The sequence below is a fragment of the Streptomyces sp. TRM49041 genome (assembly GCF_008271805.1).
In the GTDB taxonomy this organism is placed as follows: Bacteria; Actinomycetota; Actinomycetes; order Streptomycetales; family Streptomycetaceae; genus Streptomyces.
In genome coordinates this window covers 1-51,983 of sequence record NZ_VSRY01000074.1, presented here as the reverse complement: position 1 = coordinate 51,983, position 51,983 = coordinate 1, and the positions used below count along the sequence as shown (strand labels likewise).

The 51,983-nt window shown below is 70.9% G+C and carries 52 protein-coding genes, 1 pseudogene and 1 riboswitch; of the genes and pseudogenes, 19 read left to right on the top strand and 34 right to left on the bottom strand.

Translation table 11 applies throughout. The annotated features are described in order from the left end of the window. Nucleotides 1-172: 172 nt before the first annotated feature. From FVS66_RS05355 to lnt, 4 genes and pseudogenes are all read left to right on the top strand, one after another. Nucleotides 173-307: pseudogene (locus FVS66_RS05355) on the top strand (undecaprenyl-diphosphatase); the annotation flags it as partial. 295 nt (nucleotides 308-602) lie between these two features. Then, a complete protein-coding gene (locus FVS66_RS05350; protein WP_149179822.1) occupies nucleotides 603-818 on the top strand; it encodes a hypothetical protein in 216 nt (71 codons plus the stop codon). A gap of 58 nt (nucleotides 819-876) precedes the next feature. Beyond that, nucleotides 877-1,347, top strand: a complete 471-nt coding sequence (locus FVS66_RS05345) for a nuclear transport factor 2 family protein (protein ID WP_187645397.1) — start codon at nucleotides 877-879, stop codon at nucleotides 1,345-1,347. 61 nt (nucleotides 1,348-1,408) lie between these two features. Continuing rightward, nucleotides 1,409-3,013 (top strand): apolipoprotein N-acyltransferase, encoded by a 1,605-nt coding sequence (gene lnt, locus FVS66_RS05340; protein ID WP_149179821.1) that lies wholly within the window; start codon nucleotides 1,409-1,411, stop codon nucleotides 3,011-3,013. Here lnt and FVS66_RS05335 read toward each other — a convergent pair. Beyond that, nucleotides 2,934-3,842, bottom strand: a complete 909-nt coding sequence (locus tag FVS66_RS05335) for a Gfo/Idh/MocA family protein (RefSeq protein WP_149179820.1) — start codon at nucleotides 3,840-3,842, stop codon at nucleotides 2,934-2,936. The genes lnt and FVS66_RS05335 overlap by 80 nt on opposite strands. A 127-nt stretch (nucleotides 3,843-3,969) precedes the next feature. On the opposite strand from FVS66_RS05335, the gene FVS66_RS36745 reads away from it, so the two are divergent. Both FVS66_RS36745 and FVS66_RS05325 read left to right on the top strand, forming a co-directional pair. Next, nucleotides 3,970-4,146: a hypothetical protein gene (locus FVS66_RS36745; RefSeq protein WP_399224912.1), complete on the top strand. Its 177-nt coding sequence runs from the start codon at nucleotides 3,970-3,972 to the stop codon at nucleotides 4,144-4,146. Between the two features lie 129 nt (nucleotides 4,147-4,275). Further along, nucleotides 4,276-4,719 (top strand): hypothetical protein, encoded by a 444-nt coding sequence (locus FVS66_RS05325; protein ID WP_149179819.1) that lies wholly within the window; start codon nucleotides 4,276-4,278, stop codon nucleotides 4,717-4,719. A gap of 52 nt (nucleotides 4,720-4,771) precedes the next feature. Here the strand turns inward: FVS66_RS05325 and FVS66_RS05320 are convergent, their stop codons facing one another. The 9 genes from FVS66_RS05320 to FVS66_RS05280 form a co-directional block, all read right to left on the bottom strand. Then, on the bottom strand, nucleotides 4,772-5,248 hold the full coding sequence (locus tag FVS66_RS05320) for a hypothetical protein (RefSeq protein WP_149179818.1): 477 nt from the start codon (nucleotides 5,246-5,248) through the stop codon (nucleotides 4,772-4,774). Nucleotides 5,249-5,330: 82 nt separating this feature from the next. After that, entirely contained in the window at nucleotides 5,331-6,164 is an 834-nt protein-coding gene (locus FVS66_RS05315; RefSeq protein ID WP_262386821.1) for a YihY/virulence factor BrkB family protein, read from the bottom strand. 274 nt (nucleotides 6,165-6,438) lie between these two features. Then, complete coding sequence (gene lepB, locus FVS66_RS05310; RefSeq protein WP_149179816.1) at nucleotides 6,439-6,855, bottom strand: signal peptidase I; 417 nt, start codon at nucleotides 6,853-6,855, stop codon at nucleotides 6,439-6,441. Nucleotides 6,856-6,890: 35 nt separating this feature from the next. Then, nucleotides 6,891-7,574, bottom strand: coding sequence for a uracil-DNA glycosylase (locus FVS66_RS05305; protein ID WP_149179815.1), 684 nt, complete (start codon nucleotides 7,572-7,574; stop codon nucleotides 6,891-6,893). Nucleotides 7,575-7,666: 92 nt separating this feature from the next. Beyond that, the gene (locus tag FVS66_RS05300) at nucleotides 7,667-9,244 is read right to left on the bottom strand and encodes an ABC transporter substrate-binding protein (protein WP_149179814.1); all 1,578 of its coding nucleotides are present in this window, start codon (nucleotides 9,242-9,244) and stop codon (nucleotides 7,667-7,669) included. A 120-nt stretch (nucleotides 9,245-9,364) separates the two neighbouring features. Beyond that, nucleotides 9,365-10,132 (bottom strand): SDR family oxidoreductase, encoded by a 768-nt coding sequence (locus FVS66_RS05295; RefSeq protein WP_149179813.1) that lies wholly within the window; start codon nucleotides 10,130-10,132, stop codon nucleotides 9,365-9,367. A gap of 20 nt (nucleotides 10,133-10,152) precedes the next feature. After that, entirely contained in the window at nucleotides 10,153-10,914 is a 762-nt protein-coding gene (gene fabG, locus FVS66_RS05290) for a 3-oxoacyl-ACP reductase FabG (protein ID WP_149179812.1), read from the bottom strand. Nucleotides 10,915-11,126: 212 nt separating this feature from the next. Next, a complete protein-coding gene (locus FVS66_RS05285; protein WP_149179811.1) occupies nucleotides 11,127-11,510 on the bottom strand; it encodes a DUF3037 domain-containing protein in 384 nt (127 codons plus the stop codon). After that, nucleotides 11,507-12,379, bottom strand: a complete 873-nt coding sequence (locus FVS66_RS05280) for a HipA family kinase (protein ID WP_187645396.1) — start codon at nucleotides 12,377-12,379, stop codon at nucleotides 11,507-11,509. Before FVS66_RS05280 ends, FVS66_RS05285 begins: the two co-directional genes overlap by 4 nt. Before the next feature lie 323 nt (nucleotides 12,380-12,702). Between FVS66_RS05280 and FVS66_RS05275 the strand changes: the two genes are divergently transcribed. Next, a complete protein-coding gene (locus FVS66_RS05275) occupies nucleotides 12,703-13,314 on the top strand; it encodes a low molecular weight phosphatase family protein (RefSeq protein WP_149179810.1) in 612 nt (203 codons plus the stop codon). Nucleotides 13,315-13,415: 101 nt separating this feature from the next. Here FVS66_RS05275 and FVS66_RS05270 read toward each other — a convergent pair whose 3' ends face one another. The 4 genes from FVS66_RS05270 to FVS66_RS05255 all read right to left on the bottom strand — a co-directional run bounded on the left by FVS66_RS05270 (nucleotide 13,416) and on the right by FVS66_RS05255 (nucleotide 15,814). Further along, on the bottom strand, nucleotides 13,416-14,279 hold the full coding sequence (locus FVS66_RS05270; protein ID WP_187645395.1) for a hypothetical protein: 864 nt from the start codon (nucleotides 14,277-14,279) through the stop codon (nucleotides 13,416-13,418). A gap of 12 nt (nucleotides 14,280-14,291) precedes the next feature. Further along, nucleotides 14,292-14,675 carry a hypothetical protein gene (locus FVS66_RS35710; protein ID WP_262386820.1) on the bottom strand — a complete coding sequence of 128 codons (384 nt, stop codon included), beginning with the start codon at nucleotides 14,673-14,675 and terminating at the stop codon, nucleotides 14,292-14,294. A 60-nt stretch (nucleotides 14,676-14,735) separates the two neighbouring features. Continuing rightward, nucleotides 14,736-14,939, bottom strand: a complete 204-nt coding sequence (locus FVS66_RS05260) for a hypothetical protein (protein ID WP_149179809.1) — start codon at nucleotides 14,937-14,939, stop codon at nucleotides 14,736-14,738. A gap of 377 nt (nucleotides 14,940-15,316) precedes the next feature. Next, nucleotides 15,317-15,814 (bottom strand): LPXTG cell wall anchor domain-containing protein, encoded by a 498-nt coding sequence (locus FVS66_RS05255; protein ID WP_149179808.1) that lies wholly within the window; start codon nucleotides 15,812-15,814, stop codon nucleotides 15,317-15,319. A gap of 705 nt (nucleotides 15,815-16,519) precedes the next feature. Here FVS66_RS05255 and FVS66_RS05250 point away from each other — a divergent pair. Further along, nucleotides 16,520-17,809 (top strand): S8 family peptidase, encoded by a 1,290-nt coding sequence (locus FVS66_RS05250; RefSeq protein ID WP_149179807.1) that lies wholly within the window; start codon nucleotides 16,520-16,522, stop codon nucleotides 17,807-17,809. 88 nt (nucleotides 17,810-17,897) lie between these two features. Here FVS66_RS05250 and FVS66_RS05245 read toward each other — a convergent pair whose 3' ends face one another. Then, the gene (locus FVS66_RS05245; protein ID WP_149179806.1) at nucleotides 17,898-19,340 is read right to left on the bottom strand and encodes a polysaccharide biosynthesis tyrosine autokinase; all 1,443 of its coding nucleotides are present in this window, start codon (nucleotides 19,338-19,340) and stop codon (nucleotides 17,898-17,900) included. A gap of 195 nt (nucleotides 19,341-19,535) precedes the next feature. On the opposite strand from FVS66_RS05245, the gene FVS66_RS05240 reads away from it, so the two are divergent. The 3 genes from FVS66_RS05240 (at nucleotide 19,536) to FVS66_RS05230 (ending at nucleotide 23,309) form a co-directional block, all read left to right on the top strand. After that, nucleotides 19,536-20,366 (top strand): glutaminyl-peptide cyclotransferase, encoded by an 831-nt coding sequence (locus FVS66_RS05240; protein WP_262386819.1) that lies wholly within the window; start codon nucleotides 19,536-19,538, stop codon nucleotides 20,364-20,366. A 190-nt stretch (nucleotides 20,367-20,556) separates the two neighbouring features. Continuing rightward, entirely contained in the window at nucleotides 20,557-22,734 is a 2,178-nt protein-coding gene (locus tag FVS66_RS05235; protein WP_262386818.1) for a prolyl oligopeptidase family serine peptidase, read from the top strand. Between the two features lie 80 nt (nucleotides 22,735-22,814). Continuing rightward, nucleotides 22,815-23,309 carry a Rieske (2Fe-2S) protein gene (locus FVS66_RS05230; protein ID WP_149179804.1) on the top strand — a complete coding sequence of 165 codons (495 nt, stop codon included), beginning with the start codon at nucleotides 22,815-22,817 and terminating at the stop codon, nucleotides 23,307-23,309. Here FVS66_RS05230 and FVS66_RS05225 read toward each other — a convergent pair. Continuing rightward, the gene (locus FVS66_RS05225) at nucleotides 23,296-23,958 is read right to left on the bottom strand and encodes an isochorismatase family protein (RefSeq protein WP_149179803.1); all 663 of its coding nucleotides are present in this window, start codon (nucleotides 23,956-23,958) and stop codon (nucleotides 23,296-23,298) included. The genes FVS66_RS05230 and FVS66_RS05225 overlap by 14 nt on opposite strands. A 117-nt stretch (nucleotides 23,959-24,075) precedes the next feature. Here FVS66_RS05225 and FVS66_RS05220 point away from each other — a divergent pair, with 117 nt between their 5' ends. After that, complete coding sequence (locus tag FVS66_RS05220) at nucleotides 24,076-24,561, top strand: pyridoxamine 5'-phosphate oxidase family protein (protein WP_149179802.1); 486 nt, start codon at nucleotides 24,076-24,078, stop codon at nucleotides 24,559-24,561. Between the two features lie 3 nt (nucleotides 24,562-24,564). On the opposite strand, the gene FVS66_RS05215 is transcribed toward FVS66_RS05220, so the two are convergent. Next, entirely contained in the window at nucleotides 24,565-25,470 is a 906-nt protein-coding gene (locus FVS66_RS05215) for a LysR family transcriptional regulator (RefSeq protein WP_149179801.1), read from the bottom strand. Between the two features lie 74 nt (nucleotides 25,471-25,544). Here FVS66_RS05215 and FVS66_RS05210 point away from each other — a divergent pair, with 74 nt between their 5' ends. Then, the gene (locus FVS66_RS05210; protein WP_187645394.1) at nucleotides 25,545-26,546 is read left to right on the top strand and encodes a DMT family transporter; all 1,002 of its coding nucleotides are present in this window, start codon (nucleotides 25,545-25,547) and stop codon (nucleotides 26,544-26,546) included. Here FVS66_RS05210 and FVS66_RS05205 read toward each other — a convergent pair. Further along, complete coding sequence (locus tag FVS66_RS05205) at nucleotides 26,537-27,871, bottom strand: aminotransferase class I/II-fold pyridoxal phosphate-dependent enzyme (RefSeq protein ID WP_149179799.1); 1,335 nt, start codon at nucleotides 27,869-27,871, stop codon at nucleotides 26,537-26,539. The two genes, FVS66_RS05210 and FVS66_RS05205, sit on opposite strands and share 10 nt — an antisense overlap. Nucleotides 27,872-27,906: 35 nt before the next feature. On the opposite strand from FVS66_RS05205, the gene FVS66_RS05200 reads away from it, so the two are divergent. Then, nucleotides 27,907-28,614 (top strand): pyridoxamine 5'-phosphate oxidase family protein, encoded by a 708-nt coding sequence (locus FVS66_RS05200; RefSeq protein WP_262386817.1) that lies wholly within the window; start codon nucleotides 27,907-27,909, stop codon nucleotides 28,612-28,614. A gap of 324 nt (nucleotides 28,615-28,938) precedes the next feature. Here the strand turns inward: FVS66_RS05200 and FVS66_RS05190 are convergent, their stop codons facing one another. Then, a complete protein-coding gene (locus tag FVS66_RS05190) occupies nucleotides 28,939-29,925 on the bottom strand; it encodes a DMT family transporter (RefSeq protein WP_149179825.1) in 987 nt (328 codons plus the stop codon). Nucleotides 29,926-30,109: 184 nt separating this feature from the next. After that, nucleotides 30,110-31,099, bottom strand: coding sequence for a DMT family transporter (locus FVS66_RS05185; protein ID WP_149179797.1), 990 nt, complete (start codon nucleotides 31,097-31,099; stop codon nucleotides 30,110-30,112). 40 nt (nucleotides 31,100-31,139) lie between these two features. On the opposite strand from FVS66_RS05185, the gene FVS66_RS36740 reads away from it, so the two are divergent. Then, a complete protein-coding gene (locus tag FVS66_RS36740) occupies nucleotides 31,140-31,589 on the top strand; it encodes a hypothetical protein (protein ID WP_187645393.1) in 450 nt (149 codons plus the stop codon). A 392-nt stretch (nucleotides 31,590-31,981) separates the two neighbouring features. Here the strand turns inward: FVS66_RS36740 and FVS66_RS05170 are convergent, their stop codons facing one another. Further along, on the bottom strand, nucleotides 31,982-32,599 hold the full coding sequence (locus FVS66_RS05170; RefSeq protein ID WP_149179796.1) for a PadR family transcriptional regulator: 618 nt from the start codon (nucleotides 32,597-32,599) through the stop codon (nucleotides 31,982-31,984). A 150-nt stretch (nucleotides 32,600-32,749) separates the two neighbouring features. On the opposite strand from FVS66_RS05170, the gene FVS66_RS05165 reads away from it, so the two are divergent. After that, entirely contained in the window at nucleotides 32,750-33,559 is an 810-nt protein-coding gene (locus FVS66_RS05165) for a PhzF family phenazine biosynthesis protein (protein WP_149179795.1), read from the top strand. Between the two features lie 93 nt (nucleotides 33,560-33,652). Here the strand turns inward: FVS66_RS05165 and FVS66_RS05160 are convergent, their stop codons facing one another. Next, nucleotides 33,653-34,402, bottom strand: a complete 750-nt coding sequence (locus tag FVS66_RS05160) for a type II CAAX endopeptidase family protein (RefSeq protein ID WP_149179824.1) — start codon at nucleotides 34,400-34,402, stop codon at nucleotides 33,653-33,655. A 150-nt stretch (nucleotides 34,403-34,552) separates the two neighbouring features. Beyond that, a complete protein-coding gene (locus FVS66_RS05155) occupies nucleotides 34,553-36,076 on the bottom strand; it encodes a glutamate-cysteine ligase family protein (RefSeq protein WP_149179794.1) in 1,524 nt (507 codons plus the stop codon). A 484-nt stretch (nucleotides 36,077-36,560) separates the two neighbouring features. On the opposite strand from FVS66_RS05155, the gene FVS66_RS05150 reads away from it, so the two are divergent. Together FVS66_RS05150 and FVS66_RS05145 are read left to right on the top strand one after the other, a co-directional pair. Next, entirely contained in the window at nucleotides 36,561-37,226 is a 666-nt protein-coding gene (locus FVS66_RS05150) for a hypothetical protein (RefSeq protein WP_149179793.1), read from the top strand. 328 nt (nucleotides 37,227-37,554) lie between these two features. Next, a complete protein-coding gene (locus tag FVS66_RS05145) occupies nucleotides 37,555-37,761 on the top strand; it encodes a DUF5999 family protein (protein ID WP_149179792.1) in 207 nt (68 codons plus the stop codon). A 115-nt stretch (nucleotides 37,762-37,876) separates the two neighbouring features. On the opposite strand, the gene gcvP is transcribed toward FVS66_RS05145, so the two are convergent. Then, entirely contained in the window at nucleotides 37,877-40,762 is a 2,886-nt protein-coding gene (gcvP, locus tag FVS66_RS05140) for an aminomethyl-transferring glycine dehydrogenase (protein ID WP_149179791.1), read from the bottom strand. Nucleotides 40,763-40,948: 186 nt separating this feature from the next. Next, nucleotides 40,949-41,048, bottom strand: a riboswitch (glycine riboswitch). A 113-nt stretch (nucleotides 41,049-41,161) separates the two neighbouring features. Here gcvP and FVS66_RS05135 point away from each other — a divergent pair. Further along, a complete protein-coding gene (locus FVS66_RS05135; protein ID WP_149179790.1) occupies nucleotides 41,162-41,527 on the top strand; it encodes a PRC-barrel domain-containing protein in 366 nt (121 codons plus the stop codon). Here the strand turns inward: FVS66_RS05135 and FVS66_RS05130 are convergent. From FVS66_RS05130 to FVS66_RS05085, 10 genes are all read right to left on the bottom strand, one after another. Beyond that, complete coding sequence (locus FVS66_RS05130; RefSeq protein ID WP_149179789.1) at nucleotides 41,455-43,164, bottom strand: DNA polymerase IV; 1,710 nt, start codon at nucleotides 43,162-43,164, stop codon at nucleotides 41,455-41,457. The genes FVS66_RS05135 and FVS66_RS05130 overlap by 73 nt on opposite strands. A gap of 62 nt (nucleotides 43,165-43,226) precedes the next feature. Continuing rightward, nucleotides 43,227-43,820 (bottom strand): MerR family transcriptional regulator, encoded by a 594-nt coding sequence (locus FVS66_RS05125; RefSeq protein ID WP_149179788.1) that lies wholly within the window; start codon nucleotides 43,818-43,820, stop codon nucleotides 43,227-43,229. A 243-nt stretch (nucleotides 43,821-44,063) separates the two neighbouring features. Beyond that, entirely contained in the window at nucleotides 44,064-44,537 is a 474-nt protein-coding gene (locus tag FVS66_RS05120; protein ID WP_058941224.1) for a bifunctional nuclease family protein, read from the bottom strand. A 53-nt stretch (nucleotides 44,538-44,590) separates the two neighbouring features. Continuing rightward, nucleotides 44,591-45,340 carry a MerR family transcriptional regulator gene (locus tag FVS66_RS05115; protein ID WP_149179787.1) on the bottom strand — a complete coding sequence of 250 codons (750 nt, stop codon included), beginning with the start codon at nucleotides 45,338-45,340 and terminating at the stop codon, nucleotides 44,591-44,593. Nucleotides 45,341-45,381: 41 nt separating this feature from the next. Further along, nucleotides 45,382-46,284: an FHA domain-containing protein gene (locus FVS66_RS05110; RefSeq protein ID WP_149179786.1), complete on the bottom strand. Its 903-nt coding sequence runs from the start codon at nucleotides 46,282-46,284 to the stop codon at nucleotides 45,382-45,384. Nucleotides 46,285-46,447: 163 nt separating this feature from the next. After that, nucleotides 46,448-47,209: a DUF881 domain-containing protein gene (locus FVS66_RS05105; protein ID WP_149179785.1), complete on the bottom strand. Its 762-nt coding sequence runs from the start codon at nucleotides 47,207-47,209 to the stop codon at nucleotides 46,448-46,450. Nucleotides 47,210-47,214: 5 nt separating this feature from the next. Continuing rightward, complete coding sequence (locus FVS66_RS05100; RefSeq protein ID WP_010469069.1) at nucleotides 47,215-47,547, bottom strand: small basic family protein; 333 nt, start codon at nucleotides 47,545-47,547, stop codon at nucleotides 47,215-47,217. Then, entirely contained in the window at nucleotides 47,544-48,473 is a 930-nt protein-coding gene (locus FVS66_RS05095; protein WP_149179784.1) for a DUF881 domain-containing protein, read from the bottom strand. The genes FVS66_RS05100 and FVS66_RS05095 overlap by 4 nt, the downstream gene beginning before the upstream one ends. A 111-nt stretch (nucleotides 48,474-48,584) precedes the next feature. Next, nucleotides 48,585-51,080 (bottom strand): mannose-1-phosphate guanyltransferase, encoded by a 2,496-nt coding sequence (locus FVS66_RS05090; protein ID WP_149179783.1) that lies wholly within the window; start codon nucleotides 51,078-51,080, stop codon nucleotides 48,585-48,587. 116 nt (nucleotides 51,081-51,196) lie between these two features. Beyond that, a complete protein-coding gene (locus FVS66_RS05085; RefSeq protein WP_149179782.1) occupies nucleotides 51,197-51,805 on the bottom strand; it encodes a CDP-alcohol phosphatidyltransferase family protein in 609 nt (202 codons plus the stop codon). Nucleotides 51,806-51,983 lie beyond the last annotated feature (178 nt).

Below are 51,983 nucleotides of genomic sequence, written 5' to 3'. Positions count from 1 at the left end.
GCCACCACCGCAATCCACGCCGTGTTCGTCGTCATGCGCCAGCGAGCATCACTCGCCGGAGGGTAGATCGGAAATGCTCACTGAAAAGTGCCATCTCCCCACCAGTCTCTCCCATTCAATCTTGAAGAGTGGTGGAAACAGCAGGTCAAAGCACTCAGGACCTCGATGCTTGAACTGGTTCATGAAGTTCATCACGACGAAGAGCTTCATGCCGTTCGTGATCTACCGGATAGCGCTCGGGCTCCTGCTCTTCGCGCTGATCTGGCTGGGCGTCCTCGCTCCGGACGCCGGACAGCCGACGCACTGAGGGAAGCGGCTGAGCGCACACGCCCCGAGAGGACGGACGGGCCGCCGGCAGGGGGGGTGACCGGCGGCCCATGGTCCGGGGGTTCTTCGGCCCGGATCCGACACCTATGAGGATGCCGTACGCCATGTGCCCTCGGGAGGGCACGCAACGCATATATGCACGTGTTCGTTTCACACCCCGTGTGAAACGCACGAAGGGCGCCCCGCCACGCACCACCACGACCGGCCACCCGTGAGCGGCGACCGGCGGCCTGTGACCGGCTGCGATCAAGCGCGGCTCGGCGCACCCTTGGGGTATGGCCTGGAAGGCACCCATCGTCGTCCACCGTCCGACCGCCGGCGGCGGACGTCGCGTCACCGTGCGCGGGCAGATCGTCGGTCTGGCCCACAACGACGCGGACCTCGTCGAGTTCCTGCGGCGCGCCGGCCTCGACGAGGCCGACATCGACCTGGACGACCCGCATCTCGTCGAGTGGCGGGGCGGCCGCGCGCACCAGTGGGAGGCGGCCTGACACGCACGGGATCTCCCTTGCCCTGGCGCGTCGCGCGGGGCTCACGGACACTGTTGCGATGACGCAGCGCGTGGACCTCGCCACAGTGATGGACCGGCTGGCCATCGACGAGTTGATCACCGGGTACGCCGTGGCCGTCGACGACGCCGACTGGGGCGCGTACCGGCGGCTGTTCACCGAGGACGGGCGCGCCGACTACCGGAGCGCCGGCGGGATCGCGGGCCCGGCCGCCGACGTGGCGGACTGGCTGGCCGCGACGGTGAGCCGGTTCCCGGTGCGCCAGCATCTGATCGTCAACCGCCGGGTCCGGATCGAGGACCTGGGCGGCTACCCCGGCGACAATGCCGACGTCCTCGCCGACTACCTGAACCCGATGCACCCGGAGCCGGGCGACAGCGAGCTGGACGACTTCGTATCGGGCGGCCGGTACAGCTTCGCCCTGCGACGCACCGAGGACGGCTGGCGGCTGCGCTCCTTGGTCGTACACGAGAAATGGCGCCGAACCCTGGGCACACTGTCCGCCGAGTGACCTCCTCAGCCACACTGGAGGCCCACACTGGAGGCCCACACTCCTGGGCGAGGAGGCGCGGATGCGGTTGCGGGCCGGGCGCGGTGAGGTCGCCGAGTGGCTGTCGGCGTCGCGCTGGGGGCGCGGCGCGGCCGCCGTCGTCGCCGGTGCCCTGCCCGCGCTGGCGTTTCCGGAGCCCTCCCTGTGGTGGCTGGCGTATGTCGCGCTGGTGCCCTGGCTGCTGCTGATCCGTACGGCGCCGAGCGGTCGGCGGGCGGCGCTGGACGGGTGGCTGGGCGGGCTGGGCTTCATGCTCGCCGTGCACCACTGGCTGATGCCGAACCTCCATGTGTTCATCCTGCTCCTGGCAGGACTGCTGGGGCTGCTGTGGGCGCCGTGGGGGTGGCTGGTGCGGTGGGCGCTCGGCGGCGGCACGGCGGGGATGTCGCGGGGGCGGGCGGTGACGGCGTGCCTGGTGGTGCCGTCGGCCTGGCTGATGGTCGAGGTGGTCAGGTCCTGGGAGAACCTCGGCGGGCCGTGGGGGTTGCTGGGGGCGAGCCAGTGGCAGGTCACGCCCGCGCTGCGGATGGCGGCGCTGGGCGGGGTGTGGCTGGTGACGTTGCTGGTGGTGGCGGTCAACACTGCGGTGGCACTGCTGGTGGCGGTTCCCCCTGTGCGTACGGCGGCGGTGGGCGCGCTGGTGGTGTGCGCGGTCGCCGTGGGTTCCGTGTGGGCATGGGTGACACCGCCTGAGCCGGTGGGGCGGGTGCGGGTGGCGGTCGTCCAGCCGGGTGTGATCAGCGGTGCCGAGCAGCGGTTCGCGCGGGGCGAGGAGCTGACGCGTCCGCTGGCCGGGCGGGGCGTGGACCTGGTGGTGTGGGGCGAGAGCAGCGTGGGCGCCGATCTGACGGCCCGACCGGACCTGTCCGAGCGGCTGGCGGCGCTCTCCGCGGACGTCGGCGCGGAGCTTCTGGTGAACGTCGACGCCCGGCGCTCGGACAAGCCCGGTATCTACAAGAGCAGTGTCCTCGTCGGCCCGGACGGCCTGACCGGGGACCGGTACGACAAGATGCGCCTGGTGCCGTTCGGCGAGTACATCCCGGCTCGGTCGGTGCTGGGCTGGGTGACGGCGGTGGGGCAGGCGGCCGACGAGGACCGGCGCCGGGGCGCCGAGCAGGTCGTGATGACGGCCGGGACGGGCGGCGGCCGGGACCTGCGGCTGGGCCCGCTGGTGTGCTTCGAGACGGCGTTCCCGGACATGAGCCGCCGGCTGGTGCGCGACGGGGCCGAGCTGCTGATCGCCCAGTCGTCGACGTCGACCTTCCAGGACAGCTGGGCACCCGAGCAGCACGCCTCCCTTGCGGCGCTGCGGTCCGCCGAGACGGGTCGGCCGATGGTCCACGCGACGCTCACCGGCGAGAGCGCCGTGTACGGGCCGGACGGCGCGCGGATCGGCACCCCGCTCGGTACGGACCGGAGCGCGGCAGCCGTGTACGACGTACCGCTGACGACCGCGTCGACGCCCTATGTACAGGTCGGGGACTGGCCCTTGTGGGCGGCGTCGGCCGTGCTGGCGGGGGTCGCGGTGACGGCCGGGTTCCGCGCGGTCAGGAGGCGGCCTGCTCCAGGGAGTCCCGTACGACCCGCTCGCACAGTTCGTGGGTCAACAGGGCGTCGCGGGCACTGAGCAGCTTCCCGGCCCGGACGGCGTCCAGGAACGCCAGGACGATCTGTTCGATGCCGCGCTGCCGGGCGACCGGCACCCAGTCGCCGCGCCGCCGCACGGTCGGCTGCCCCTTGTGGTCGACGACCTCGGCGAGGTTGACGACCTGGCGCTTGGTGTCCTGGCCGGAGACCTCCAGGGTCTCCTCGGTGGAGCCGTTCATCCGGTTCATCATCCCGATGGCGGTGAAGCCGTCGCCGGACAGCTGGAGCACGACGTGGTGTATGAGCCCGTCGCGGACGCGGGCGCGTACGTCGGTGTGCTCGACCGGCCCCGGCAGCAGGAACCGCAGGGTGTCGACGATGTGGATGAAGTCGTCCAGGACGAGGGTGCGGGGGTCCTCGGGGAGGCCGATGCGGTTCTTCTGCATGAGGATCAGGTCACGCGGATGGTCCTCGCACTGCGCGTAGGCGGGCGCGAAGCGGCGGTTGAAGCCGACCACGAGGGACACTCCGCGCTGCTCGGCGAGGTCGACGAGGCGACGCGACTCGTCCAGTTCGTACGCGAGTGGCTTGTCGACGTACGTGGGGACGCCCGCCTCCAGCAGCCGGCCGACGAGCTCGGGGTGCGTGTCCGTCGGGGCGTGTACGAACGCCGCGTCGAGCCCGGCGGCGAGCAGCGTGTCCAGGCCGGTGTGGCGGCGGTCCTCCGGGATGTGGTGTGTGTCGCCGACCCTGGCCAGGGTGGCGGGGGTGCGGGTCTGGAGGTGCAGTTCGACACCGGACCGGGTGGTGAGGACCGGAAGGTACGCCTTCTGCGCGATGTCGCCGAGCCCGATGCAGCCCACCTTCACGGCCGTCTCCTCTCATATGGTGCCGTCCCGACCCGGGCAGCATACGTGCGGGGCGGAGTACCGTCCCCATGTGCGGCCGCCCGAATACCGTCGGCGCGCTGGAAGCCCGGCGGGCAAGGATGCGGGCATGACTGCTGATGAGCGCACCGAACCCGATGGCCTGGCCGGCGAACGCGAGATGCTGGAGGGCCGGCTGGACTTCCACCGTGCGACGCTCGCCGTGAAGTGCGCGGGAGTATCGACGGCGCGACGGGCGACTGACCCGGTGTCCACCTCTGCGGGGACTCACCCGTGCGTGCCGTAACCGTGGGTAGCGGGTGTGCGGGCGGTGGGGGCCCCGCAGAGTGACCGGGTGAGAGGAAGAGGCAGAGGGAGCGGAAGGGGCAGAGGGAGCGGAAGGGGCAGCGGTGGCGGTGGGGACGGCCGTGCACGGGTGTCCGCGGTCCTGACGCTGGTCGGGGTGGCGCTGGCGGTGACGGCGGCGTCCGGATGTGTGTCGGTGGCACCTGAGCCCACCGGCCCGGTGCACGTCCCGGCGGCCGGGCATCCGGCGCGGGAACCGGAGCCGCTGGTCGGCCAGGCGCCGGGCCGCGAGGCGCTGGAGAGCACCGGCCCGACGGCGCGGCCGAAGGCGGCGCCACCCCGCCGGACGGACCGGTCCCGCCCCTCCCCACCGGGCAGGCCCCGTGCGACGGCTGGGCCGAAGCCGAGAACGCGGGCGGGCACCCCTGCCGCGGCACCGGTACGCCCGGCCGCGCCGGTGCCCGTACCGACGACGGTCGCGGTGCCCGACGTATGCGGCATGGCCGAGCGGTACGGCGCGTGGCGCCCCGGCGGACACGAGTCCCGCATGTGCCGGGAGGCGGCCCGGCGGTGACGGAGATTCACCCCGCGGTGGGCCACCCGACGGTGGTTCACCCGACGGTGGTTCACCCGTCGTGCAGGCGCCGGTCCAGGCGGTCGATGGCCGCCCGTACGCCCGTGCCGTAGCCGTCGTCGGCGAGGGCGTCGGAGGCGGTGCGGGCGCGGTCGAGATGGACCCGGGCGTCGTCCGGCCGCCGCAGCTTCACGTAGTCGGCGGCGAGGTTGAGATGAAGCGACGGGTACAGGGCGCGGAGGGCGACGGCCGAGTCGTGGCGGGCGAGCCGCTCCTCTCCGAGCTCCTCGGCGGCCGTCAAGGCACGCAGGTCCCAGGCGAGCTCGTCGTCCGGGTCGTCCTGGGCGTCGGCCATGTAGTGGGCGAGGGTACAGCGGTGCAGCGGGTCGCCGTCCGCGCCGATCCCCGCCCACAGGGCCTGGAGGCGGTTGCGGGCCTCCTCGCGGTCTCCACCGTGCAGCAGCATCGTCGCCTGGCCGATGCTGGTCATGACCGGGTCGTCGGACGCGCCCCGCCACTGCTCCGCCATGTCGCCTCCTCTTCCGTGGTGGTCCGACGCTAACCGCCGCCCGGCCCGATCCACGGCGGGACACCGGAACGGGCGCCGATCCTCACTCCGTCGAGGAGCGGCGCCGTCGCGTGACGACGCCCCGCACCGCCTGCCGCGCCATGCGGCCGAGCAGCCAGCGTTCCTCGTACAGCAGCCGCCCGACGAGCGCGCCGCCGAACACGACGAACCCCACCCCGACCAGCCAGGACTGGATGACGAGCACCGTACCGACCGGCCCGTACGCCACCGCGTTGGACGCGATGAGAGGCGAGAACACCCAGTGCGAGAAGACCCACAGCCCGGCGAGCCCGATCACCGTGACCAGCGCCCCGGGCAGCAGCGCACTCCACGGCACCCGCCCGCCCAGCAGCAGCCGCTGCGACCACCAGAAGAACAAAAACGCGCTCGCCATGGCCACCGTGGCCCGCCACGTCAGCTCGCCCGCGTCGACGGGGTCCGCCGCCACGAACGACGAGAACAGCAGGTAGCCGACGAGGACCGCGAGCCAGACGAGATGCCGCCACATGGTGTGCCAGCGGGCCGGGGTCACCTCCCACACCTTCTCGTAGCCGGTCTGGACGACACCGCCGAACGTCAGGCCGAACGCGGCGAGCGCCGCGAGACCGAACCCGGTGGTGGACTCCAGCGCCGTGCCGGGCTGCACGAAGAGCTGCTCGACCTCGTCGCGCGAGGCATCCGACAACCCGAGGCCCTCGGCGAGCCACTGCGCGAAACCCCGGCTGTCCGCGGGATCGGCCGCCGCGACCACGATGAGCAGCGGGACGAGGGTGAGCAGCCCGAGTGCGGCGAAGCCCATCGCCCGGTGCATCAGCTCCATGTCCTTGCCACGTCGCCAGCCGCGCCCGGCGGCCGAGCCGCGGAAGGACCTGTGCATCCGGTGGAACCTCGACATAGAACGTCGCATACCCAGCGGACGCCCTTCAGGGGCCGCCGTTCCACCGACCGGCACCGGATTCGACACCTTCGGGCTCTACTTCTCCCGCGGCACGCCGGACCGCCGGCGTCTCATCGGTCCGCAGCGGCCCCCGCGGCGCCCCGGCCGTCAGGGGCCTGGTGCGGCAGGCGTGCGTCGCCGCCAGGAGTGATCCGGCGAGCCGGCGGCCACCGCCGGTGAGCGCCGCAGGGGCGCCCACCGGCGGTGGCGGCGCCTACGGCCGCCCCTCGGGCACCGTCACATCGAACGGCCCGGCGACTGCGGCGGTGGTCTCGCCGGATTCGTCCATGACGTACGGCTCGGCCGACGGGCGTCCGTTCAGCGCGGGTTTTCCGCCGTCGCAGCAGACGACGTGGTCACCGCCGACCGCGATGACACGCTGGAGCACCGGAGCGCCCTCCCACCGCTCGGATATCCCGAACTGGACGACGTCGCCGGGGCGGACCTGCGAGGGTTCGACGTTCTCGAGGACGAGGGGCTCCCCGCGCCCGTACGTCGGCTCCATGGCGCCGCCCGGCAGGGTCACCACCGTGTAGCCGGTGCGCAGGAGCAGCACGGAACCCATCAGCACCAGGAGTCCCAGCGGCAGCAGGATCCAGCCGGTGGTCCGCAGCCCGCGTCCCGGTCTCATCGCGCTTCCTCCCCTCACCCTTCTCTGCCCGCTCCTCAGCCGAGGTTCGGGATGCACCAGTCCACGGGCTCGTGGCCCTGATCGGCGATCGCCTTGTTGATCTGTGTGAACGGCCTGGAGCCGAAGAACTTCTTGGCGGAGAGGGGCGACGGATGCGCGCCCTTGACCACGACGTGCCGGGTCTCGTCGATGAGCGGCAGCTTCTTCTGCGCGTAGTTGCCCCACAGGACGAACACGGCCGGGTCGGGGCGGGAGGCCACGGCACGGATGACGGCGTCGGTGAACTTCTCCCAGCCCTTGCCCTTGTGGGAGTTCGCCTCGCCGGCCCGGACGGTCAGCACCGCGTTGAGCAACAGGACGCCCTGCTGGGCCCACGGCATCAGATAGCCGTTGTCGGGGACCGGGTGGCCGAGCTCCTCCCGCATCTCCTTGTAGATGTTCCGCAGGGACGGCGGGGTCTTGACGCCCGGCCGCACGGAGAAGCACAGGCCGTGCCCCTGGCCCTCTCCGTGGTACGGGTCCTGGCCCAGGACGAGCACCTTGACCTTGTCGTACGGAGTGGCGTCGAGTGCGGCGAACACCTCGTCCTGCGGCGGGTAGACCGGCCCCTTGGCCCGCTCCTCCTCGACGAACTCGGTGAGCAGCTTGAAGTACGGCTTCTGCAGCTCGTCTCCGAGGACGCCGCGCCAGGACTCGGGCAGCATGGCGGTGTCGGTCACGTCAACAACCTCCGGTGTGGGATCGCTTGTCGACCACAGAACCTACCTGGGGCCACTGACAACCGACCCCACCACCGGGTTCGGACGCCGGTCTACCAGCTGGTCTTGCGGTGCAGTACCCACATCTGCATGACCGTCTGCGGGTCGAGCGCCCGCTCGCCGCCGCCGATCTCCTCGCTCGCCGCGACGTACAGCTTGCCCTGCCACAGCGGCAGCAGCCGTACGTCCTCGACCAGGATCTCCTGGGCCCGCTCGAACTGGGCGGTCACCGCGGCGCGGTCGCTCTTGCGGCGCGACTCGGGCAGCAGCTGCTCGGTGATCTCCGGCCGGTCGTAGGGCGCGGCATGGACGTTGTTCTTGCCGACGAACGGGGCGATGAAGTTGTCCGGGTCCGGGAAGTCGGGGAACCAGCCTCGGCCGAAGACCGGGTACGCGCCCTGCTGGTAGGCGGCCTGGAACTCCTTCCAGGGCTTGCCGACCAGCGTCACCTCGAAGAGCCCGGAGGCCTCCAGCTGCCGCTTGATCTCGGCGAACTCGGCGGCCGTGGAGGAGCCGTACCGGTCCGTGGTGTAGCCGAACGTGAGCTTCACCGGCTCGTCGATGCCCGCCTTGCGGAGCAGCTTCTTCGCCTTCTCGGCGTCCGGGTCGCCGTAGCGGTCGAAGAACATCGTGGTGTGGCCCGCGATGCCCTTGGGAACCATCGAGTACAACGGCTCGGCGGTTCCCTGGTAGACCTTGGCGACCAGGGCGTCACGGTCGATGAGCTGGGCGATCGCCTTGCGGACGGCGGGGTTGCCGGCCTGCGGGTCGTCGGGGTTGAAGACCAGGTAGTCGATCGTGGCGCCGGTCGACTCGACGAGCCGGAGGCCCTCGTTCTCGGGCTTCCTCTCGCGCAGGTCGACGATCTCCTCGGCGGTGAGGCCGCGGTAGGTGGCGTCGATCTCCTTCTTCTTCAGGGCGGTGACCATCGCCTCGGACTCGCCGAAGTAGCGGATCGTGACGGCGTTGTTCTTGCGGTCGGCGAACCCCTTGTAGGTGGGGTTCTTGACGAGGTCGGCCTCGACGCCCTCGGTGTACTTGTTCATGGTGTACGGGCCCGAGCCGACGAGCCGGCCGTCGTCGCGGAGCTTGTCCGCCGGGTACGAGGCGGGCTCGACGATCGACATGGCCGGGGTGGCGAGGACGAACGGGAACGTGGCGTCCGACTCCTTGAGCCGGAAGATCACCGTCTTGTCACCGCTCGTCTCGATCTTGTCGAGCGACCCGAGGAGGCCGTTGGGACCGCCCTCCGCGTCGATCTTGCGGATCCGCTCGATGGAGTGCTTCACGGCCTCCGCGTCGAGCTTGCTGCCGGTGGAGAACTGCAGCCCGTCCTGGAGGTCGCACTGGAACACCTTGCTGGCGGTGTCGGTGAACTTGCAGTCCGCGGCGTCCGGCTGGGGCGTGGTGCTTCCGGTGGGAAAGCTCAGCAGCGTCTGGAAGACATTCCGGAACAGCTCCCATGAGCTGTCCCACGAGGCGGCGGGGTCGAGGGTGGTCGGAGAGCTCGTCGTGCCCACGACGATCCTGTTTTCCGCCTCGGCTTCATCGTCCGCGAAGAGACTGCATCCCGCCAGCAGGGATATGGACGCAAGGGCTGCAGCTACCCGCAGACTGGTCCGGTTGAACACGTGCACACGCTCCTCGTTCAGCCATGGTCGGCCGACCATACCGCAGCGCCCCGCCAGGTCAATCAGGGAGGACCGGCGGGGCACTTGGCACATTCGGCGACCAATCAGGCGTAATCCACCTCAGCCGACTCCGGCATTGAGGAAAATTCCCCCATCGACCACCAAAGTCTGGCCGGTGATCCAGCCGGATTGGTCGGATGTCAGGAATGCGGCGGCGCCGCCGATGTCCGACGGCGTACCAAGCCGGCCGAGCGGATAGGAGGCGGTGACCTCCGCCTCGCGGCCCTCGTAGAGCGCCTCGGCGAATTTCGTCTTCACGACCGCCGGAGCAATGGCATTTACTCGGACAATCGGGGCGAATTCATGGGCCAGCTGCAGCGTGAGGTTGATCATCGCCGCCTTGCTCATCCCGTACGCGCCGACGAACGGCGAGGCGGCGACGCCGGCGACCGACGCGATGTTCACGATCGAACCGCCGTTGTCCTTCTGCCACGCCTTCCAGGTCTGCTGGGCGAAGCCGAGCGCCGAGATGACGTTGGTCTCGTAGACCTTCCGGGCCACATTGAGGTCGAGCTCGGCCATCGGGCCGAAAACCGGGTTGGTCCCGGCGTTGTTGATCAGGTGGTCCACTCGGCCGAAGGCCTCCATGGTCCGCTCGACGGCCAGCACCTGGTGGGCCTCGTCGGCGGCCTTGCCCGCGACGTAGATCGCCCGGTCCCTACCGAGGCGCTCGACGGCCTCCTTGAGGGAGTCCTCGCCGCGCCCCGTGATGCACACCCGGTCGCCGCGCGCGACGAGCGCCTCCGCGATGCCGTAGCCGATGCCCCGGCTGCCGCCCGTGACGAGCGCGACCCGGCCGGACGGCTCGGGCAGTTCCCTGGTGGTCATGTCGTCGTCCACCTCCCGCTTCAGTTGAGGGGCCCGCCGGCCACGTACATGACCTGACCGGAGACGAAGCCGGCGTCGTCGCCCGTGAAGAAGGCGATCGCGTTGGCGATGTCCTCGGGGCGACCGACCCGCTGGACGGGGATCTGGGTCGCGGCCGCGGCCTGGAACTCCTCGAAGCCCATACCCACGCGCGCGGCGGTCTGCGCGGTCATCTCGGTGACGATGAACCCGGGGGCGACGGCGTTGGCCGTGATGCCGAACTTGCCGAGCTCCTTGGCGAGCGTCTTGGTGAAGCCCTGGAGGCCGGCCTTGACCGCGGAGTAGTTGGCCTGGCCGCGGTTGCCGAGCGCGGAGGACGAGGAGAGGCTGACGATCCGGCCGAAGCCCGCGTCGACCATGTGCTTCTGGCACGCCTTGGCCATCAGGAACGCGCCCTTGAGGTGCACGTTCATGACGAGATCCCAGTCGGACTCGGACATCTTGAACAGCAGGTTGTCGCGGAGCACACCCGCGTTGTTGACGAGGATCGTCGGCGCGCCGAGCTCGGCTGCGACGCGTGCGACGGCGGCCTCCACCTGGGCGCTGTCGGATACGTCGCAGCCGACCGCGAGGGCGGTGCCGCCGGCTGCGGTGATGGTGTCGACGGTGCCCTTGCAGGCGGCCTCGTCGAGGTCGAGGACGGCGACGGCGCGCCCCTCGGCCGCGAGCCGTACGGCGGTGGCGGCGCCGATACCGCGTGCCCCTCCGGTCACGACAGCCACGCGCTGCTGGGTGGTGGACATGGTGGTTCTCCTCGCCCTTGAGTCCCTGGGGCCGCCCGTTCCGCATCCACGAGAGCGATGAGCGACCGCTTAGTATCTTCAGTAGGACGAGACGCTAGAAGCCCTGGCACCCGGTGTCAACGGCACACAGGCCGGGTGCCGGGGATCACTTCCGCGGCGAGGCGGCCTTGAGCGGCGCCTGGACCGTGCCTGCGCCGTGTCCGGGCCGCGCCTCAGCGGACGAGCAGGTCGAGGAGGCGCTCGACCTCCGCCTCCGGGTCAGTGGTCAGGCCGGTGTGCACCGGCCCCGGCTGGACGACCGTGGAGCGCGGCGCGATCAGCCAGCGGAACCGGCGCCCCGCGTCCTCGGACCCTGCCTGTCCGGCGTCCTCGCCGCCCCGGCAGACGCCCTCCACGGCGCGCAGGGCGGCGCGTACGCCGGTGACGTCGGCCCGCGGGTCCAGCGCCGCCAGCTTGTTCTCGTCCAGATGGGTCCGCGCGGCCACGAACGACCTGGCGCGGCAGTAGACCACCACGCCCGCGTTGAAGCACTCGCCGCGGTCGACGCGCGGTACGACCCTCAGCAGCGCGTATTCGAAGACGTCCCGCTCGCTCACTCGCCGCTGTCCTTCTGGTCGCTCTTCTCGCTCCGCTCGCTCCTGGTGGAGTGGGGCCAGGGGGCCACGTGCTCGGTCAGCCAGCCGGGCGCCCGGGACGGCTTGCCCCCGGTGCGTTCACCGACGGTGACGCGCTCGTGAATGGTCGCGGCACGCGGCAGGAGGGCCCGCACATAGGCGCGGCGTACGTCGGCGGCCGAGTCGAAGCCGGGCTCGTCGACCAGCCACTCGTCGGGTACGTCGGCGGCCACCTCGGTCAGCAGCTTCTCTGTGACCTGGGGGGCCAGCTCGGCGGCAGCGGCGGCGACATCCGGGCCGAAGCCGGCCAGGACATGGTCGGAGGCGTCGTACGGCTTGGCGGCGGACGCCTGGGCGCCGGGCCAGTTGTGGTGCCAGATCATCGTGGCGCCGTGGTCGATCAGCCAGGGCTCACCGTGCCAGACCAGCATGTTCGGATTGCGCCACGACCGGTCCACGTTGTTGATCAGCGCGTCGAACCAGACGACCTTGCCCGCCTCGACCGGGTCCATCTCGTAGGCGAGCGGGTCGAAGCCGATGGAGCCGGGCAGGTAGTCCATGCCCAGGTTCAGGCCGCCGCTTGCCTTGAGCAGCTCCTGCACCTCCTGATCCGGCTCTCCCAGGCCGATGACCGGGTCCAGCTGGATGGTGACCAACTCGGGGACACGCAGCCCCAGATGGCGGGCCAACTGCCCGCAGATCACCTCGGCGACCAGCGTCTTGCGGCCCTGTCCCGCACCGGTGAACTTCATGACGTAGGTACCGAGATCGTCTGCCTCGACGATCCCGGGCAGCGATCCGCCCTCCCGCAGAGGTGTGACGTAGCGGGTGGCAGTGACTTCTGTCAACATTTCCCCAGGCTATACGGCTTGGCCCCCTGGGAATCCACGGACCGGGGTCGGGGCCGTACAGCCTGGGGAATCACTCCGATCAGCCCTGGGGAGAATCTGGGGAGTCCTGGTCGGCGGCCCGCTCCCTGAGCGAGGCGTAGGTGTGCCGCGACACGTGGAGACCGTCTGATGGAAGCCTCACGGCGCCGGGCTGACACACGCTGCCCCGAATGGCCCCACCGGTGACGGCGACTTGGCGGCGTTCCCACCCGAAACGGCGATCCGACGCCCTGGCGGACGTGCGTCTGCCCGCCCAGCGGAAGTCACGGGTGAATACTGACGCCATGCTCCACATTCTCGGGTCCTCTCCTCCCTCGTCGCCCGGCGTGTGCGTACCCGGGTTTCGCGTACTCGTCGTGTGCACCGGCAACCTCTACCGCTCCCCCCTCGCCGAGTGCCTGCTCAGGCAGCGGCTACTCGATGCTCGACGGATGATCCGAGTGAGCAGTGCGGGCACGGAGGCCGTCCCTGGCAGGCCCATGGCGGCCACGGCGGCGTCCTTCCTCCTCGAACGCGGTGCGGATCCCTCCGGGACGAACTCCCGCCGGCTGACGAAGGAGCTGGTCGAGAACTCGGATCTGGTGCTGGGGGCCGCAAGGGAGCATCGCGAAGCCGCTGTGCGGCTGTCTCCCGTATGGTCGTTGGCCCGAGCCTTCACCCTCTGCGAGTTCGCCCGGCTGGTGCGGGCCGAGGACGCCTCAGGCGTGGTGGATCCGGCCGCACGGTTCGCGGCTCTCGTCCGGGGCGCTGCCTCTCGGCGTGGTGCCGCGCGTGCGTATGCCGGTGATGACGACATCGACGACCCTCTCGGTGCCCGTCCCCAAGAGGTGCAGAAGTGCCTGGTACGGATCGAGGGTGTGGTGCAACGCGTCGCCGCCGCTGTACGGACCGGATGATGCATGGGTGTCGAACCGCGGCGCGGCCGGCGGGAGGATGGAGCCCCTTCCGCCGGCCGCGCCTCGGGATCCCAGCAGTACCGGGGAGTCCCGACCAGTTCTCAGAGATCCGGTCGGGGTGCGTGTGACGCCGGAGAATGCCTGTCCGTCATCATGCGAACCGATTCCGTGTCAGCAAGGGGAGAATTGCCTGCGGCGACCCTCAATCGGTGCCGGGGCCTGGTTCGGTGATGTGGCCTTGTCAGGCGGATCTGTCGGACGAGTTGCTGAAAGCACGCCAGAGACGCGCAGATCGGCAAGGCGGCAGCGGCGGCGTCGGTGATGCTTCCGCGCGCCTGGACGACACACAGGAATACCGCCGCGGAGGAGAACAGCAGTACCACGATCCAGGAGTGCACGGCACGGCATCGGTGCAGCGCGGCGCGCAGGATCGACAGCGCCGCCACGAGCCATGGGCCGTAAACAAGCAGCGGCCACCAGGAAACGGCAGCGCTCTGCGTGGGGAGGACGGCAGCGAGCCGCAAAGGCTCATAGGTGGCCATGCCGCCGAAGACGCTCACCATCGATGTGATGACCGCGACCAACGCGGCGATCAGATAGCTGAGGGTCCGCATCCCGCTGAGACGTCTGCGTTCCGGTAGCTTCCGATGGCTCTGGGGAGCTGCCCTCAGCGGCGGTAGTTCGGCCGTGATGTCCTGCAGCTTCCCCAGAGAACTGCTTGGAGGCGGTGCGGTTACCGACGTCTCTTCGCAGGCCGGGGGCGCGGCTGGGGCACGCTCGGCCGCGATGGCGTCCTGGAGCATGTAAGCGAGTTCCTCGGCCGGATCCCATGCCGGGTCCGGCGGAACCAAGGGTGCCTGGAACACTTCGGCCGCACGCCGATGCCGACCGCTGCCCTCCAAGTCGTACCGGCCGAGACTGTCAGCGTAGAAGCCCGAGTGGTGGTCGATGCGCTCGTCGTTCATCTCGCCGCTTGCTCAGTCGGCCCGAGGACGGGTGCGCCGGCCTTCCAGGGCGCCCCATCGTTGAATGAGATCAACTTCCAGCCGCACCATGGAGTCGAGAAATCTCTGCAGCAGCGGTTCTGTGACCTGCAGCACGACCGGCAGTCCCTCTTTGCTGAGAGTGCCGTTGGCACTGGGCGCAGAGTACGCCGAGGACGGAGTGTAGATGTAGGGGCCCATCGTCACCGCATGTGCCCCAGTCAGGACCTGCCCGTCCTCGCGATACGCGAACAGGCCGGTATTCCTTGCCCTAGTCATGTCTCCAATAACGCTGCCCCTTCCTCTTGGATGCGCGGCAAACGAGTGAAGGAATACATGAATAAGCATTCCATCCACAAGGCATTTGACCATGTTCACCGCCCTGCACAAATCATATTATGACCACTGCTGATTGACCGAACGTCAGGATGGGGGGCGTCAGGAGTGGTCCACACCGACAGCGTCCAGCTCGCGGTGCAAGGGGTGAGTGTTCTCTTCCAGCACTTCGATCATGCGGCGGCGCCGACGCAGCTCAAGAACGTCAACACGCCACATCCGGCCGAGCGGATGTGATCCCAGAAGGGATCCCACGGTGCAGACAGAAGCACAGACGATCAACGTCCAAAGAGCGGTGTTCCACACGGTTGTCTCCTCCGTCGTTCTGATGGCTGCGCCTCGAACCTCCGCAGACAGTGCGGCGCACGAGGATCACGGCACACGAATAACGCGCATACATATGCTGGGTGACAGAAAAGACGTGAAACACCCCGCAGAGACTAACCGGATGACTGCCCTTACATCCCACATATCGACCTGCGGCCGGGGCATCGGCCTTCTGCACGGAGCCGGCCGCACCGCGACCGATTCGCACAGCCGACCGGGCCACGCACAGACACCGACGGCCGACAGCACATACCCGACCCGACGCCGCGAGAGCGTGCGGGAGAGGTCTGTTACTGCCGGCCGTCACACAGGTACTGCCACAGGAGTCGCGAGCGCACGTTGTGGACCCGCGCGGGTCAGCCGCGCCTCACCCGCCGGGTGAGAAGAATCGCCCCGCCACCGAGCAGGAGCAGCCCGGCAGCCCCGCCCAGCAGGACGGCCGAGCGGTCCCCACCGGTATCGGCGAGGTGCGGCTTGCCGTCGTGATCGTGGCCGGGCCTGCCGCCGTGATCGTGGCCCGGCTTGCCGCCGTGATCGTGGCCGGGCCTGCCGCCGTGATCGTGGCCGGGATCGCCGCCGTCATCGTCGTCGTCGAGCACGGTGATCTCGGCCAGGTGGACCTGCGCCTCACCCTTGAGCCGGAAGATGTGTTCGCCCGGCTCGACGTGATGGGGGATGGTGACGGTGTCTGTCACCATGCCGTTCTCATCGGCCGTGTGGAAGTCCAGTGTGATCTTGCTGGAGAAGATCGCCGATTCGATGCCGTCCTCACCCGCGCCGAATCCTGGTCCAGTGAAGGTGAGCGAATCTCCTTGGGTAACAGTGGTGGCACTGAGAATCAGGTCCTCGGGCACCGGCGGATACGGTTGGGCAAGGGCGGGCTGCGCCCCCAGCACTGGTGCAGCGGCCAGGACAGCAGAGGCTGCTGTGGCCGCGAGTACGGCACGCCATCTGGCTGACACCGTCATCGCATTTCACGCTCCTCAAGTGGGATCTGGCCGACGCCTTGACGCGACCAGCGAGTACCGTATACGCATTTATGACGCCAAAAGGCCTGTCTTAACGCCTGTTGGTGCATGAGACGCCATCTGGCGCACGAGGATCACCGGATCGACGTCAAGACCGTCCGAGGGCGCGCGCGGCGGAGATGCCGGGGAAGGTCTTCGGCGCCCGGACAATGCACAGCGCCAGGCCACGGCGGAGAAGAACAGCACAACGCACCACGAGTGAGCGGGCCTGAGTCACCGCCCGTCAGCCCCGCCGCGTGGTCGTCATACCCCCCCCACCACGAACTCAGTTGTGACTCAGGTGCGAGGCATCCGGGCGACATGAGCGTCGGTCGCGCTCCCCCCGCAGAACGCTGACGCTCTCGCACCGTCGAGGAAAGCAGGCCACAGAGCCACACGGCTGACAGATGGGCGGAAAATCCCGCATGGCCGAAGGTCGGGACGTCGCGGCTCCTCGCACACCTGCAAGCTCTAGAACCACAGCGAGCTGAACATTCAGAACGTCACAGTCGGTCCGGCTCGCCACTCCGACACATTCGAGAAAGGTCCGGGATGCCGAAACCCATTGTGGTAACCCTCCTCGCGTTGGCCCTGGCGGCTGGTACGCCGAGCACCGTCGCCCATTCGGCCGAAGCAGAGTTCCCGCCCGCAGCCACGGTGTCCGACGAGACCGGCAAGATCGCCGGCCGGTACATCGTGACGCTCAAGGAAACCGGCACCGACCGACAGGAGGACGTGGACAACGCCGTGACGACGGCGACCGAGCACGCCTCCGACATGGGCGCCTTCGTGCACCAAGTCTACCGCCATGCCCTCCACGGCTATGCGGCGTCGATGACCGCGAGCACCGCGGCCACGCTCGCCCGCGACCCGCAGGTGCAGTCGGTGCAGCAGGACCGCCTGGTCCGTGCCACGGCCCACTCGGTCCCGACCGGCGTGGACCGGGTCAACGCCGACCTCAGCCCGACCGCGGCCATCAACGGTGTGGACACGCGGGTCGACGCGGACGTCGCAGTCATCGACACCGGGGTCAGCACGAGCCACCCGGATCTCAATGTGAACCGGTCCGGCGGTGTGAACTGCTGGATGCCCTTCCTGCCGCCCAACGACCTGAACGGCCACGGCACCCACGTGGCGGGCACCATCGGTGCCCTGGACAACGGGACCGGAGTCGTCGGGGTGGCGCCCGGTGTGCGGCTCTGGCCGGTGCAGGTGCTCAACCCCCTCGGCATGGGATTCACCTCGACCGTCCTGTGCGGCATCGACTACGTCACCCAGCACGCCGACCAGATCGACGTGGCCAACATGAGCCTGGGCGGTGCCGGCACCGACGACGGCAACTGCGGCAAGACCGACGGCGACCCCATGCACCAGGCCATCTGCAACTCGGTAGCCAAGGGCGTCACCTACGTCGTGGCGGCCGGCAACAGCCACGCCGACGCCAAGAACACCGTGCCGGCCGCATACGACGAAGTGATCACCGTCAGCGCTCTGGCGGACTTCGACGGGAAGCCCGGCGGCCTGGCCGGGCCGACCTGCCGCGCCGACCAGGACGACACCTTCGCCGACTTCTCCAACTTCGGCTCTGACGTCGACCTGATCGCACCGGGCGTGTGTATCAGGTCGACCTACCTCAACGGCGGCTACGCCACCATGTCCGGCACCTCCATGGCCGCGCCGCATGTGGCGGGCGGCGCGGCGCTGTACCAGGCCACCCACCCGACCGCATCCCCCCAGACCGTCAAGGCTGCCCTGCAGAACACGGGCAGCCTTGACTGGTCCTGGCCGTCGCAGGACGGAGACGCCGTCAAGGAGCGCCTCCTCAGCGTCTCCACGTTCTGACCAGACGTCAGCTCGGCGACACGCCTCGGTAGCGCACCACGGTCACCGGCCGGGGTGTGCTACCGGGCGTCGGACCCGCAGCCCCGGCTCATTTCTCACCCGTGAGATCCATGACGGTGGCCTCCTTCTGATGGGCCGCCAAACGGGGCGCGGGCAGTTCGCCGTACGCCCCGTAGGCGCCGTAGCGGTCGCTCTTCGGGGGCGCGACCATGTTGAAGACGGTACCGAGCAGGCGGCCGCCCACCTGTTCCAGCGCCTCGGTGGCGGTGCGGACCTGGTCACGGCTGGTCTTCGAGGCCCGGACGACGAGCAGCGTGCCCTGGGCCAGCGGGGCGAGTCCGATGGTGTCGGCGACCGGCAGCAGCGGCGCCGTGTCGATGATGACGGCCTCGTACGTGTTCGCGAGGTCATGTAGGACTTCGTTCATACGGGCCGAGGCGAGCAACTCGGTGGGGTTCGGCGGCACGGCACCGCCGGCCAGCACCGAGAGCCCCTTGCCGACCTGTTGCATCACGTCCTCGGCCCGGGCCTGTCCGATGAGCACGGTGGTCAGTCCGGCGTCCTGGACGAGGCCGAAGGTCTCGGCCACACACGGACGGCGCAGGTCGGCGTCCACCAGACAGGTGGAGACGCCCGCCTCAACGAGGGAGAGGGCCAGGTTCACCGAGGTGTTGGTCTTGCCCTCGCCGGGCACCGAACTCGTCACCATGATGATCTGGGGACGGTCGTCGACCTGAGCGAACTGCAGATTGGTGCGCAGTTTACGGAAGGCTTCGGCGCGCTGGGAGTGACGGGCGGCGGTGATGAGTGGTTGTGCGGGTGCGCTCTTGTCGTACGGAATGGCTCCGAGGCCCGGCAGACCGGTGAGCTCGCCGAGCGCCTGGCTGGTCTTGAGGGTCGTGTCGAGGGTCTCACGCAGGACGACGAGGCCGGCGGCGAGCAGCAGTCCGACACACACTCCGCCGACAAGGTTGAGCAACGGGCGCGGCGAGACGGGAGCGGCGGGCGCGACCGCGTGCTCGGTGACGCCCAGGGAGACAGGTGAGACAGGGTCGGGAGGTGTGTCCGCCTCGCGCCCAGGGCCCATCGGCCTGGGAGTCTCCAGCCGCTCGACCACAGCGCTGAAATGCGCCGCGACGGCATTGGCGATCTCTGCGGCACGCTTGCGGTCGGAGTCCCGGACGGTGATGTTGATGAGCACGGTGTTGGGCGGGGCCTCGGCGGTGATCCGGGAAGCCAGCTCCTCCGCTGTGGTGCGCAGCTTCAGCTCACGCACCACGGGCCCGGTCACCTGACGGGTCGGCACGATGGCGGCGTACGACTGCACGCGCGCCTGCGAGAAGCTCTGTCCCTGGCTCAGTTGAGCGGTGTCCTCACCGGAGCGAGTGGCCACGAAGAGCTGCGTGTCGGCAGCGTAGACGGGGGCGCTCAGGTTCGTGACGGCGAGCGCCGCCCCCACCGCAAGGACCAGACAGACCGCGACGGTCACCCAGCTTCGGGCAAGAGCCTTCAGGAATCCGTGGAGATCCAAACTACACCCCTCAAAGGACCGAGGGAAACCACCCGAAGGAGAGGTTTATTCCCTATGTGCATTGCTGAACATAGGGGCTGGAACATCTCTATCCGGGGAACCACCCCCATGTCGGCCCGCAAACAGCCCTGTAGGCAGACGCTCGACCGAGGAGAGTGGAGAAGATGACGCCGTCAGAACAGAGCGGCGCTTGCCGTGCCTGAACGCGTAGGCGTCGTGATGGCGTCCGTGTTCACGGGGGCGCTGCTCCTGTGCTGCACGTCCTGCACCGCGAAGGACGCAGCGGCATCCGCGGAGGATGTGGAGCGGTTGCGTGTCAAGGTGCTGGAGGTCCTGCCGCACGATCCGCAGGCCTTTACCCAGGGACTGGAGATGGCCGGTGACACGCTGTACGAAGGCACCGGTCTGGCCGGGCGGTCGTCGGTACGGGCGGGCCCGCCCGGAGGTCTGCCCACGGCCCGTGTGGACATTCCGGCGCCGTTGTTCGGCGAGGGGATCACCGTCGTCGGCCGGACGCTCTGGCAGCTCACCTGGCGGAACGGGATCGCCGTCGAGCGCGATGCGAGGACGTTGGAGGAGGTGCGCCGCGTCCTGTACCCCGCCGAGGGCTGGGGGGTGTGTCACCAGCGGTCCAGGAACCGGCTGGTGACGAGCGACGGTTCGTCCCGGTTGACGTTCCGGCACCCGAGGACGCTCGCGAAGACGGGCGACATCGGCGTCACCGAGAACGGGCGACCGGTGACGAAGCTGAACGAACTGGAGTGCGTCGGCAACGCCGTGTACGCCAACGTCCTGTTCACCGATCGGATTGTGCGCATCGACCCCGACACCGGTGCGGTGAGAGCGAGCATCGATGCCACCGGGCTCTTGCCTGAGAACGAACGCGTGGCCGGTTCCGTCCTGAACGGAGTGGCGGCCGTCCCCGGCACCGACCAGTTCCTGATCACCGGCAAGTTCTGGCCCAGGATGTTCCGTGTGGTGTTCGTTCCCGCGTCGGCCTCACCCACCAGGGCCCCGGAGGAGTGAACACCACCCCATCAGGTGACCTACGCGCAAGACCGAGCGGACGGGATGAGTCAGGCCACGCGGGACGTGAGGGAGGCCCGGACGCTGCGCATGGAGAGCCCGGGGCGGCGGTCGCCCATGGGCCGGGGTTATCCACAGGCCGCGGGCTTCGGCGCCGTCGATGTCGTCCGTCCCTGGCATGCTCTGCCGCATGAGTCCCACATCCTCCTTAGCCGCAGCGGAGTTCCCCCGCGTGCTCGCCCGCACCCGGCGCTTCTCGCTCGGTGTCCCGGACCGGTTCACCGTCTCGCCGGACGGCGCGCGTGTGCTGTTCGTCCGCACCGGTTCGGGCACGGACCCCGTCGGCCGGCTGTGGCTGCTCGAGGACGGTGCGGAACGGCTCGTCGCCGACCCGGCCGTGCTCGGCGGCCCCGGCGACGAGGACGTTCCGGACGAGGAGAAGGTCCGCCGCGAGCGCGCCCGCGTGACGGCGTCGGGCATCGTCGCGTACGCCACGGACCGGGAGGCCCGTCTGGCGGTGTTCGCGCTGGGCGGGGCCCTGTGGGCGGTACGGACCGCGGGCGGTGCGCCGTGGCGGATCCCGACCATGGGGCCTGTCGTCGACCCGCGCCCCTCACCGGACGGCTCGCTCGTCGCATACGTGACCGGGGGCGCCGTCCGGGTCGTGGGTTGGGACGGCACGGGTGACCGGCTGCTGGCCGCGCCCGAGAGCCCTGACGTGGTGTACGGGCTCGCGGACCATGTGTCGGCCGAGTCGATCGGGCGGCTGCGTGGCCACTGGTGGTCGCCGGAGGGGGACGCGCTCCTGGTCACGCGGGTCGACGAGGCGCCCGTCGCCCGCTGGTTCCTCTCCGACCCGGCCGACCCCGCAAAGCCACCGCGCCTGCTGCGCTACCCGGCGGCGGGCACCGCGAACGCCGAGGTGACCGTTCATGTCCTGGGCCTCGACGGGCGCCGCACACCCGTCCGGCTCCCGGCCGAGGCCGACCCGGAACACCACCCGGACGGCCGCTGGACGGACATGCGGTTCGAGTACGTGACGGCGGCGGGCTGGGACGCGTGCGGGCCGTACGTCCAGATCCAGACACGGGACCAGCGCAGCGCCGAGCTCTTCGAGGCCGACCCGGACACGGGCAGCGCCCGGCCGCTCCACCTGCTGCGGGACCGCGCGTGGGTGCCGCTCACGCCCGGCACGCCCCTGCGCACCGGCTCGGGGGTGCCCGTCGTGACGCGGGTCCGGGACGATGTGTGCGGGATACGCGTCGGCGACGCGGCGTCCCCGCCCGGCCTCCATGTCCGTGAGGTCCTGGGCACGGCCGGCGAGCGGGTGTACTTCACCGCGAGCGAGGAGCCGACGGAGATCCATGTGTGGGTGTACGACCCGGACGGCTCGGCCGACGCCCCGGTGGACGGCTCGGCCGACGATGACCGGGGCCGCTTCCGGCGGGTGAGCGGGGAGCCGGGCGTCCACACGGCCGCCGTCGGCGGTGACACCGTCGTCCTGGACAGCAGGACCTGCGAGGGCCGCAGCGTGACGGTGCTGCGGGCCGGCGAGCCCGTGGGCCGGATAGCCGTCCTGGCCGAGGAGCCGCCGGTCCCGGTGCGTCCGCTCCATCTGTCGCTCGGGACGCGCCGGTTGCGCGGCCACCTCCACCTGCCCTCCTGGTACGACGCCGGGTCGGACCTACGCCTGCCGGTGCTGCTGAGCCCGTACGCGGGGCCGGGGCTGCAACTGGCGCTGCGGGCGTACGGCTGGTGGAGCGCCGTCGCCCAGTGGTTCGCCGAGCAGGGTTTCGCCGTGCTGGTCACCGATGGCCGGGGCACCCCGGGGCGGGGCCGGGCCTGGGAGACCGCGGTGCGCGGCGACCGGCTGGGGCCCGCCCTGGAGGACCAGGTGGACGCGGTGCACGCGGCGGCGGAGCGGTATCCGGGCCTGGACCTCGGGCGGGTGGCCGTGCGGGGCTGGTCGTACGGCGGTTATCTCGCGATCGGCGCCGTACTGCACCGCCCCGATGTGTTCCACGCGGCGGTCGCGGGCGCCGCACCGACGGACCGGCGGCTGTACGACACACACTGGGAGGAGCGGTTCCTCGGCCACCCGGAGGTCGAGCCGGAGAACTACGCGCGCTCGTCGCTCGTGCCGGAGGCGCACCGGCTTACCCGGCCCCTGATGCTGATCCATGGGCTGGCCGACGACAACGTGGTGGCGGCCCACACCCTGCGCTTCTCGGCGGCGCTGCTCGCCGCGGGTCGGCCCCACACGGTTCTGCCCCTGCCGGGGGCGACGCACATGGTCACGCAGGAGCAGGTGATGAGCAATCAGCTGGCTCTGGAGGTGGACTTTCTCAAGAGCTCGCTCCAGAGGTGAACGGTGGGGCCCTCGGGCCCGTACCACCGGATGACGAGATGAACACCACAGGTTGAAGCAGAAGTGGAAGGGGACCGTGCATGGCCGGAACGACCGGAGCAGCACAGGGGACGAGCCTCGCGGTGGGGCGCCGTACCGTCGTCGCGGCGGCGGGGGCCGGTAGTCTCGCGGCCGTCCTGACGGCGTGCGGCGGCTCGGACAGCGGGACGACCACGCCGCCGGCCGCCGCACCGCCCGCGGGCGGTGACACCTCGCAGGGCACGGGAGGCGCGGGAGGCGCGGGCGCCGGGCAGGAACTGGCGAAGACGGCCGACATCCCCGAGGGTGGCGGCAAGGTCTTCGGCGACCAGGGCGTCGTCGTCACACAACCGACGGCGGGCGAGTTCAAGGCGTTCTCGGCGATGTGTACGCACCAGGGCTGCGCAGTGAAGGACATCAGCGACGGAGTGATCAACTGCCCGTGTCACGGCAGCAAGTTCGACGCGGCCGACGGCAGCGTGAAAGCCGGTCCGGCCACTTCGCCGCTGGCGCCCGCGTCGATCACGGTGGAGGGTGATTCGATCAAGCTCGCGTGACTGCCGGGCGGCCCCGCCGTGGGTGGCGCCAGGAGACGAGGACCTCGTCCGTGGTGGTGAGCGTGGCAACGAAGGCGAGGGTGTGGCGGATCATCGCGCGCGTGTACTCGGTCGGCACGCCCGCGACGGCGTCCGCCGGGACGACCGCCGTGTAGCCGAGGTTGACCGCGTCGAAGACCGCGTTGGGTATGGCGACGTTCGCCGAGACACCTGTGACGATCAGGGTGCGGCAGCCGAGGTTGCGCAGCAGCGCGTCGACGTCGGTGCCCGCGAGCGGCGACAGGCCGTGCAGCCGTCGCACGACGAGGTCCTCGTCGGCGACCTCGATGGGGTCGGCCACGCGTACGGCGGTGCTGCCGGTGTGCTGCTGCACGGGCAGCCGCTCGGCGGCCCGGAACAGCCGGGCGTTGTTGCTGGCGCCGCGCCCGTCGGGACGGCGCTCGGCGACCGCGTGGACCACCTGGACGCCTGCCGCGTGGGCTGCGGCGACCAGGCGGGCGACGTGGTGGAGGGCGCCGGACGAGCGTGCCTCGGCGGCGAGTTCGGGCAGTGCGCTCTCCGGGCCGACGACGCCGCGCTGGCACTCGACGGTGAGCAGCACGGTGTGGGCGGGGTCGAGCAGCTCGCGCAGCTGCGCGTTCGTCGGCACGGGTCTCCTCTCGTGGCGGGTCCGCCGGCCACGAGAGGGTGACCACCCTTGCGTCGTGCCGGAAGAGCACCCATGATTCCCTGACACATAGTCAGATGTGAAGTGGGGTGGGTCGGGATGCCAGTCGCTCAGCGCCGCGGCCGGCGAATCATGATGACCCCGGCGGAACTCGACGCGTTCCTGCGCGAGCGGCGCACCTGCCGGGTCGCGACGGTCTCGCCGGACGGGCGGCCGCACGTCGGCGCCCTGTGGTTCGTCTGGGACGGGGCGTCGCTCTGGCTGTACTCCCTCACCCGCAGCCGCCGCTGGGCGGATCTGCGCCGGGACCCGCGCATCGCGGTCGTGGTCGACGACGGCGAGGAGTACGGGGAGCTGCGCGGCGCGGAGCTGTCGGGCACCGCGGTCGTGGTGGGCGAGGTTCCGCGCTCCGGTGCGCCGTGCGACGCCGAGCCCGGGCTGGCCGCCGTGGAGCGGCTCTTCGCCCGTAAGAACTTCGGCCTTGCGGAGCTGCCGCACGACGGCCGGCACGCATGGCTGCGACTGACCCCGGACGCGGTCGCCTCCTGGGACTTCCGCAAGATCGGCGGCGCGGCCACGGCCTGAGAGTCATCCGGCGACGGCCCCACCCGCCTCGCGCAGCGCCTCCACTGCCGCCCTGATGGACGGCCGCCGGTCGGCGTCGGCACGCCACACCGCGTAGATGTGCCGCCGCATCTGCTGCCGGACGGGGACGAGAACGACGCCGTCCGGTACGGGCCCGCGCCCGAGCCGGGGTGTGACGCACACTCCGAGACCGGCCTGGATGAGCGCCAGCTGCGTGTGGTGCTCACCCGCGAGGTGCGCGATGCGCGGCTCTATGCCCTTGGAGCGGAGCGTGAACACCAGCCAGTCGTAGCAGAACTCGCCCTCCGGCCAGGACACCCAGTCGTCGTCGGCCAGATCCTCAAGGGCGACCTCCGCCCGCCCGGCGAGCGGATGACCGGCGGGCATGGCGACGTCGGCCGCGTCGTCGAGAAGCGCGGCCTGGGCGAGCCCGCCCGGCACCGGCAGGCGCTTGTTGCTCCAGTCCAGGACCACGGCGAGGTCCACGTCCCCCCGGAGCACCTGACGGATCCCGTGCTCGGGCTCCAGCTCACTGGTCCGCACCCGCAGCTCCGGGTGGCTGGCGCGCAGAGCGGTGATCGCCCGAGGGAACAGGCCCCGCGCGGCCGTCGGGAAGCCGGCAAGCCGCACCTCCCCCACGGCCTGGCCGCGCTGCGCCTCGATGTCCGCCTGCGCGAGCTCGACCTGCGACAGGATGCGCGCCGCGTGGTCGGCCAGCAACTGCCCCGCGTCGGTGAGCCGGACACCCCGCCCGTTCTTGGCGACGAGCTGCTGACCGACCTCACGCTCCAGCTTGGCCAGCTGCTGCGAGACCGCGGACGTGGTGACGTGCAGTCCGTCGGCGGCGCCGCTCACCGAGCCGTGGCGGGCGAGGGCGTCCAGGGTCCGCAGGCGCTCCAGATTCAACATGTAAGCGATGCTAATGCAATCAGTGGAGAAAATCTCGCTTGTACTACGAGATCGCGAGGGCCATGGTGGTCGGTATGAGCACCGCGACCCCTCCCCGCGCCCCCTCCGCCGCCCCTCCCGGCAGACCAGCCGCCGACGCCCCGCCACGACGCGCCCACCGCGTCGACTGGCGGGTCCGGTTCGCGCTGCTGGCGCTCGTCTGGGGCTTCAGCTTCCTCCTCATCAAGATGGGCACCCAGGCGTACGCGCCCTTCCAAGTGACCTTCGGGCGACTGCTGTTCGGTACGGCGGTGCTCGCCGTCGCCATGGCGGTCAGGCGGACCGGGCTGCCGCGCGGCGCCCGCACCTGGGGGCATCTGACAGTGGCGGCGTTCTTCCTGAACGCCCTGCCGTTCTCGCTCTTCGCGTTCGCCGAGCTGACCATCCCGTCGACGCTCGCGGGCATCTGCAACGCCACATCGCCGCTGTGGGGCATGGCCCTGTCCATGGTCGCGCTCTCCGAGGACCGGCCGACGCGGCGCCGGGTCGCCGGGCTGGGGCTCGGCTTCATCGGTGTCCTGACCGTGCTGGGCGCCTGGCAGGGCTTCTCCGGGCTGGACGTCGGCGGCACCGCGATGGCGCTACTGGCCTCGCTCAGCTATCCGATCGGCTGGATCTACGTGCGCCGCACGCTGGCGGGCCGCAGCGAGTCGCACCTCTCGCTGACGGGCGCGCAGCTGACGCTGGCGACGGCACAACTGGCGGTCGTGACGCCGCTGTTCACCAGCCTGCCTGCCGCGTACCCGGTGGTGCCACTGCTCGCGGTCGTCGCGCTCGGCGCGCTTGGCACGGGCTTCGCGATGCTGATCCAGTACGGCATCGTCGCCGAGGTCGGCCCCACGACGGGGCAGATGGTCACGTACTTCATCCCGGTCATCGCCACGGCCGCGGGCGTGACACTGCTGGACGAGCGGCTCACCTGGAACACCCCGGTCGGCGCACTGATCGTGCTGGCGGGCGCGGCCCTCACACAGAGCCGTGCCACCACGGCACCCCGCGAACCGCGCAAGCCCCGTGGGCCGCACCCTCAGCCGTAGGTCCGCGCAGGCACCGGGCCGGCCGCCGCCGCGACCGCCCCGGCGAGCAGCTCGATGTCGGCCGCCGTCAGGCCGGACACGGTCAGCCGCACTCCGGGCGGCGACACCATCCGGAACCGGGCGCCCGGCGCGACCGCCCACCCCGCGTGCAGCAGCCGGGCCGCGAACCCGGTCTCGTCGCTCACCGGCACCCACACGTTCATCCCGCTGCGCCCGTGCGCCTCGACGCCCCGCACCTCCAGGGCACGGATCAGCGCGTCCCGCCGCTCCCCGTACGCCCGCGCGACGGCCGGCGCGTCGACGGCGCCCGTCTCCCACAGGTGGACGACCGCCCGCTGGAGCAGCCGGCTCACCCACCCGGGCCCGAGCCGCTGACGCCCGAGGACCCGGTCGACGGTGACCGGGTCTCCGGTGAACGCGGCGACCCGGAGGTCCGGCCCGTACGCCTTGGCGACCGACCGTACGAAGGCCCACCGGTCCGTCACCCCGGCGAGCGGGTGGAGCGGCAGGTCGACGAAGCCGTGCCCGTGGTCGTCCTCGACGAGGAGCACGTCCCGGTGGCGGGCCAGCACCTCCCGCAGCCGCTCGGCCCGCTCGGCGCTCAATGCCGCGCCCGTCGGGTTCTGCGCCCGGTCGGTCACGATGAACGCCCGCGCCGCGTCGTCCCGCAGGGCCCGTTCGACGTCACCCGGCAGCGGCCCCTCGTCGTCGACCCGGACGGGCACGGCCCTCAGCCCTAGCGCCGGCACGAGGTCGAGCACGCTGCCCCAGCCCGGGTCCTCGACGGCCACCACGTCCCCGGGCCGCAGGTGCGCGGCCAGCACGCGTTCGATCGCGTCCAGGGCACCGGAGGCGACGGCGACCGGCCCGTCCGGCACCCCGTCGGCGTGCAGCGCGGCCCGCGCGAGCCGGGCGAAGTCCTCGTCCACCGGCACCTCCCCGTACAGCGTGGGCAGCTCGTCGTAGCGGCGCGCGGCGGCGGCCAGCGCGGGCCCGAGGGGCGGCAGCAGGGACGGGTCCGGGTTGCCCTTGGCCACGTCCCTTACGCCTTCGGGGGCGTCGATCCGAATGGCGTCGCGCGCGGTGGTGGCCGGCCGGGGCCGTACCCGGCTCCCCCGGCGCCCCGCGGTCTCGATGACCCCACGCTCGCGCAGCGTCCGGTAGGCCGCCGCGACGGTATTGGGATTGACGCCCAGCTCGGCGGCCAAGTCCCGCATGGGCGGCAGCGGTTGACCTGGCGACAGATCTCCCGCACCCACCCCGCGCTCCACACTCGCCGCGATCTCCGATGCGCGCCGCCCACTGATCCGATATTCTCCTAGCACAAATCAGATTATGCACTAGTGCAATGGAGGACGCAATGCCGGAGACTGCGACGACCGCAGGCGAGGCGACGCCGGAAGCCCACGGATCGTACGAGCCGACGGACCGCACCATCCCGACCCGCGGCCGTCCGAAAGCGTCGTACGACCGGGCCCTGGTCCACTCGATACTCGACGAGGGGTACGTCTGCCATCTGGGGTTCGTCCGCGACGGCGCGCCCGTCGTGCTGCCGACGCTGTACGGCCGGGTCGGCGAGCGGCTGTACGTGCACGGCTCCACGGGCTCGCGCCCCCTGCGCATGGCGGGCGGCCCGCGGCAGCCGGACCCGGGCATCGCGGTCTGCCTGACGGTGACGCACGTCGACGGCCTGGTGCTGGCACGCTCGGCGTTCCACCACTCGATCAACTACCGCTCGGTCGTGGTCCATGGAGTCGCGCGGCAGGTCACGGACCCGGAGGAGAAGCGGACCGCGCTCGACGCGCTCGTCGACCACGTCGTGCCGGGCCGCTCGTACGACTCCCGGGCCGCCAACGCCAAGGAACTGGCCGCGACCGCCGTCCTCCGCCTCGACCTGGAGGAGGTTTCCGCGAAGGTCCGCACCGGCGGTGTCAACGAGGAGCCCGAGGACCTGGCACTCCCCCACTGGGCGGGCGTCATCCCGCTGGTCACCGGGTACGGCACGGCGGTCCCGGACAAGGACCTGGACGCTGCCGTCGCCCTGCCCGACTACCTCGCCGCCCTCTGAGGAAGCCGCGGCCACGCTCATCCGCCCATGGGACGCGGCGCACGAGGCGGCGGAGTGGCGGGACCGGCTCACCCGCCACGACTTCGGCCGGCTCGCGGTGAACGGCGCGCCCGGCGTGCCGCCATGGGTGCAGCCGCTGCACTTCCGGTACGACGCCGGGCCCGGCCCGTGGGCCGCGCCCGTGGAGGGACCACCCGGCCGCCTCCTGCCCGGCCCGCGCCTGGAAGTGGGCGACCTACGCACCAGGTTCACGTACGCCCTGCACAAGCCCGAGCCGGTACAGGACAACATCGCCGCGGGCCTCGCCGCACGCGGCGGCCCCCGTCAGACCAGCGCCTCCGCCGCCTGCCCGTCGGTCGCCCTCCGCCGGGCCGCGGCAACCCGGGTCTCGGCGGTGGCGAGGCCGGCCACGGCGGCGAGGAGCAGCAGCGTGCCGGTCACGGTCGCGGCGGTCAGCCGCTCGTCCAGCAGGACGACGGCGATGACCGCGGCGCTCACCGGCTCCAGGAGCATGATCACAGACACGGTGGCCGCCCGCACCACGGCCGCGCCCGCGAAGTACAGGGCGTAGGCCAGCGCGGTGGGCACGGCGGCGACGTACGCAAGCAGCGCCAGCACCTGAACGGGCTCGGCGGTGTGCGGCATCAGCCCCTCAGCCGCGGCGAGGGGCAGCAGCCCCACCGCGCCCACCGCGAACGCCCAGGTGCTGGTGGTCAGCGCGTCGCCGCCGCCCCCGTCGCGGCCCAGCCACCGGGTGAGCAGCGTGATCCCCGCGTACGCGGTGGCCGAGAGCACCGCGAGGGCGACCCCGGCGGGCCGCACCGTCCCGGCGTCGCCGCCGAACACCAGTACCACGAGTCCGGTCAGCGCACCGCCGACCGCGGCGACCCCGCCGCGTCCGAGCCGCTCGCCCATGGTGAGCCGGGCGCCGACCGCGATGAGCACGGGGCCGGCGCCCAGCGTGACGACGGTGCCGACGGCGAGCCCGGTGGCGTCGACGGCGGCGAAGTAGGCGCTCTGGAAGACGGTGAGGCCGATTCCCGTACCGAGGACGCGCAGCAGCTTACGGCGGCGCGGCTCGACGCTCCCGGGCGTCCCGGCCGCGCGTGCCGCGGTCCCGCTCGGGCGCCCTCGACGCAGGGCGAGCACGCCGAGCAGCAGTGCGAGACCGCCGACACAGCGCCAGAAGGAGAGGGCGAGGGCACCGAGGTCGCTGATCCGGAACACCAGCGAGGCGGCCGCCCCGGCGGTGCCCCAGGCGATACCGGCGACGATCAGATAGACGAGGCCGCGCCCCACGGGGGCGGGCATGGACGTACGGACGTGGTTCGACACGTGACTTCTCCGGATGAAGACGGGTTGGCCGGCTGCTCTGATCCGTACGCGGGCAGCGACGAACCGCTCGGGGACTGCCCGAGCCCGGTCTTCGTCAGGTGATGGCGGCCCGCGTTACGCGGCAGGCGGCGGAAGTACGGTCGAATGCATGGTCGGCACCTTACGTGCGGGGCTGTGCGGCGGACAACCGCTCCTCGTCGGCGGGTGCGGGTTCCCCGCCCGCGACCGGCCCGGGCGGCGGCGCCTTGGGTGTGGAGGACTGGGCTATGAAGGCGCCCAGGAGGACCACGGCGCCGCCGAGGATCTGCGGTGCCGACAGATGCTCCTGGAGCAGCACCCACGCCAGGACGGTCGCGATGACCGCCTCCAGACAGGCGACCACTCCGGCCACCTGCGGGGAGAGCCTGCGCACGGAGACAACCCCGGTGACGTACGCCAGTACGGTCGCGATCAGCACGATCCAGCCGAGCAGCAGCCAGGCGGGCGCGGCCGTGCCGCCCAGGTCCGCGACGCCCCCGAGGACGCTCCAGTCCATGCCCCACGGGCGGGCGACGGCGGTCAGGACGGCGGCGCCGATGAGGAGCCCGTACGCGATGACGCCGAGCGGGTCGGCGGGGCGGTCCCCGTCGGTGCCCTGGTCGGACAGGACGAAGTAGCCGACCTGGCAGCAGGCGGCGCCCAGGGCGAGGACGAGCCCGAGGACGTCGAAGCGGAGCCCGGACCACACCTCGACGACACAGGCCAGGCCGGTGACCGCGAGGACGACGCCGAGCGCGGCCGCCCGGGTCACGGGTCGGCGCTGGACGAACCGGACCCAGCCGAGGACGAGAGCCGGGGCGAGGTACTCGATGAGCAGCGCGACACCGACGGGGATACGGGACAGCGCCGCGAAGTAGAAGGCCTGGACGCCCGCGACGGCGAGGAGCCCGAACCCGGCCAGGAGTGCCGGCTTGCGGCGCAGCAGCTCGCGGTGGCGCCAGGCGACGGGCAGCATGACGAGCGCGGCGCCCGCGACCCGTAGCCACACCACGTGCAGCGGGTCGAGGCCCGCCTCGATGAGCGGCTTGGCCGCGACGCCTGATCCACCGAAAGCGAACGCCGAGGCCAGGGCCAGTCCCAGGCCGGCGCTTCTCACCTGAGACGCGTGCATCGGCACATGATGGCAGGAGGACGTCAGGAGCGTAAAGGCTGTGACACCTGTTGAGACGGGCGGGCGATCCGCATGGCGAGCGGGCCCCTCGTCCGACCCCCGCGCGGGTCGGCACTTCGACGGCCCGGCACTCCGGGTCGTCGACGAATCCGGCGAGCAGATCCAGTACGTCCGCCCGTACTTCGCCGCACGCCTCGGCGCGGGCGAGGGCGCCCTCCATGGCGGCGACGGTGGCGGGCGACCAGCCGGACCCCTCCGCCACGTCAGGCACCCCGGATGCCGCAGCCTCCTCGGGCCCCGCGCCGTCCCGTACGACGACGGGTACTGCCCCGGAGTCCTCGACCGAGCCCTGCCGGCGGAGGCCGTAGCCGATGCTGCGCTGGACGAGAAGGCCGAGGACGCGGGCGACCTGCGCCCCGCCGCCGACGACGGCCCGCACCTCAGGACCGGGCTCCAGGACTCGGCGGAGATCTGGCGCCCCGACACCTGACAGGCCGCCAGTAATGCTCCTTGGCCCTCGTACGGCTACGACTTCCGCGAGCTGACGCGGAGAAGCGGAGGAGGGGCGGTGGCCGAATGGCCGAGGTCAGTGCGGAGGCGCGGATCGAGGCGCCGACCGGGGAGGGTCCGGGCCCGGGTGACGGACTTCAGTACGCACGGCCGGTGGAACACGTCACACACCGGGTTCCCGGAAGGAGCGGCGGTCACGCCGGCCGTCGGCGCGACCTGGTGTCCATGATGGCGAGCCGGCTGAAGGAGTCCGCGTCGGCGCCCTCACCGAGTCGCTCGGCAGACTGGCGGCGCCGATGTCCTGACCGCCCGGCGCGAGCAGGCCGGGTCCCGCACACCACAGCGCGCGGGACCCGGCGTCCGCCCGACGGTTCAGTCCTCGTCGGCCAGGATCAGATAGAGCCTCTTGCGGGCGTCGTTGATGACACCCAGGGCCTTCTGCCGCTGCTCGGGGGAGCCGGTCTTCCAGACCTGACCGAATGCCTCCAGCAGTCCGAAGCCGGCCTGCCGGATCTCGTTCATGGACTCCCAGTCGATACCCTTGCCGGCCTCCTCCCAGGGCGCGTCCGGACCGGACCCGGCCTCCTCGCGCCCGGCGTCGGTGAGCGCGAACAGTTTCTTGCCGCCCTCGCTCCGGCTCTCGATGAGCCCCTCGTCCTCCAGGAGCTGGAGGGTCGGGTAGACCGATCCCGGGCTCGGCTTCCAGGCCCCGCCGCTGCGCTCGGCGATTTCCTGGATCATCTCGTAGCCGTGCATGGGGCGGTCCTTCAGCAGCGCCAGGATGGACGCCCGCACATCACCGCGCCGCGCCCTGCCCCGGCCACCGCCACGCCCCCGCCCGCCGAACGGCCCGCCGAAGCCGGGACCACCGCCGAAGCCGGGACCGAACGGGCCGAACGCGGCACGGCGCCCCTCGAACTCGCCCTGACCGTGACGTCCCGGCCCGCAGTGGCCGTGTCCGCGCCCCTGCCCGTGGTCATACGCATGCATCACTACGCTCCCTCCATCGTTGATCTGTCGCGATGCTTCAACGATATATCGGAATAGGTCGCTCGCCAACGACTCACGGCATGATTTCCGGTCCAGCGACGACGAATTGGCCTTGGCCTGTGGTTTCACCCAGGCCATACGGTCGTGTCCATGCGGATTCGTATCGTCGACGCCTTCACCGACCGTCCCTTCTCCGGCAACCCCGCGGGCGTACTGCTCCTCGACGCCTTCCCCGACGACCACCGGCTCCAGAAGGTGGCCGCGGAGGTCAACCTCTCCGAGACCGCCTTCGCACACCCGCTCCCGCCCGGCGGCGACGCCGACTGGGCGCTGCGCTGGTTCACCCCGGTCACCGAGGTCGACATGTGCGGGCACGCCACTCTGGCCACCGCGCATGTGCTGCACACCACCGGCCGGGCCACCGGCACCGTGCGCTTCGCCGCCCGTTGCGGTGTCCTCACCACGACGGCGGGCGAGGACGGCACGATCACGATGGACTTCCCCACCTCCACGCTCACCCCGGTCGACGCGCCCGAAGGTCTCGCGGACGCGCTCGGGGCCGAGGTCCTGTCCGTGCACGACACGGCCGCCCACATCGGCGACCTGCTGGTGGAGCTCCGGGACGAGAAGGCCGTACGGGCACTGGCCCCGGACCACGCCACCATCGCTGAGCTGTCAAAGCGGGGTGTCATCGCCACGGCCCCGGCCGAGGACCCGGCACGCGGCCATGACTTCGTGTCGCGCTGCTTCTTCCCCCGCGTCGGCATCGACGAGGACCCGGTCACCGGCAGCGCGCACACGGCCCTGGCCCCGTTCTGGTCGGCCCGCTTCGGCCGGGACGACCTGACCGGACTCCAGGGCGGCGCCCGTACCGGAGTCGTACGCACCGCCCTGCGCGGCGAGCGCACGCTGCTGACGGGCAGGGCCGTCACGGTCATCGAGGGCGACCTGCTCGTCTGAGGGGACGTCGGCCGGGACGCGGACCCGGCCGACGTGACCGTCCGGCCGGGCTCGGAGCCCGGCCGGACGGTCACGGCTCGGTCGGCCGCCGGCTCACGGCTCGGGCAGCCAGCCGACCTTTCCCTTCAGCAGCCCGTACCCGACGAACGCCACGATGTCGAGCAGCGCGTGCGCCACCACCAGCGGCCCGACCCGCCCCCACCGCCGGTACAGCAGCACGAACACGACGCCCATGGCCATGTTGCCGATGAACCCCCCGATGCCCTGGTAGAGGTGGTACGAGCCGCGCAGCACCGAGCTCGCGGCCAGCGCCGCCATCGGGGACCAGCCCAGCTGCCCCAGCCTGCGCAGCAGGTAGCCGACGACGATGACCTCCTCCACGACGGAGTTCTGGATCGCCGAAAGGATCAGCACCGGGTACTTCCACCACTCCCCGGGCAGCGCCTCGGGCACCACTGTGAGGTTGACGCCGATCCCCCGCGCCACCAGGTAGAAGGCGAGCCCCGTGCTGCCGATCGCCGCCGCGACGAGCGCCCCTCGCCCGAGGTCCGGCCAGGGCGCGCGCCGGTCGAAGCCGATCGCCCGCATCCCGGCGCCCTCCCGGAGCAGCAGATGTGCGACCAGCACGACCGGCACGAGGGCCGTGGCGATGTAGAACAGCTGCAGGGAGAGGTCCAGCCAGGGCCGTCCGGGGGCGATCGAGCCGTTGAGGGTGGCCGTCTGCTCCTTCAGGCCGCCGGGCTTCGTCAGCGATCCGACGAAGCTGATGAGCGAGTGGACCGCGCTCGCGCCGAGGGACAGCGCCAGCACGATCAGCGTCTCGGACCGCAGGGTCCTGTGCATGTCACCGGTCGCCGGAATACCGGCCCCTCCGGCCGCCCGCTCTCCATCTGTCCGCACGCCAGCCTCCGTTCGTGGATCTCGCGCGGTCCAGCTTGCCCGACGGCGGCACGCGGTGTGCGAACGGGTCCCGGTGGACGCTCCGGAGCCTCCTCAGCGGGTCCGTTGCGGGTACGGCCCCGGGAAGCGTACGGACCAGGTGTGGACGGGGTCGCCGCGCAGCGCCAGCTCGCGGTAGCGGCGGGCGGTGGCGGTGAGCGCCGCGTCCCGGTCGAGGCCCGCCTCCTGGGCCCGGTGGAATGTCTCGACCTGCCAGGAGGCGCCGTTCACGCGGCGCCGGCACCGCTCCTCGATGATGCCGAGGCTGCGGTCCCGGTCGGCGGGTTCTATGCCCCAGGCGTCCAGGCCGGCGGCGGCGAGCGGAAGCAGTTCGTCCCGTACGAGCTTCACGGCGGGTACGGCGGTGACGCCGCCGCCGCGGCCGGGCCGGGGCCAGCGCAGCTCGGCGTCGATGCCGTACCGGCAGGCGGCGTCGAAGTTGGCGGCCGCGTCGGCGAAGGGCGTCCGCTTCCACACGGGCCTGCTGTCCTCGGCGAGCGCGCGCACGAGCCCGTAGTAGAAGGCGGCGTTGGCGATCACGTCGTCGACGGTGGGCCCGGCGGGCAGCACGCGGTTCTCGACGCGCAGATGCGGGATGCCGTCCATCACGCCGTACACGGGCCGGTTCCAGCGGTAGACGGTGCCGTTGTGCAGGACGAGTTCCTGGAGGGAGGGGACGCCCCCGTCGTCGAGGACGCGCAGCGGGTCCTCGTCGTCGCAGAGCGGCAACAGGGCGGGGAAGTAGCGCAGGTTCTCCTCGAAGAGCTCGTACGCGGACTCCACCCACCGCTCGCCGAACCAGGTGCGCGGCCGGACGCCCTGCGCCTGCAGTTCGGGCGGCCGGGTGTCCGTGGCCTGCTGGAAGAGCGGCGGCCGGGTCTCGCGCCACAGCTCGCGGCCGAACAGGAACGGCGAGTTGGCGCCGACCGCCACCTGGACCGCGGCGACGGCCTGCGCCGCGTTCCACACGTCGGCGAAGCGCGCCGGGGTGACCTGGAGGTGCAGCTGTACGGAGGTGCAGGCGGCTTCGGGGGTGATGGAGGCGGCCGTGCAGCGGAGCCGCTCGACGCCGTCTATCTCCAGGGCGAAGTCCTCGCCTCGGGCGGCGACCATCTGATCGTTGAGCAGCATGTAGCGGTCGACGTCGGAGATGTTCGCGAGGTCCACGTCCTGCCGGGTGAGCGTGGGCAGAATGCCGATCATCACGATGCCGGCGCCCAACTCCTCGGCCTTGCGTTGGGCATATCCGAGGCCGGTGCGCAGTTCCTCGGCGAGCCGCGAGAGAACGTGGCCGCCGAGCCGGTGCGGGGCGATGTTCACCTCCAGATTGAACATTCCGAGTTCGGTCTGGAAATCCCGGCTGGCGATGCGCTCCAGCACCTGGGTATTCATCATCCGGGGCAGGCCGTCGGCGCCGGCCAGATTCAGCTCGATCTCGAGCCCCATGAGATTCCTGGGTCGGTCGAACCGCTTCTCCGCGAAGAGCCGGTCCAGTGCCTGGAGACACCGCCGCAGCTTCCTCCGGTACCTCTGCCGATCGGCCAGGTCGAACCCGCCCGCCACGACCTTCTCCCCCATCGAAGTGTCCCTCCTCGAGTGGGCGGCACGCGGTCGCCGCTCGCGTCAGGGACGATGATGCCCAGCCCGGACGATCCGTAACTCCGACGTGGAGAGGGCTTCGCCACTAGTCTGGCCCGATCGGGCGTCCGGCACATTCCGGAGGCATGGCACGGCTAGCAGATCTCTCCGGGCGGCGTGGTGAAAAACGTCAATGAGATTCAGCCGTCCACGCTGCGGAGAATATTGCAGGCAGGAGTCGCGCACCCCAGGAATATGCGGAGGAAAAGGCCGGGAATCGAGACGTGATGCGGCCTTGACGGAGTTATCGGGAACGGCTAGCCGAAACACGACGTGAACATTTGTCGTATAAACTCCGCCCACGAGGCTGAGACCCGGCGCCCCGGCATGGCGCCCCGGACCCCCTTCGGCCCCGCTGCTGACAGCGCCGTCCGCACCCACCCACGCTTCACCCCCCTGTCTCTTGATTGAGAGGCGACCCACCATGCCGCTTCACGTCTCCCAGGCGCCCACGCCTGCCCTGCACAGCGTCCTCGCGGCCCTCGGCTCCCCCGCCGTCCGCGAGGCCAGCACCCCAGCGCTGCGCTCCGTCCAGGGGCCCCTCACCGCGGAGGTCCCGCTACCCGTCCATGTCCTCGACGTTCTCGACGTTCTCGACGTTCTCGATGTTCCCGACGTTCCCGATGTTCCCGACGTTCCCGGTGTTCCCGGCGTCGCCGCCCCGGCCCCCGGACCGGCCGGCACGCCCCGCACCCGGCTCGTCGGCTGGCGGTTCCTGATCCGCGGCGGGCAGCTGTCCCTGGCCGCCGCGGACACCCTGCCCACGCCCGGCGGCTGGTCCTTCTCGCACTTCTTCGAGGGGCCGTACATCGCCTCCACGGAACGGGCCCTGCGCCAGGCCGAGGCGGTCCAGTCCTCCTGGCAGCCGCGTCTGCTGTCGGTGCCCGAGCTGTACATGCTCACGCTCTGGCTGCACGGCGACACCGAAGCCGACCCCGCCGGGGGCGCCCCGGACGGGGCGGACGTGCTGATCCCGCTGGCGCCCGCGCCGCCCGGGATCGCCGCGCACCGCCCGCAACGGGTCGCGGACCTGCTGCCGCGGCTCGCCGTACGGCTCGTACCACCGCCGCTGCTCGGCTCGACGGCCTGACCACCACCGGAGAACAGGCCGCTCAGCGGGTGCCCCACGCCCCTCCGGGGCGTGGGGCACCGTGCTGCGGATCCTGCGTACACCCCCTGACCCGTGCGGACTAGTCCGCTTCGGCCACGCCGAACCACCCGAAGTGACAGGGTGGTTGGGTTGAACCATCCGCGCGGGTGATACGTCCTTCAGCAGTAAGAAGAGCTGCCGCGAAATCCCTGCGGAATCAGGCCCGTGGGGCAACACTGGGAACGGACCGATCGAAAGACGGGGGGCGGCCATGAGCAACGCATCGAGCCGCAGGACAGACTCCACACCGCAGCGAAAGATCCCAGCCATGTGCCAGCACCAGCCATCCTGCCCGACCGCCGACTCCGCCGACCGGGAGGCCGCCCGAGTCGTGGTGCACCACCCGGAGCAGGGCTGGAGCCTGCTGTGCAACGGCGTCCTCCTCTTCGAGGACACCGGCGAGCTGCTGCCGGACGGGCAGATCATCGCGCCGCACCGGCCGCTGACCGCGGCGCGGGTGGCGACGGCCGCGTAGCGCCCGGTGACACGGCCGGACACCGGAACGGCGAAGGGGCCGGTGCGGAGGTGACCACCTCCGCACCGGCCCCGACGCCTACCTCACCTGCCGCGGCTACCGCGTCAGCTCAGCCTCAGGCGTCGTACTCGTCGAGAGGCGGGCAGGAGCAGACCAGATTGCGGTCGCCGAAGGCCCCGTCGATCCGGCGCACCGGCGGCCAGTACTTGTCGGCGGCCGGGACACCGGCCGGGAAGACGGCCTCCTCGCGGCTGTAGGCGTGGTTCCACTCACCGCCGAGCGCGGCCGCCGTGTGCGGGGCGTTGCGCAGCGGGTTGTCGTCGCCGGGCCACTCGCCGGAGGCGACCTTCTCGATCTCGGCGCGGATCGCGATCATCGTGTCGCAGAACCGGTCGAGCTCGGTGAGGTCCTCGCTCTCGGTCGGCTCGATCATCAGCGTGCCGGCCACCGGGAACGACATGGTCGGCGCGTGGAAGCCGTAGTCGATCAGGCGCTTGGCGATGTCGTCGACGCTGACGCCGGTCGCCTTGGACAGCGGGCGCAGGTCGATGATGCACTCGTGCGCCACCAGCCCGCCCGGGCCCGTGTACAGAACCGGGAAGTGCGGCTCCAGTCGCTTGGCGATGTAGTTCGCGGCCAGGACGGCGACCTGTGTGGCCCGCTTGAGGCCCTCTCCGCCCATGAGCCGCACGTACGCCCAGGAGATCGGCAGAATGCCGGCGGAGCCCCACGGCGCCGCCGAGATGGGTCCGACGCCCGTCTCCGGGCCGGCGCTCGGCTGGAGCGGGTGGTTCGGCAGGTACGGGGCGAGGTGGGCGCGGACGCCGACCGGGCCGACGCCGGGGCCGCCGCCGCCGTGCGGGATGCAGAACGTCTTGTGCAGGTTCAGGTGCGACACGTCGCCGCCGAACTTGCCGGGCTTGGCCAGGCCCACCAGCGCGTTGAGGTTCGCGCCGTCGACGTACACCTGGCCGCCCGCCTCGTGGACCTGGGCGCAGATGTCGGCGACGTGCTCCTCGAAGACTCCGTGCGTCGACGGGTACGTGATCATCAGCACGGACAGCTCGTCACGGTACTGCTCGATCTTGGCGCGCAGGTCCTCGACGTCGATCTCGCCGTCGTCGGCGGTCTTGACGACGACGACCTTCATCCCGGCCATGACGGCGGACGCGGCGTTGGTGCCGTGCGCGGACGACGGGATGAGGCAGACGGTGCGCTGTGTGTCGCCATTGGCGCGGTGGTACGCCCGGACGGCGAGGAGACCGGCGAGCTCGCCCTGGGAACCGGCGTTGGGCTGGATCGACACGTTGTCGTAGCCGGTGACCTCGGCGAGGCGCTCCTCCAGCTCACGGATGAGCGTGAGGTAGCCCTGCGCCTGCTCGGCGGGGGCGAAGGGGTGCAGCTGACCGAACTCGGGCCAGGTGACCGGCTCCATCTCGGTGGTCGCGTTCAGCTTCATCGTGCAGGAGCCGAGCGGGATCATGCCGCGGTCCAGCGCGTAGTCACGGTCGGCGAGCTTGCGCAGGTAGCGCAGCATCGAGGTCTCGGAGCGGTGCGCGTGGAAAACGGGGTGGGTCAGGTACGCGTCGGTGCGCAGCAGGCCCTCGGGCAGCGCGTCGGCGGTCTCGGCGTCGAGTGCCTCGATGTCGCCGGACACGCCGAAGGCGCCCCAGACGGCGGAGAGCTGGGCGCGTCCGGTGGTCTCGTCGCAGGCGACAGAGAGGTGGTCGGCGTCGACGAGGTGGATGTTGACCCCGCCCTCACGGGCGGCGGCGACGACCTCGGCGGCCCGGCCCGGCACACGCGCGGTGAGGGTGTCGAAGAACGTGCCGTGGACGATCTCGACGCCGCCGGCGCGCAGCCCGGCGGCGAGGATGGTCGCGTAGCGGTGCGTACGCCGCGCGATCTCCTTCAGGCCGTCGGGGCCGTGGTAGACCGCGTACATGCCGGCCATGACGGCGAGGAGCACCTGGGCGGTGCAGATGTTGCTGGTGGCCTTCTCGCGGCGGATGTGCTGCTCGCGCGTCTGGAGGGCCAGGCGGTACGCCTTGTTGCCGTCCGCGTCGACGGAGACGCCGACGAGGCGGCCGGGCAGGCTGCGGGCGAAGGTGTCCCGTACAGCCATGTAACCGGCGTGCGGTCCACCGAAGCCCATCGGGACGCCGAAGCGCTGGGTGGTGCCGACGGCGATGTCGGCGCCGAGCTCGCCGGGCGAGGTGAGCAGGGTGAGCGCCAGCAGGTCGGCGGCGACGGTGACGATCGCGCCCAGCTCGTGGGCGGCGTCGACGAGCGGCTTGAGGTCGCGGACGGCGCCGGTGGCGCCGGGGTACTGGAGCAGCACGCCGAAGACACCGCGCTCGGCGATCTCGGCGGGGATGCCGTCGCTCAGGTCGGCGACGACGACCTCGACACCGGTCGGCTCGGCCCGGGTCTCTATGACGGCGACGGTCTGCGGCAGGGCGTCGGCGTCGACCAGGAAGACACCGTTCTTGACCTTGCCCACGCGCCGGGCCAGCGACATGGCCTCGGCGGCGGCCGTGCCCTCGTCGAGGAGGGAGGCGCCGGAGGTGGGCAGGCCGGTCAGGTCGGCGACCACGGTCTGGAAGTTGAGCAGCGCCTCCAGGCGGCCCTGCGAGATCTCCGGCTGGTACGGGGTGTATGCCGTGTACCAGGCGGGGTTCTCCATGACGTTGCGGAGGATGACCGGCGGCGTGAACGTGCCGTAGTAGCCGAGGCCGATCATCGGGGCCAGGACCTGGTTCCGGTCCGCGAGGGCGCGCAGCTCGGCGAGGACCTCGGCCTCGGAGCGGGCCTCGGGCAGGGCGAGGGCCTCGGTGCTCTTGATCACGTCCGGCACCGCGGCCGCCGTGAGCTCGTCGAGCGAGCCGTAGCCGACCTGCGCGAGCATCTTGGCGCACGCCTCGGCGTCAGGACCGATGTGGCGCTGCTCGAAGGGGGTGCCTCGCTCGAGCTGGGAGAGCGGAATGCGGTTGGCGGTCATGTACGGGGGCCTCCTGGTCATAGCGACCTTCGAGGGGCACCGCGGCGCGGGTGCCCGGACGGCCTCCCCCTCTGTCATCTCAACCTGAGAGCTTCACCATGCCCGGCCCGGCGGGGGTCGGCGCACGGCTTTCACCGTCGGTGAGAGCGGGTGCCGTCCGACGCCCGCTCTACTTTCCAGAGTGACCTCGTCCGTGCGGTACAGGGGCCTGAGAGATTCCGGGGAGGATTTGCTCCTTCGGCGCCTCCGGAAAGGTTTCTCCGGAGGACTCTCCCGCACAGGGTCAGCGGCCATTGCCAGCCTACCAGCGAGGTTCCGGGCCGATCCCTCGAGTGGCCGACGTCACGGTTGTGCTCTTTCGTAGTGTTTACGGACCAGTTGTGACCGGCTGGAGGAACTGTGCAGACCGACATCGACCCGCGCAGCCTGATCGGGCGCAAGGCGTTCGACCGCGACGGCCACAAGATCGGCACGGTGGACGAGGTGTACCTGGACGACGCGACGGGCGTGCCGGAATGGGCGGCCGTACGGACGGGGCTGTTCGGCCGCGACGCGTTCGTCCCGCTGGAGCCGAGCGAACTCGTCGACAACGGCCTGCGCGTCCCGTACGAACGCGCCCTCATCAAGGACGCCCCGGACTTCGGCGTCGGCCGGCACCTCTCCCCCGAGCAGGAGGTCCAGCTGTACCGCCACTACGGCCTGGACCTGCCGGGCACCGGCTCCCCGGACACGTCCTTCGGCAAGCTGGCGGACGGCGACGACTGACCGCCCGGCACCAGGGGAAGCGGCTCCGAGGGCTCCAGCTCGGGATCGTCCACCCGGAAGGTCCGCACCCTCCCGGGCGCCGATCCGGGCTGCTCGAACCGCACGGTGACCCGGCCCAGCCCGCTCCCCTGCACCCACCCGGCCCCGTACACCGCATGCCGGACATCGCCCCCGGCCACCCACCGCCGCTCCCCCGGTGCCTCCGCACCGCTCCCCGGCGCCCCCGCGCCGCCTCCGCCGTGCGCAGCGGCCCCGGCGTCGCCGCCGACCGCGCCCTGAGCCGCCGTACCGGGCACACCGTCGTCGGCGCCCTCACCCGACCCGCCACCCTCGGATACCACCACCTGCCCGCCGCCCCCGGCCGGCAGCGCGGCACCGGGCGTACCTGCCACGGAGTCCTCGCCGCTGTCTCGCGTCACACGCGCATCCGTCCCCCGGCCGCCCGTCCCACCGGCTTCGGGGGCACCGGTGCCGGCCGGGGCCGCCGTGGGCTCACCCCTGCGTGCCGCAGGCGCGGTGCCCGCGGCAACGACCCCGTCCGGCGTCTGCGCCGGTTCCTCCTCATGTGCCGCCTGGGCGAAGAGGTCCTCCTGGGTGTAGTCGGCCAGGCCGCTGACGCCGACGCCCAGCAGGCGGACCCCGCCCGTGGTGTCCACCGCGTCCAGCAGCCGTGCGGCGGCCTCCCGTACCACCACGGGGTCGTCCGTCGGCCCCCGCAGGGTCTCGGAGCGGGTGAGGGTCGAGAAGTCGTACCGCCGTACCTTCAGCACGACCGTCCGCCCCGAGCGCCCCGCCTCCCGCAGTCTGCGCACGCACCGTTCGGCGAGCCGTTCCACCTCCCAGCGCACGCGCACCCGGTCGTGCAGGTCCACGTCGAAGGTGTCCTCCACGGACACCGACTTGGCGTCCCGCTCCGCCACCACCGGCCGGTCGTCCTGGCCCAGGGCCATCTCGTACAGGGACGCCCCGTGGGCCCTGCCCAGGAGCCGCACCAGCTCGTCCTCGCCCGCCTCGGCCAGGTCGGCCACCGTCGTCATGCCGGCCCGCCGCAGATGCTCCGCCGTGGCGGGCCCCACGCCGGGCAGTGTCCGGACGCCCATCGGCCCCAGCAGAGCCCGCTCCGTCCCCGGTTCGATCAGTAGGAGCCCGTCGGGCTTGGCCTCCTCGGACGCGATCTTCGCAAGCATCTTGGAACCCGCCAGCCCCACGGACCCGGTCAGGCCGGTGACCCGGTAGATGTCCGCGCGGAGCTGTTCGCCGACCGCCCTCGCCGTCGCCGCGTCATCGGCGACGCCCCCTGCCTCCAGGTCCACGAACGCCTCGTCCAGGCTCAGCGGCTCCACGAGCGGCGAGAGCCGGCCGAGCAGTTCCATGACCTGCCCGCTCACCGTCCGGTAGACGGTGAAGCGCGGCACCAGGTACGCGGCGTTGGGCGCGAGGCGCCTCGCCTGCGCCATGGGCATGGCCGACCGCACACCGAACCGCCTCGCCTCGTACGAAGCGGTGGCGACGACCCCGCGCGGGCCCAGCCCGCCCACGATCACGGGCTTTCCGCGCAGACTCGGTTTCGCCGCCTGTTCGACGGCGGCGTAGAACGCATCCATGTCCAGATGCAGAATCGTCGGCGCGGCTCTCACATCACCGATGCTGCCTCACACCACTGACAGTCGCCCGCACACACGTACGACACGTTCGGCTGTCAGACGGCCTTGTCGCGTCTGCGCTGGGCCAGCTCGTCCGCCGGATTGTGCCCGACGAGGGTCTCCCCGGTGTCGACACGCTCGCCGTGCAGCTGTGACAGTGCCGCCTCGACATCCCGCCACACCACACCCACCGCGATCCCGAAGATGCCCTGACCGCCCTGGAGAAGGCTGACGACCTCGTCCGGCGACGAGCACTCGTAGACGGTCGCACCGTCACTCATGAGCGTCATGCGCTCCAGATCGTGCAGGCCCCGCCCGCGCAGATGCTGGACGGCCGCCCTGATGTTCTGGAGGGCGACCCCGGTGTCCAGAAACCGCTTGACGATCTTCAGGACGACGACGTCCCGGAAGCTGTAGAGACGCTGCGTGCCCGATCCGTACGCGGGCCGGACGCTCGGCTCGACCAGCCCCGTACGCGCCCAGTAGTCGAGCTGCCGATAGGTGATGCCGGCCGCCGCACACGCCGTGGGGCCCCGGTACCCGATGGCGTCGGTCGTCGAGTCGGCCGCACTTCCGTGAAGCGGATACGGGCCGTTCCCTCCCGGACTCCGCCCGGGAAGACCCCCTGCCGTACCGTCGCCGCTGCTCATCACGCCGACCCTCCGTCCTTGACCTGCCACATCGACGGTAGGCAGTCCCCAGGGGTGCGTCAACGATCGCCACACTCGCCACGCCGAGTGATAATCACCCTGAGAGTGGTTTGGCGTGTCCGGCTTCCGGGAACTGCTTCTCGAATGCGCCGGGAGCGCTGAATGCGCCCCAGCAGGCCCGGCGGACCGCCCCGCGCCCGGACCCGACCCCGCGCGGCCCCGGAGCGGCTCACCGTGGCACGGTCACTGGTTGCTGGTGCCGAAGTCCTCGGGGGAGATCTGGTCGAGGAACTCGCGGAATTTCTCCACCTCGTCCTCCTGCTCGTCCGGGATCGCGATTCCGGCGTCGTCGAGCACGCCGTCGCTGCCGAAGATCGGCGTCCCGGTACGCAAGGCCAGCGCTATGGCATCGGAGGGCCGGGCGCTCACTTCGACACCACTGGCGAAGACCAGCTCCGCGTAGAAGACCCCTTCGCGGAGGTCCGTGATGCGGACCTCGGTGAGCTCCTGGCCCACGGCCTCGAGCACATCCTTGAAGAGGTCATGGGTCAGCGGCCTGGCAGGGGTCATGCCCTGCTGGGCGAAGGCGATCGCCGTCGCCTCACCCGGGCCGATCCAGATCGGGAGGTATCGGTCGCCTCCCACTTCACGCAGGAGCACGATCGGCTGGTTGGACGGCATTTCCACCCGGACACCGACAACATCGAGCTCGTTCACACAGCAACCCTAGGACGTGCCGCACCGGTTTGGATAGTCGGGCCCCGCCAAGATCAGTGGAACCGGACTCCGAGGGCCGATCTGACCAGGGCCGCGTGCAGGCGGACGGAGAGCGCGGCCAGTTCCTTCACGGTCGCCTCGGCGTGGGCCCTGGTCTGCGGGTTACGGTGCCGCCGCAGGGGGGCGACCACCTGATCGACGAGCCCTGCCTCACGGTCGGCGGCGGCCTTCACAGCCCGCAGATGGCGGGGCTCCAGGCCGAACCGCCCGAGCTCGGCGACGAGCTTCGCGACGGTCACCGCCTCGGCGTCGTACCCGCCGTCCGCCGCCACGGTGATGAGCCCGTACGACTCCCACTCGGCGAGCTCCTCCTCGCCCACCTCGACTGCGGCGAGCAGCTCGTCCCGGCCGATCCGGGCGGCCGTGACCCGGTCCTGCTCCGGCTCCCACGGATGCGCCCCGTCCAGCCGATCGCTCTGCGCGCCCTGGGCGGGCAGGGTCACCTGCTCACCGCGGCCCAGGGCGTCCAGGTGCTCGCGGATGACCTTGAGCGGCAGATAGTGGTCCCGCTGCATCCGCAGGATCAGCGCCAGCCGCTCCACGTCGTCCGGGCTGAACTTCCGATATCCGGAAGCGGTCCGCCGCGGCTCCACGAGCCCCTCCGCCTCCAGGAACCGGATCTTGGAGATGGTGACCTCGGGGAACTCCTCCCGCAGCTGGTTGAGCACCGTGCCGATGCTCACCAGCCGGTCGCCCGCGTCGGCGGTGCCGTGGCCGGCACCGCCCGTCGGTGTTCGCAGCATGGACCTTCCTGGGGGTCCCCCCGGACGGAGTCCGGGGGAGGTCAGACGCTCCGCTGGCTCCCGTAGAAGACCAGGCGGTACTTGCCGATCTGCACCTCGTCACCGTTGGTGAGCAGGACCGAGTCGATCGGCTCACGATTGACATAGGTGCCGTTGAGGCTGCCGACGTCCGCGACGGTGAAGCTGCCGTCCGCCGCCCTGCGGAACTCCACATGGCGACGGGACACAGTCACGTCGTCCAGGAAGATGTCGCTCTGCGGGTGACGGCCCGCGGTCGTCAGATCGCCGTCGAGGAGGAAGCGGCTGCCGGAGTTCGGGCCACGGCGCACCACGAGCAGCGCCGAGCCCAGCGGCAGCGCCTCCACGGCGGCCTGCGCCTCGGGCGACAGCGACGGCAGCGGCGTCTGGCCGGTCGTCTCGCCGTCGTACGCCTCAAGGCCCGAGATGGAGATCGTCGACGTGGTCTCGGACGCGCGCTCCGGCGGGACACCGCCGCGCAGCGGAGCCCCGCAGTTGGAGCAGAACCGACTCGCCTCGGCATTGCGGTGTCCGCACCTCGTACACACCGGCATGGACCCATCCTCCTGCCGCGGCTGATCCGCGTGGACGCTGGTCGCGTACGGATCGGAACCTATGCGGCCGGGACCGGCAGGGTCAACAGAAGACGCGCCCTCGCCGCCCGTAATGTCACCACCCGGACCAGCGACCTCGTCACGGAAGAGCGGACGCTCCCCGCCCTGCTCCTCCTCGCTCTGACCGTGCCGGGGCGCGCGATGCCTGGCGTTGCCGCCGTCCTCGCGTGCGCTCTTGCCGAACAACTTCGCAAACAACTTCACGGGCGATTCCCCTTGAACGAAACAGACCCGCCCGTGGGGCAGGACGAACCCTGAATGAACACACCTGCCGACCCGGACATCTTCACAACGTCCGTATCCTCCGGACAGTTTCCACCACGCACCACGCTCGTGATGCGGCGACCCCCCGCAGCCTCTCGGCCAGGGCGGCGCGGCTCTTCGGCCACGGGAGCTACCCCCACTGCTTCGCCTCCCCTGTCCGGCTCGGTCCCTCGGGCATTCCCCCGCCGCGCGGCCCCCATGCGCCTCTTGCTCACTGCGATGACGACCGAGCGTAGTCAGGCCGCTTCGCCGGTCGCAAGGCGTTCACAATGATCTTCTCCGACCGGGTAACGGTGGCCGTGGCCTGCTCCTTCTCCAGCGTCTGCACGATGCCGCCGGGGATGTTGAGCGCCGGCTCGAGATCCTGCGGCTTGCCGATGACCTTGAACCGGTACGGCGGGGTGATCTTCCGCCCGTCCACCTCGACGGCCCCGGCCCTCCCGGAGAAGTACGTGTCCGCGACGACCCGGACGTCGTTGACCTGGATCGCCTCCGCGCCGGCCGCGCGCAACTCCTGGATGGTGTCGAGCAGCTTGTCCGGTTCGACGGCTCCCAGCACGTCCTCGATGGTGAGTGTGATGCCGGGGCCCTCGGCTGCCACCGTACCCGCCAGGACGCCCAGCTGACGCTCTCTCTCCTGCGTCTGCTTACGGGCCTCTTCGGCCTGGTTCGAGCTGTTCTCCAGCTCCCGGCGCTGCGCCTCCAGGCGCGTCTTCTCGTCCTCCAGCCGCTGGCTGCGGTCGTCCAGCTCGTCCAGGATCCGGACGAGGTCCTCCTGGCGGGCACCCCGCAGGGTGCCGTCGTCGCTGGTGGAGCGCACCTGGATGGCGAGGCCGAGTCCAAGGCCGAACAGCAGCAACGCGACCACCAGTTGGGCACGGGTCACGCGCGGCGGCCAGAGCCCGGCGGCCAGCCGCTGCCGACCGGTCTTCTGTTCGGCCGGCGCCTTCGGGGTCTGTTCTTCGTCGCTCATCGGCCTCACGCCCGGAACACATGCCGCCGGATGGCGGCCGCGTTGGAGAAGATCCGGATACCGAGGACGACCACCACACCCGTCGACAGTTGCGCCCCGACGCCCAGCTTGTCGCCGAGGAACACGATCAGCGCGGCCACGACGACGTTCGACAGGAAGGAGACGACGAAGACCTTGTCGACGAAGATCCCGTCGAGCATGGCCCGTAGTCCGCCGAAGACCGCGTCGAGCGCGGCGACGACGGCGATCGGCAGATAGGGCTCGACCACCGCCGGAACCTCGGGCCGGATCAACAGTCCGACCACGACTCCCACGACGAGGCCCAGTACGGCGATCACGATGTGCCCTTCCCTGTGTCGGCCGCGCCCCGCCCGTCACCCGTCCCGGCTCCGGAGGTCCTCGGCTGTGCTGTACGTACGATCAGGCTCGGCGCCGCCGGCAGACTGACCCGTTCCTGGGTCGAAATGCTGTTGCGGATACCGAAGTTCTCCGACAGCGCGTGCAGATAGCGGCCGTCCGCGCTGTCCTGGAACCGGGTGCTGAGCCTCTTCCCGTCCCCCACCGCCAGGACCGTGTACGGCGGTACCAGCGGCCTGTTGTCGACCAGTATGGCGTCACCCGCCGCCCTGATCGCGGACAGGGCCGTCAGCCGCTGCCCGTTGATCGCGACAGCCTCCGCGCCGGACTGCCACAGCCCGTTCACGATGCGTTGCATATCCCGGTCGCGCACCCGCCCCGTGTCGGAGAAGCCGCTGCTCTCGCGGGGCCCGCCACCTCCCTGGTCGGTGCCCTTGGCGTCGTCGACGACCAGTTTCACCCCGGGCCCGCTCACCTCGGTGGCGCCGGACAGCAGCGCGACCAGACGGCTCCGGTCCCCGCCGAGCTCCTGCAGCGCCGCGCGCTGCCGCTCCCCCACCTCTCGGCGCAGGTCCTCGATGCTCTTCTCCAGGCCGTCCACGGCGGCCGTCTCGTCGTGGATACGGTCGATGAGCTCTTCTCGCTCCTTCGCCACGACGGGCGCCGATATCTGTGCCTCCGCGGCGCCGAGCGTAACGACCGCGGCGGCGAGGACGAGACCGGCCGCCAGCCCCAGCTTGGCGCGCATCGTGCGCGGCAGGCCGCCGCCCTCGGCGGCGCGACGGGCGGATGCCTCCGCGTAGCCGTCGTCGAGGGCGTGGTCGATCACATTGGTCAGCAGCGACATCGAGGCGTCGGGACGCGGAGGCGGGGAGCCGGTGGTCCGAACGGGGGGCTGCTGCGACATGCCGCACATCGTCGCATGTCGGAGGGGCTACCGCCGAATGGCCCCACCGGTGTGCCGGGTGCCTCCCTCGGGCACCACCCGGCACACCGGCCGCACACCCTGCGCTCGGGGCTAGCGACCTGCGCTGTCGACCACGGCCGCCCATTCGTCGAGCAGGGCCTGGGCGGAGGCGTCGTCCGGGCCTTCCGCCCACAGATGGGTGACGGCCTCGGCCGGGTCGGGCAGCACAAGCACCCACCGCCCGTCCGCCTCGACGACGCGCACACCGTCGGTGGTGTCCACGTGCCGGTCCCCGGCGGCTTCGACGACCCGCCGCATCACCAGCCCCTTGACCGCCCACGGCGTCGCCAGATCCCGCCGCAGCACATGGGCTCGCGGGATACGCGCGTCGATCTGGCTGAGGGTGAGCTGGGTACGTGCGATGAGGCCGATGAGCCGTACGAACGCGGCCGTCCCGTCGAAGACACTGCTGAACTCGGGAACGATGAACCCGCCGCGCCCGTCTCCACCGAAGATGGTGGACTCCTCGCGGCCGACCCGGGTCAGGTCGTCCGGCGACGTGGTCGTCCAGTCGACCTGTGTGCCGTGGTACGCGGCGACCTGCTCGGCGATCCTCGTCGTCGTGACGGGCAGCGCCACGCGCCCGCTGCGCCGCTCGGCCGCGACGAGGTCGAGCAGCACGAGGAGCGCCCGGTCGTCCTCGATGATCCTGCCGCGTTCGTCGACAAGCGACAGCCGCTCACCGACGGTGTCGAACCGCACGCCGAACGCGGCCCGCGCCGACGCGACTATCTCACCGAGCCGCACGAGCCCGGCTCTGCGGGACTCGGCGGACTCGGTGGGCCGCGACTCGTCGAGCCCGGGGTTGATCGTCAGGGAGTCCACTCCGAGCCGTCCGAGCAGGCTGGGCAGTACGAGCCCGGCGCTGCCGTTGGACGCGTCGACGACGACCTTCAGGCCGGCGTCCGGGATGCCGGTCGTGTCGACATTGTGGAGGAGCGCCCCGGTGTACTGGTCGAAGACACTCGCCGGGAAGCTGAGGTCGCCGATCTCGCCCGGGAACGCCCGCCGGTACTCCTGCCGTGCGTAGACCCGGTCGAGCTTCCGCTGCCCGCCCTGGGAGAGGTCGGCGCCTCGTTCGTCGAAGAACATGATGTCGACGGAGTCCGGCACCCCGGGCGTGGTCCGGATCATGATGCCGCCTGCGCTGCCCCGCGCGGTCTGCTGCCGCGCGACGGGCAGGGGGACGTTCTCCAGGTCACGTACGTCGATGGCGCTGGCCTGGAGGGCTGAGATCACTGCCCGTTTGAGCGCCCGCGCACCACGGGAGTGGTCTCGGGCGGTGGTGACGGTGGCGCCCTTCTTCAGCGTCGTCGCGTACGCCCCGGCGAGCCGCACGGCGAGCTCCGGCGTGATCTCGACGTTGAGGATGCCGGACACGCCGCGGGCTCCGAAGAGGTGCGCCTGACCGCGGGACTCCCAGATGACGGAGGTGTTGACGAAGGCGCCGGCCTCGATGGTCTTGAACGGGTAGACGCGTACGTTGCCCTGCACGATCGATTCCTCACCGACGAGGCACTCGTCGCCGATGACGGCGCCGTCCTCGATGCGGGCGGCCCGCATGATGTCGGTGTTCTTGCCGATCACACAGCCACGCAGGTTGCTGTGTGGCCCGATGTACACGTTGTCGTGGACCACCGCCCTGTGCAGAAAGGCGCCGCTCTTCACGACCACGTTGGAGCCGACGACGGTGTGTTCGCGGATCTCCACATCGGCTTCCACCTTGGCGTAGTCGCCGATGTAGACGGGCCCGCGCAGTACGGCGTCGGGGTGGACCTCCGCACCTTCGGCGACCCATACGCCGGGCGAGATCTCGAAGCCGTCCAGTTCGACCTCGACCTTGCCTTCGAGCACGTCGGCCTGGGCCTTCACATAGCTCTCATGGGTGCCGACGTCCTCCCAGTAGCCTTCGGCGACATAGCCGTAGACCGGCTTACCCTCCTTCATGAGCTGCGGGAAGACGTCTCCGGACCAGTCGACGGGAACGTCGGGCTCGACATAGTCGAAGACCTCGGGCTCCATCACGTAGATGCCGGTGTTGACGGTGTCGGAGAAGACCTGGCCCCAGGTGGGTTTCTCCAGGAATCGCTCGACCCGGCCTTCGTCGTCGACGATGGTGATGCCGAATTCGAGGGGGTTCGGGACACGCGTCAGACAGACCGTGACCAGGGCGCCCTTCTCCTTGTGGAAGGCGATCAGGTCGGTCAGGTCGAAATCGGTGAGAGCGTCCCCGGAGATGACGAGGAACGCGTCGTCCTTCAGCGCCTCTTCGGCGTTCTTGACGCTGCCGGCGGTGCCGAGTGGCTTCTCCTCGTTGGCGTAGGTGAGCTCCATTCCGAGCTCTTCGCCGTCACCGAAGTAGTTCTTTACGAGCGAGGCTAGGAACTGCACGGTTACGACGGTCTCGGTGAGTCCATGCCGCTTGAGCAGGCGCAGCACGTGCTCCATGATCGGTCGGTTGGCGACCGGCAGGAGTGGCTTGGGCATGCTTGAGGTCATGGGGCGAAGTCTGGTGCCTTCGCCTCCGGCCATCACGACGGCCTTCATGTCGGAAGCGTCCTCCTTGCAGAGACGACGGTCTGGCCGACTTCACCCGTCTTTGCTGTGGCCCTCTGACATCGCACCGGCGCCGGGATTCGTTCCTCGGCGCGGGGCAGACAGGGTCAATCGGCCGCGGTATCCGCCTTGACAAGTCGGCGGACCTGGACCACGTAGAGGATCCCTGCCCACCAATAGAGAGTTGTACCCCATCCGGCGAAGGCCCACCCGAAAACTTCAGCGAGTGACGCAAGCCATGTGTCGCCGTCGCTGAGCAGAAGGAGCGGGAACGCATACATCAGGTTGAAGGTCGCGGCCTTGCCGAGGAAGTTCACCTGTGGCGGCGGATATCCATGGCGCCGGAGGATTCCCACCATCACCAGGAGCATCACCTCTCGCGCGAGGAGTGCCGCGGTGAGCCAGAGCGGCAGGATGTCGCGCCAGGTCAGGCCGACAAGGGTGGACAGGATGTAGAGGCGGTCGGCAGCGGGGTCGAGGAGACGGCCCAGGCTGCTGATCTGGTTCCAGCGTCGGGCGAGCTTGCCGTCGAGATAATCGCTGATGCCACTGAGCGCGAGGACGAGCAGCGCCCAGCCGTCGCTGTTGGGTCCGCCGAACTCGGGGCGGAGAATGAGCCACAGGAAGAGCGGTACTCCGATGAGCCGGGCCATGCTCAGGATGTTGGGGATGGTGAGGACCCGGTCCGTCTGAACGCGAGTCTCCTGTACCTCCACCCGAGTGCCTCCTGTGGGAAAAGTGCCAACGCTGCCCCCTGACCTTACCGTCAGCGCCGACCGCCCTGTGCGCGGGGGTTGGGTCACGGGCACTCGGTCCGGAAATGCGAGAAGCCCCGCACCAACGGTGCGGGGCTCCCCCATCAAAAATAGTTCGGCGGTGTCCTACTCTCCCACA

Coding starts and splice junctions, on each gene's coding strand:
- FVS66_RS05350 (WP_149179822.1), top strand. CDS start 603: ATGGCCTGGAAGGCACCCATCGTCGTCCACCGTCCGACCGCCGGCGGC.
- FVS66_RS05345 (WP_187645397.1), top strand. CDS start 877: ATGACGCAGCGCGTGGACCTCGCCACAGTGATGGACCGGCTGGCCATC.
- lnt (WP_149179821.1), top strand. CDS start 1,409: ATGCGGTTGCGGGCCGGGCGCGGTGAGGTCGCCGAGTGGCTGTCGGCG.
- FVS66_RS36745 (WP_399224912.1), top strand. CDS start 3,970: ATGACTGCTGATGAGCGCACCGAACCCGATGGCCTGGCCGGCGAACGC.
- FVS66_RS05320 (WP_149179818.1), bottom strand. CDS start 5,248: ATGGCGGAGCAGTGGCGGGGCGCGTCCGACGACCCGGTCATGACCAGC.
- FVS66_RS05315 (WP_262386821.1), bottom strand. CDS start 6,164: ATGCACAGGTCCTTCCGCGGCTCGGCCGCCGGGCGCGGCTGGCGACGT.
- lepB (WP_149179816.1), bottom strand. CDS start 6,855: ATGAGACCGGGACGCGGGCTGCGGACCACCGGCTGGATCCTGCTGCCG.
- FVS66_RS05295 (WP_149179813.1), bottom strand. CDS start 10,132: ATGACCACCAGGGAACTGCCCGAGCCGTCCGGCCGGGTCGCGCTCGTC.
- fabG (WP_149179812.1), bottom strand. CDS start 10,914: ATGTCCACCACCCAGCAGCGCGTGGCTGTCGTGACCGGAGGGGCACGC.
- FVS66_RS05280 (WP_187645396.1), bottom strand. CDS start 12,379: ATGTTGACAGAAGTCACTGCCACCCGCTACGTCACACCTCTGCGGGAG.
- FVS66_RS05275 (WP_149179810.1), top strand. CDS start 12,703: ATGCTCCACATTCTCGGGTCCTCTCCTCCCTCGTCGCCCGGCGTGTGC.
- FVS66_RS05270 (WP_187645395.1), bottom strand. CDS start 14,279: ATGAACGACGAGCGCATCGACCACCACTCGGGCTTCTACGCTGACAGT.
- FVS66_RS05250 (WP_149179807.1), top strand. CDS start 16,520: ATGCCGAAACCCATTGTGGTAACCCTCCTCGCGTTGGCCCTGGCGGCT.
- FVS66_RS05235 (WP_262386818.1), top strand. CDS start 20,557: ATGAGTCCCACATCCTCCTTAGCCGCAGCGGAGTTCCCCCGCGTGCTC.
- FVS66_RS05230 (WP_149179804.1), top strand. CDS start 22,815: ATGGCCGGAACGACCGGAGCAGCACAGGGGACGAGCCTCGCGGTGGGG.
- FVS66_RS05220 (WP_149179802.1), top strand. CDS start 24,076: ATGCCAGTCGCTCAGCGCCGCGGCCGGCGAATCATGATGACCCCGGCG.
- FVS66_RS05215 (WP_149179801.1), bottom strand. CDS start 25,470: ATGTTGAATCTGGAGCGCCTGCGGACCCTGGACGCCCTCGCCCGCCAC.
- FVS66_RS05210 (WP_187645394.1), top strand. CDS start 25,545: ATGAGCACCGCGACCCCTCCCCGCGCCCCCTCCGCCGCCCCTCCCGGC.
- FVS66_RS05200 (WP_262386817.1), top strand. CDS start 27,907: ATGCCGGAGACTGCGACGACCGCAGGCGAGGCGACGCCGGAAGCCCAC.
- FVS66_RS05190 (WP_149179825.1), bottom strand. CDS start 29,925: ATGCCCGCCCCCGTGGGGCGCGGCCTCGTCTATCTGATCGTCGCCGGT.
- FVS66_RS05185 (WP_149179797.1), bottom strand. CDS start 31,099: ATGCACGCGTCTCAGGTGAGAAGCGCCGGCCTGGGACTGGCCCTGGCC.
- FVS66_RS05170 (WP_149179796.1), bottom strand. CDS start 32,599: ATGCATGCGTATGACCACGGGCAGGGGCGCGGACACGGCCACTGCGGG.
- FVS66_RS05165 (WP_149179795.1), top strand. CDS start 32,750: ATGCGGATTCGTATCGTCGACGCCTTCACCGACCGTCCCTTCTCCGGC.
- FVS66_RS05160 (WP_149179824.1), bottom strand. CDS start 34,402: ATGCACAGGACCCTGCGGTCCGAGACGCTGATCGTGCTGGCGCTGTCC.
- FVS66_RS05155 (WP_149179794.1), bottom strand. CDS start 36,076: ATGGGGGAGAAGGTCGTGGCGGGCGGGTTCGACCTGGCCGATCGGCAG.
- FVS66_RS05150 (WP_149179793.1), top strand. CDS start 36,561: ATGCCGCTTCACGTCTCCCAGGCGCCCACGCCTGCCCTGCACAGCGTC.
- FVS66_RS05145 (WP_149179792.1), top strand. CDS start 37,555: ATGTGCCAGCACCAGCCATCCTGCCCGACCGCCGACTCCGCCGACCGG.
- gcvP (WP_149179791.1), bottom strand. CDS start 40,762: ATGACCGCCAACCGCATTCCGCTCTCCCAGCTCGAGCGAGGCACCCCC.
- FVS66_RS05125 (WP_149179788.1), bottom strand. CDS start 43,820: ATGAGCAGCGGCGACGGTACGGCAGGGGGTCTTCCCGGGCGGAGTCCG.
- FVS66_RS05115 (WP_149179787.1), bottom strand. CDS start 45,340: ATGCTGCGAACACCGACGGGCGGTGCCGGCCACGGCACCGCCGACGCG.
- FVS66_RS05105 (WP_149179785.1), bottom strand. CDS start 47,209: ATGAGCGACGAAGAACAGACCCCGAAGGCGCCGGCCGAACAGAAGACC.
- FVS66_RS05095 (WP_149179784.1), bottom strand. CDS start 48,473: ATGTCGCAGCAGCCCCCCGTTCGGACCACCGGCTCCCCGCCTCCGCGT.
- FVS66_RS05090 (WP_149179783.1), bottom strand. CDS start 51,080: ATGAAGGCCGTCGTGATGGCCGGAGGCGAAGGCACCAGACTTCGCCCC.